Here is a 57671-nt window from a genome sequence, read left to right on the forward strand (position 1 = left end):
CCAATATCAAAACCGTTTTGCGCTAATAACAACGCACACGTTTTGCCAATTCCCGAATCTGATGCCGTTACAATTGCAACTTTGGTCATATTCCTCTCCGGATGAATCATACACAGCCTAAGTATAGGAACCCTGTCTGAATCATCCGGAAAAATCAGGAATGATAACCGCCGCCCAGCGCGCTGGTAAGCTGAATGGAAGCGTCCAGCCACTGGCCCTGCAACAACAAGCCGTTACACTGCTCGCGCAGTGCCGGGATTTTGGCCTCGCTCACGCGGGAACCCGCGATAACGCCGGCATTAAAGCGCGCTTGCGCCAGACCGACCACACGCTGCGCATCATGCTCAATCTGCTGCTGATGCTGATTTTTCTGCGCCAGCGTTTCCACCTGACTGGCGGTGCGCGCCACATCATTAACCGCATCTACCACCGCTTTGTTGTAGTTGGCGATAGAAAGGTTACTTTGCGCTTTGGCCATATCGAGGTTGGCATTCAGCCTGCCGCTGTCGAAAATCGGCAGCGTCAGCCCGCCGGTAATGCCATATTGCTGTGCGGAATGGCGGAACAGATCGCTCAGATGTAACGCATCCTGTTGTAAAAAAGCCATCAGATTGATATCGGGATAAAACGCTGCCTTCGCCGCGTTAATGCTGCTTAACGAGGATTCAATATACCAGTGCGCGGCCTGCAAATCCGCTCGACGCGCCAGCAGCGAATAGCCCAACTGCGACGGTAGCTGGCTTTCAACGGCGGGGAGACTCACCTGACGCAGTTTTAGGGCCGCCGATTGCGTATTGGTTAACGCGCTGAGCCGCGCCTCAATGACCTTCATTTTACCGTTGACGTCATTCAACTGCTGCTGGGTTTTACTGGCGTCGATATCGGTTTCAACCCCCTCGACGGAGGAGGTAATCCCGTGTTGATACAATTCCCGGTTTACCGCCACCACGTTTTGCTGCTCATGCTCGATTTGCGTCAGCACATTTTTCAACGCCGCCTGCGTTTGCCACTCCCAGTAGAGTCGCGCCACACCGCTTGCCAGCAGTTGCCGGGTCTGTTCCTGCTCCGCTTCGCGCGCTTTGACCGCCCCGATCCGCGCGGTAACTTCAGCGCGGTTTTTCCCCCATAAATCCAGATCCCAGCCCGCCGTCAGACCGAATGTGCCGTTGGTATACCACGGCCCGGTCGTTCCCGCGGCGGGATCGGTAATCGCGAATGGCCCCATCAGCCCTTCCGCGGACATTCGCTGGCGCTCAATGTCGGCAGAAAAGTCGAGCTGCGGACCGTCCTGCGCCTCAACCGCTTTCGCCTGCGCTTCCGCCAGTTGAATACGCTGTTCAGCCACCTGCATATCTGGCGAATGCTGTATGGCATTATCAATCAGCGCGTCAAGCTGCGCGTCGTGATACGCCTTCCACCACTGGCTATCCGGCCAACCGTTTTTCAACGCCGCCGGCAGGCTGGAATCAACATGAGAAGAGGGCGTCTGCTGGGTCAGCGACTGACGGGTATCATGCATGGGCGCGCAGCCCGCCAGCAAAATAAAAAGCGGCAAGCTCGCTGTCGCGGCAAGGAAAGGATTACGATTCATGGAGGTGTTCTGATAAAAAAAGGTACGCAGAGAGTACGTCTTACGGCGATCTATTTTTTAGTTACGCGTGGCAATACATCATCAGACAATAAAAGATATATTTCGAAATTTATATGATTAGCAAATAATTTCATCTGATACATTTTTTGATATGATATTTCAATGCAAAGTCCCACTAACCCGTTAATAAATGAACGATTTTACTGCAATACGCGCCAGCAGCCTTCATGAGTTAAACGTCGCCGCGCCCAACGAGGCAGCAGATGGCTTAATACTTTCCTATACTTTGTTTGTATTTACCAATAAAGGGACAAACAATGAAAATTCTTCTATGGGCAATCTTAATTATTTTTCTGATTGGGCTGTTGGTGGTAACGGGCGTATTTAAGATGATTTTCTGATGCCTGCGCCGGGGAGCGATAATGTCTGCCCGGCACACTTTCTGGACGCTGTAAAGATTAGATTTTAATAGCCTGAATCGCCCGCGCAATCTCGGACGAACGGTTTAACGCCCGAATCGACTGAAAGAGTTCCGTCGCCTCGATATATTCCTTACGTAGATATCCCAGCCACTGTTTAATACGCGCGACATGATACAGACCGGTATCGCCCTGCTTTTCCAGTCGGGTATATTTTTGTAATAACGCAACCACTTCCGGCCACGGCATACGCGGTTCGTTATACTTCACCACCCGGCTCAGGTTAGGAATATTTAACGCCCCGCGGCCAATCATCACCGCATCACAGCCGCTGGTCGCCATACATGCCTGCGCGCTCTGCCAGTCCCAAATTTCGCCATTAGCGATAACCGGAATAGTCAGACGCTGGCGTATTTCGCCGATCGCCTGCCAGTCGATATGCTCGGCGCGGTAGCCCTGCGCTTTGGTACGGCCATGCACCACCAGTTCACTGGCGCCGGCCTGCTGCACCGCATCGGCGATTTCAAATTTTCTATCGCCGCTATCCCAACCGAGGCGCACCTTTACCGTCACCGGCAGATGCGACGGCACCGCGGCCCGCATCGCTTTCGCGCCCTGATAGATGAGCTCGGGATCTTTGAGCAATGTCGCGCCGCCGCCGCTGCCGTTCACCACTTTTGACGGACAGCCGCAGTTCAGGTCCACGCCATACGATCCCAACGCCGCCGCCCGCGCGGCGTTTTCCGCCAGCCACTGCGGATGCTGGCCCAGAAGCTGAATACGCACCGGCGTGCCGGAGGGCGTGCGGCTGGCGTGAAGCAACTCCGGGCAGATGCGATGAAACACTTTTACCGGCAGAAGCTGATCCACCACGCGCACAAATTCGGTGATGCACAGATCGTAATCATTCACTTCGGTCAGCAGCTCGCGCACTAACGCGTCGAGCACGCCTTCCATCGGCGCCAGTAAAACCCGCATATCGGTATCCACAGCAAAAAAAGAGGCGCTATCATAACGCCTCTCTGCGATGAGCAAAACTTTTTGCCGGATGGCGGCGCAAACGCCACGCTACGTCACGTAAAAGTGCTCAGCGCGGCTCAAGACAGTTATCTTCTTTCCAGCCGTACAGCCATTCGATACCGCGATAAAACGCCTCCTGCGATTTCCCTTTCCACAACAGATTACGCACCTGACGCTGCACCCCGGCGGCGTGATAGAGACGCCCCATCTCTCGGGTAGACCAGACGATACGCGCCGTGCGGGGAATACGCACCGACTCATACAGCGCAAATGCCTGCTGCGCGTCGCCATCGCAGCGTTCCAGCGCTTTGCCCAGCGTGACGGCGTCTTCCAGCGCCATACAGGCGCCCTGGGCCATATATTGCGCCACCGGATGCGCGGCGTCGCCCACCAGGGTAATACGCTCGGTTCCCCATTTCGCGACCGGCTCACGATCGGCGGTCGACCAGCGGCGCCAGGAGGTCGGCTTATCCAGCATCTGACGCGGGCGGGGATGAATACCGGCAAAATAAGAGAGCACCTCTTCTTTACTGCCGTCTTTCACGCCCCACTCTTCTTGCTGGCGGCTGTGGAATGTCACCACCAGATTGTACTGTTGACCTCCGCGCAGCGGATAATGGACCAGGTGACAATGCGGGCCTGCCCACAGCACTGGCGCGTTAATACGTAAATCTTCCGGCATATCGTTGCAATCAATCACCGCCCGATAGACTACATGCCCCGTTACGCGCGGCGCGTCGCCGAGTAAACTTTGCCGCACTACCGATTTAACACCGTCGCAGCCCACGAGAATATCCGCCGTCCAGCTATTGCCCTGCTCATCAAACACCGTAACATCATCCGGCGTCTGGCGGATATCGACAATATGGGTCGAGGTACGATACTCCACACCAGGGTGCGTCAGCGCCGCTTCCCATACCGTTGCATGAATATCTACCCGGTGAATTACCGCATACGGCCCGCCAAAATGGTCGCGGAACGCCTGTCCGGTTTCAATGCGTACCACTTCTTCGGCATTCACGGCATCCATCATAGTAATGTGATCGGTAAACACCGCACGCTGGCGGGCAACATCGCCCACACCGAGACTATCCAGTGCCGAAAAAGCGTTCGGCCCAAGCTGAATACCCGCGCCAATCTCGCCAATTTCGTGCGCTTTTTCCAGCAGCATGACTTTTATTCCCTGGCGCGCCAGCGACAGCGCGGTCGCCGCGCCACCGATTCCGCCACCTACAATAATTGCGCTTGTCACGTTAGTCATGATCATTCTCCTTTTCAGGCCGGGATTTTATCTTGTTGATTTTCCGGTGCGGCGGCAATAAACGCCGGTAGCTGCACGCAGGCGTCATAAACGGCTTTGCAGCGCGAATAGCCTGACAAATCACAGCCCATCCTGAGCGCATTCGCCCACTGAGGAATCAGGCAGCAGTCCGCAAGACCTGGCGCGTCGCCCACGCAGAATGTTCCGGGCTGACTTTTACGCAATAGCTGCTCCACCGCGCTTAACCCTTGCTGTATCCAGTGGGCATACCAGCGTTTTTTCTGCTCTTCGCTAACCTTCAGCTCATCGGTCAGATAGCGCAACACGCGCAAGTTATTAATCGGATGAATATCGCAGGCGATGGTGTAGACAATTTCCAGCGCGTGGCTGCGCGCCGGATCGCTCGTCGGCAGCAGCGGCGTTTGCGGAAAATGTCGGTCCAGCCAGTCGACGATGGCCAGCGATTGCCCCAACGATTCGCCGTCATCAGTGACCAGCGTCGGCACCAGGCCTACCGGGTTCATCCGTCGGTAGGCCAGCGCATTCTGCTGACCGATACGAATATTGACGCCCACCGTCTGGTAATCGATCCCCTTTAACGCCAGCGCAATACGTACGCGATAAGACGCCGAACTATTAAAGAAACTGTACAGCTTCATCGTTCACCTCAGACAATTTTCACAGCAATGGGCGTCAGACCTTCCACGTTCCCGGTGATGACATCCCCTTTCACCACCGCGCCCACCCCCTCTGGCGTACCGGTGAAAATCAAATCGCCTGGCTGCAATTCAAAGAAGCCGGATAAATAGCTGATGGTTTCATTCACCGACCAAATCAGATGGCGAATATCGCTGCGCTGATGGTCCTCGCCGTTAACCTGTAGCCAAATAGGGGCATTATCCACATTATGCGTTTCAGCGGCTTTGTGTAATGGCGCAACAGGCGCGGAGAGATCGAACGCTTTACCAATTTCCCACGGGCGTCCCATCTGGCGCATTTCCATCTGACGATCGCGACGCGTCATATCCAGACCGGTGGCGTATCCCCAGACATATTCATGGGCTTTTTCCAGCGGAATATCACCCCCCTTTTTACCAATCGCCACCACCAGCTCAATTTCATAATGGTAGTTATCGGTCTGCGCCGGATACGGCAGTTCCAGGGTGTTTCCCGCCGCAACCGGGACGACAGCGTCCGCCGGTTTACAAAAGAAGAACGGCGGTTCGCGATCGGGATCAAAGCCCATTTCGCGGGCATGGGCGGCATAGTTGCGACCCACGCAGTAAACGCGACGTACCGGAAACTGCTCATCACTGCCCGCTACCAGTACAGTCACCGGTGCCTGCGGCTGGAATACATATTTGGTCATGTTCTCTCTCCCTAATTAATAACGTGCTTCACGGAACAGCCCCAGGGCTTCCTGAACCGGCTTGTCCGAAAAGCTGAATAACACCGTGTCTTCGCTGCTGCGAAACGACACCTCATGCCAGGTTGGCGCCACAAAAATGTCTTTTGCGGAAAAATGCAAGGTTTCGTTGCCGATAGTGACTTGCCCTGCCCCTTCAACGACGTGGTAGATAGTGCTGTCGGTGCTCCGCGCCACACGCGAGGCAAAGCCTTTTGGCAACAGTTGCAGGAACGCGCCCATCGACGGCATCGGATAACCGCCGGTAACGGGATTAACGTAACGTAGCTTGTAACCTTCCCACTCATCAGGATCGCCCATACGGATCAGATCGTGCAGCGCCTCGCGACTGCGGTCGTAGCGGTAGTTGAAAATCGGCGACGAGTTCCCGCGCTGGTGGCGCAGCGGCAGCATATTCGCCGCATAGCGCGGCAGATAATCGCCCTCTTTTCGCGTTACCGGCTGCTGATCTTCGGGATAGTCTTCCGCAAAACCACAGCCCAGGAGGTTGACTAACGGCAGATCCAGACCATCCAGCCATACCACCGGATCTGACCCCGGATTACCATGATCGTGCCAGCGCCACTGCGGCGTCAGGATAAAATCGCCGGTATGCATTGGCGTGCGCTCGCCGTCCACCGCGGTAAATGCGCCTTTACCTTCGACGATAAAACGCAGCGCCGACTGGTTATGGCGATGACTCGGCGCGACTTCGCCGGGCAGGATCAGCTGTAAACCAGCGTATAAGGTTGCCGTGATCGACGACTGCCCGCGCAATGCCGGATTTTCCAGCACCAGCACCCGGCGGATCGCCTCTTTCGCGCCAATGACATTACCGCTCTCCATCAGTAGCGGACGAATTTCCTGATAATTCCAGTAGGCCGGCGCGCAGTTGGCGTTTGGCGTCTGCGGCACCAGATGATGTAACGATTCCCACAGCGGCGTCAGATTCTGCCCGGAAATATGCTGGTAATACTGCTGGCGGCTATCTTTTACGTTCTGATTCATTTCAGACATGGAGATTCTCCTTATTCGTTTACGACGCTGGCACGCGGCAGGTCGTCAGATACAGAAATCGAAAGGCGGACAACCACCGTCAGCAGGGTAAGCATTACCGCGCTGATAGCCGCCGGAATAGCAATGACAAAAAACAACGTATCGAAAGAAAAATTGAGGGCCATCATCATGCCGCCGGAGAGCGAACCGACAATGGCCCCGCAGCGTCCAATCGCGTTCGACCAGCTCACGCCCGTCGCCCGACTTTGGGTGGGGTATAGCGTTGCCGTCAGAGCATTAAGCCCCACCTGGGAACCGCTAATACCGATGCCGGTACCAAAAATCGCCAGCGCCATTAGCCAAAGGCCGTTTTCGCTCAGACCTATCATGACAATACAGACCGCGCCCAGCGCATAGCTCACCGCCAGTACCCGGAACGGGTTAAGCCGGTCCATCAACACGCCGAGTAACAGCGCGCCAAGCGTGCCGCCAACCTGGAACGCGGCAGTCACCCACGACGCCTGTTGCAGATCAATACCGCGATGGTTAAGCAGCGTCGGCATCCAACTGGAAAGCAGATAGATAATGAGCAGGCTCATAAAGAACACCACCCATAACATCAGGGTAATGACAAGCTGCCGCCCGGCAAAAAGCTGGCGAATACTGCCTTTGGCGACGGCCGCTGTCTCATGCAGAAAGAATTGCGTATCGTGATAGCGCTCGCCGGTAATGGCGCTGACCGTCCGGGCGACGACCGCCTGCGGTAGTTGACGGCGTACCTGCCAGCGGGGAGATTCCGGCAGCGCGAACAGCAGGCTGAAAAACAGCATTAAAGGCAAGATGCCGCCTAACGCCAGAATTCCATGCCAGCCAATCAGCGGCACCAGTTGCGCGCTCACAATCCCGCCCATCGCCGACCCCAGCGTAAAACCGCAGAACATCAGCGTGACCAGCGCTCCGCGTCGGCGAGCGGGCAGGTATTCCGACGTCATGGTGATGGTGTTCGGCATCGCCCCGCCCAGTCCCAGACCGGTTAAGAAGCGCAACAGCACCAGGGTTTCTATATCCGGCGAGAAAGCGGAAAGCAGGCTCAATGCGCCGAATAGCGCCACGCAAAGCTCAATCACCCGTTTGCGGCCAAAGCGATCCGCCAGCGGCCCGCATAGCAGCGCGCCGGCCGTAAGCCCCAGTAGTCCTGCGCCAAACAGCGGCGCAAGTTCGCTGGCGCTTAACTGCCAGTGGGTACGAATATCCGGGGCGATGAAGCCAATCGCGGCGGTGTCGAAACCGTCGAGCATGACCACCAGAAAACAGCAGATGATAACGCGCCACTGCATTTTGCCGACGGGGGCGGCATCAATAAGGGCTTGTAGATCACGTCGTTGAGTCATAGTTAATGCCTCAGTGCAGGGAGGTAGATGTTGTTTTTATGTTTGCTATGTTACGAGTTTGTAGAGTGAGTGATAAAATGTACAATGGCTTTTCAGGCAGAGACATAACCTGGAGGTTATCGCGAATGGCGAACTGGGCGCAGAAATTGAAATTACATCACCTGCAAACGCTGGTTGCGCTGGGCGAACAGGGCAACCTGACGCATGTCGCCCGGATGATGAATATCTCCCAGCCAGCGCTATCCAAGTGGTTATCTCAACTCGAAGATGAGATAGGCATCACACTTTTTGAGCGCCACAGTAAAGGGATACGTCCCTCCGAAGGCGGTAAATTACTGCTCCAGCACGCCCAACGCCTAATTAACGATCTGGAGCGTTCACAGTATGAAATCGCCCGTTTCAAGCAGGGCGGCCTGGTTGGCAGTCTGAAGATCGGCTGTTCACCCGTAGCGACTGACTGCGTATCACAGGCGATTCTTAACCTGCTTAACGAGATGCCGACCCTGCATCTGAATATTGAAGAGAAAGTAATGACGCCGCTGCTGCACGATCTGCTTGTCGGCCAGGTGGATGTGGTGGTAGGCCGTGTAGGCGGACGCGCCCTGCAACTGCCGCTTAATTATCAGGTACTTTATACCGAGCCGGTCTGCTTTGTGGCGCGTCCGCACCATCCGCTGGTCGCGCGAGCACAGATCGCCTGGAGCGATCTGGCGCACTGGCGGTGGATAGTCTGGCCAACCGGCACCCCTATTCGCATCAGTATTGATAACGCCCTCGTCGATAACGGCGTAATGCTCCCGGAAAACACCATTGAATCGGCGTCAATGAACGTCAGCACCAATTTGCTGCAAAGCAGCGATATGATCTCTATTCTTTCTTTACGGCTGGCGCAACGCTATGCCAGCCAGGGGCAACTGGCGATTTTAAACTTGCCAAAAATTGAGCAAAAAGGCAGCGTAGGGATGTTCTGGCGTAAGAATGAGACGCCCTCTTTGGCCCTGAGTCGCTTTTTATATTTTTTAGCCCAGGTTTAACGCCGCCGACCAGGAGTATTGCCCAATGTTCCTGCTGTCTATACCCACTATGCTAAGAATTCATGATGTGATCGGTAGCACGTTTTAACGTTTAATTGTATGATGAATCTATCTCATCAAGGGCTTTAAACATGAGTAAGTCACTGAATATTATCTGGCAATATATACGCGCTTTTGTATTGATTTATGCCTGTCTGTACGCAGGCATTTTCCTTGCATCGCTGCTTCCTATCACTATTCCCGGCAGCATTATCGGGATGTTAATTCTGTTTGTTTTGCTGGCGCTGCAAATTCTGCCGGCAAAATGGGTTAACCCCGGCTGTTATGTGCTAATTCGTTATATGGCGCTGCTGTTTGTGCCGATTGGCGTCGGGGTCATGCAATATTTTGATTTACTGCGCGCGCAATTCGGCCCGGTGGTGGTCTCTTGCGCTATCAGTACGCTGGTCGTTTTTGTGGTCGTGAGCTGGAGTTCACACCTGATACACGGTGAACGTAAAGTGGTTGGGCAGAAAGGATCGAAAAAATGATGGCATATATCTGGTGGTCGTTACCGCTGACGCTGGCGGTATTTTTCGCCGCTCGCAGACTGGCGGCGCATTTTAAAATGCCGTTGCTGAACCCGTTGCTGGTGGCAATGGTAGTCATTATTCCTTTTCTGTTGCTGACCGGTATTCCCTACGATCACTACTTCAAAGGCAGCGAAGTACTTAACGATCTGCTGCAACCGGCGGTGGTAGCGCTGGCCTATCCCCTTTATGAACAGTTGCACCAGATTCGCGCGCGCTGGAAATCCATTATTAGTATCTGTTTTCTCGGTAGCATGGTAGCGATGATTACCGGGACATCCGTCGCGTTGCTGATGGGTGCAACGCCTGAAATCGCGGCATCGGTGCTACCTAAATCCGTTACTACACCTATCGCGATGGCGGTGGGTGGCAGCATCGGCGGCATCCCCGCGATCAGCGCGGTATGCGTGATTTTTGTCGGTATTCTGGGCGCGGTGTTTGGTCACACGCTGTTAAACGCGATGCACATCCGTACTAAAGCCGCGCGCGGGCTGGCGATGGGTACCGCCTCGCATGCGCTTGGTACCGCGCGCTGCGCCGAGCTGGATTACCAGGAAGGCGCGTTTAGCTCCCTGGCGCTGGTAATCTGCGGCATTATTACCTCGCTGGCAGCACCGTTTTTGTTTCCGCTCATTCTGGCGGTAATGCGCTAACGACGGGACAAAAGACTGGGTTAAAATTTGCGATGCGTCGCGCATTTTTCATTTAAGTTTCACAAGTTGCATAAGCAATGAGATTTAGATCACATATTCAGACATAACAGGCCCGTAAACTACGGTTCCATTACATTGTTATGAGGCAACGCCATGCATCCACGTTTTCAAACTGCTTTTGCCCAGCTTGCGGATAATTTGCAATCAGCGCTGGCCCCTATCCTGGCGGACCACCATTTTCCCGCCATGCTGACCGCAGAGCAGGTCTCGACGCTTAAAAATGCGACGGGGCTGGACGAAGACGCGCTGGCTTTCGCACTGTTACCTTTGGCGGCGGCCTGCGCCCGTACCGATTTGTCCCATTTTAACGTCGGCGCGATTGCGCGCGGCGTCAGCGGCAACTGGTATTTCGGCGCGAATATGGAGTTCCTGGGTGCCACCATGCAACAAACTGTGCATGCTGAACAAAGCGCGATTAGCCACGCCTGGCTACGCGGCGAAAAAGGGCTCGCCGCCGTCACCGTTAACTACACGCCTTGCGGCCACTGTCGCCAGTTTATGAACGAGCTAAACAGCGGTCTGGATCTGCGCATTCATCTGCCGGGCCGCGCGCCGCATACGCTACGCGATTATCTGCCTGACGCTTTCGGGCCAAAAGATCTGGAGATCAAAACGCTGCTGATGGACGAGCAGGATCATGGCTTTGCGTTAACGGGCGATACGCTAACGCAAGCGGCGATTACGGCAGCCAATAAGAGCCATATGCCTTATAGCCACTCACCGAGCGGCGTGGCGCTGGAATGTAAAGATGGCCGTATTTTCACCGGCAGCTATGCGGAAAACGCTGCCTTTAACCCTACGCTTCCCCCGCTGCAAGGCGCGCTAAACCTGCTGAGTCTCAATGGCTACGACTATGCAGATATTCAGCGTGCGATTCTGGCGGAAAAAGGCGACGCGGCATTAATTCAATGGGATGCCACCGCCGCAACGCTGAAAGCATTAGGTTGCCATAAAATTGACCGCGTGCTTCTCGGCTAAGTTAACGTGCCGGATAGCGGCGCGCTGGCGTCTTATCCGGCCTGACTCTTCCCTCCTCCTACCACCAGACCCAGGGAAAATCATGCTGAAAATCTCCGCAATCAGACGGCGGTTTCTTGCGCTACGTCTTCGGGTACAGTAGCCTGATTGCACTTTCATCCTGGTATCGAGTTTCCTGCATGTTAAAGCGCGTGTTTTACAGCCTGTTGGTCCTGGTAGGCTTGCTGCTGTTGACGGTGCTTGGCCTCGATCGGTGGATGAGCTGGAAAACAGCGCCCTATATCTACGACGAATTGCAGGATCTCCCCTACCGCCAGGTTGGCGTGGTGCTGGGGACGGCCAAATACTATCGTAAGGGTGTGATCAATCAGTACTATCGTTACCGTATTCAGGGCGCGTTAAACGCTTACAACAGCGGCAAAGTCAATTATCTGCTGCTCAGCGGCGACAACGCCCTGCAAAGCTACAACGAACCGATGACCATGCGTAAAGACCTTATCGCGGCGGGCGTCGATCCTGCGGACATCGTGCTTGATTACGCTGGCTTCCGTACGCTTGATTCCATTGTGCGTACCCGCAAGGTTTTTGATACTAACGACTTTATTATCATCACTCAGCGCTTCCACTGCGAACGTGCTTTGTTTATTGCGCTGCATATGGGCATTCAGGCGCAGTGTTACGCGGTACCTTCACCCAAAAATATGCTGACAGTACGCCTGCGCGAATTTGGCGCCCGCTTTAGTGCGCTGGCGGATCTCTATATTTTTAAACGCGAACCACGTTTTTTAGGCCCGCTGGTTCCTATCCCCACGCAGCATCAGGTGCCGGACGACGCCCAGGGGTATCCGGCAGTTACACCGGAACAATTGCTTGAACTGGAAAAGAAAAAAGGGAAATGATCATGGATGTACAGACGATATTTGTCGCATTAGCCTGTCTGCTACTCCCGCTTTTTTGCTTCCGTGAGGCCTAGAAAGGCTGGCGAACCGGCGCGGTAGATAAAATTGTCAAAAATACGCAAGAACCGGTTTATGTCTATCGCCATGCCGATCCCGTACAATATTGGTCTTATCTTTTTCTTTATACCGGATGCGGTTTTTTATTTACTGGAATGGTTATTTATCTTCTTTTTTATCGTTAAGTTATTTATTATACATTAGTATTGAGAATAGTTATTATTATGATATAAGGAACAAATGCTGTTTTGCATTCTGGTTTCATTTTTTTGTGAATTCTTTCACAGAATCCCCTTCTTTCAATGCTTAGGCTGGCGGTAGATTTTGGATCATAAAAACGCGTTATTTGCGTTTCGCCTTAATTTATTCAAGCATTAAGGAAGATTATATGCCGCAACAAAATTATCTGGATGAACTCACGCCTGGTTTTACGCCATTACTGGCAATAAAAGAGGCTTCACGTTGTTTATTATGTCACGACGCGCCCTGTAGTCAGGATTGCCCGGCGCAAACCGATCCGGGGAAATTTATTCGTTCTATTTACTTTCGCAATTTTAAAGGCGCAGCGGAAACTATCCGGGAAAATAACGCGCTTGGCGCCGTCTGTGCCAGAGTCTGTCCGACGGAAAAATTATGCCAGCGCGGATGTACGCGTTCCGGGATAGATAAACCTATTGATATTGCGCGCCTGCAACGTTTTATTACCGATTTTGAACAGCAGACCGCCATGCAGATTTATCAGCCCGGGAGTAAAACACGCGGAAAAGTCGCGATTATTGGCGCGGGTCCGGCAGGTTTGCAGGCGAGCGTGACGCTCACGCATTTAGGCTATGACGTCACCATTTACGAAAAACAGCCGCAGCCCGGCGGATGGCTGCGTCACGGCATCCCGGCATTTCGTCTGCCGCAAAGCGTTCTCGATCAGGAAATTGCCCGCATTGTAGAGATGGGCGTCAATATTAAGTGCAATTGTGACGTGGGCGGGTCGCTATCGCTTGCGCAACTCAAAGCCGAATATCGCGCCGTGCTGATGACCGTCGGGATGTCCTGCGGTTCTGATTTACCGTTATTTGAACAGGCCAGTCATGTAGAGATTGCCGTTGATTTTTTACAGCGCGCCCGTCAGGCCGACGGCAATATTAGCGTTCCGCGTAGCGCATTAATTATTGGCGGCGGCGACGTAGCGATGGATGTCGCCAGTACGTTAAAAATTCTCGGCTGTCCTTCCGTCACCTGCGTGGCGCGGGAAGCATTAGCCGAATTCCCCGCCAGCGAAAAAGAATTTACCAGCACGCAGGCATTAGGCGTATCGATTATTGATAGCTTTACGCCTGTCGCCGTCAGCGGAAATAAAGTGACCTTCCACCATGTACGCCATTCAGGAGAACTGACGCTGGAAGCGGAACGTATTATTCTGGCCGTGGGGCAGCACGCGCGACTGGATACCTTTGCGGAGATAAAAGCGCAGCATAATATTATCGACACTCACGATTATCAAACCGCCGACCCGGCGCTCTTTGCCGCTGGCGATATTATTAAGGGCGATAAGACCGTCGTTTATGCGGTAAAAACCGGAAAAGAAGCCGCTCAGGCTATTCATCATTATTTAGAGGAGGCCTGCTCATGTTAACAAAAGATTTGTCTGTTACCTTTTGCGGCGTTAAGTTTCCCAATCCGTTTTGTCTCTCTTCTTCTCCGGTAGGCAACTGTTATGAGATGTGCGCCAAAGCCTATGATACCGGCTGGGGCGGGATCGTTTTTAAAACCATTGGTTTTTTTATTGCTAACGAAGTCTCTCCACGTTTTGATCACCTGACCAAAGAAGATACCGGTTTTATTGGTTTCAAAAACATGGAACAAATCGCTGAGCATCCGCTGGAAGAGAATCTGGCCGCCATTCGACGGCTAAAACAGGATTACCCGGATAAGGTGCTGATTGCTTCCATCATGGGGGAAAATGAGCAGCAGTGGCAGGAACTGGCGCGTCTGGTTGAAGAAGCCGGCGCGGATATGATTGAGTGTAACTTCTCTTGTCCGCAGATGACCTCGCACGCCATGGGAAGCGATGTAGGACAAAGTCCCGAACTGGTTGAAAAATACTGCCGCGCCGTAAAACGCGGTTCATCTTTGCCAATGCTGGCGAAAATGACGCCGAATATTGGCGATATGTGCGAAGTCGCGCTGGCCGCCAAACGCGGCGGAGCCGACGGTATCGCCATCATCAACACCGTGAAATCCATTACTAACATTGACCTGAACCGCAAAATCGGGATGCCGGTGGTTAACGGTAAATCCAGCATCTCCGGTTATTCAGGGAAAGCGGTGAAACCCATTGCGCTGCGTTTTATCCAGCAGTTGCGGATGCACCCTGAACTGCGCGATTTCCCGATTAGCGGTATCGGCGGCATTGAGACCTGGGAGGACGCTGCCGAATTTCTGCTGCTGGGCGCGGCGACCCTACAGGTAACGACAGGCATTATGCAATACGGTTACCGCATTGTAGAAGATATGGCGAGCGGCCTCAGCCATTATCTGGCCGATCAGGGGTTTGCCTCATTACAGGAGATGATCGGGCTGGCGAATAGCAATATTATCCCGGCGGAAGACCTGGATCGCAGCTATATCGTCTATCCGCAGATTAATCAGGAGAAATGCGTCGGCTGCGGACGTTGCTATATCTCTTGCTATGACGGCGGTCATCAGGCGATGGAGTGGGATGAACACAGCCGCACGCCGCATTGTAATACGGAAAAATGCGTCGGTTGTCTGCTGTGCGGTCATGTCTGCCCGGTCGCCTGTATTGATTTAGGCGAGGTCAAATTTAAAAAAGGCGAAAAAGAACACGCGTTAACGCTGTAGCTCGCGGTATGAAGCCCGGCGCGCAGTCTCGCTGCGCCGGGTTATCTGATAAGCAAGGCAATACGTCTGGATAACTACTTCTTACGCGCGTATTTCAGCGAGTCCAGCGCCACGGCGAAAATGATAATGCCGCCTTTGATAATGTACTGCCAGTACGGGTTTACCCCGATATAGGTCAGGCCGTAGTTGATGACGGTAAAGATAATGACGCCGGTCACCACGCCGAAGACCGTACCCACTCCGCCGCTAAACGATACGCCCCCGACAACGCACGCGGCAATCGCATCCAGTTCATACATAAAGCCGAGGTTGTTGGTGGCAGAACCAATACGCCCTGCTTCCAGTAAGCCGCCGAAGGCATAAAACACGCCGGAGAGCGCATAAATCATCAGCAGGTTCAGCGCCACGTTTACTCCAGAAACTTTCGCCGCCTCCGGGTTGCCGCCAATAGCAAAAATGTTTTTACCAAAGCGGGTCTTATTCCACAGCACCCAGACAAACGCTACCGCAATCAGGGCGTAAAAGGTGATGTATGAGAGCCGGAAACTGCCCATCGCCACAAAGCCCTGCGCAAAGGTGGAAAAGCCGCTGTCAAAGCCGGAAATGGGCGAAGCGCCGACAAAGTCATAGTAAAGGGAGTTGATCCCATAAACGATAATCATCGTGCCAAGCGTGGTAATAAACGGCGTCACGTTCAGGTAAGCAATGATGATGCCGTTCACCAGGCCAATCACCGCGCCAATCGCGCAGACAATCAGGATGACCAGCGCAATCGGCATGGTCGCCATTTCCGGAAACACTTTATTGGCGTTTTCCATTGATTGCAGTAATGTTGCCGCCACGACCGCCGCCAGCCCTACCTGACGCCCCGCCGACAGGTCTGTCCCCTGGGTAACGATGAGTCCCGCCACGCCCAGCGCGATAATAATACGTACCGAAGATTGCGTCAGAATATTACTTAAATTCAGCAAACTTAAAAAAGTCGGGTCCTGGAAAATAATAATCGCCAGCAACACTAAAAGAACGACGTAAATTCCGCCCTCTTTCAGCCAGGTCAAAAAGCTTTTCTTGTTTAACGCACTCATAAGGAGCCCCTGATCTTAAAGGTGCAAAGAAGCAAGACGCAAAATTTCGTTTTGCGTTGTTGTTTTAGTATCGACAATGCCGGCAACGAGACCGTTACTCATCACCAGGATACGATCGGTAATCCCTAACAGCTCCGGCATTTCAGAAGAGATAATGATGATCCCCTTGCCTTTTTTCGCCAGTTCCGCAATAAGCTGATAAATTTCAAATTTTGCGCCGACATCAATGCCACGGGTCGGTTCGTCCAGCATTAATATTTCCGGCTGCGTTAATAGCCAACGACCAATGATCACCTTTTGCTGATTGCCGCCGGAAAGCGAACCAATTTGCGTGCGATGCCCCGGCGTTTTTACCCGCATGGAGTCAATGACCCATTGGGTGTCGCTTTTCATACGGGAATTATCCAGTAACCCCACTTTATTTTTATAATTACGGATATTCGAAATTAATGAGTTAAATCCGATATCCAGATAGGCGTAAATTCCGGTGGAACGACGCTCTTCCGTCACCAGCGCAAAACCGTGGTTAATCGCTTCGTTCGCAGTGTGATTATTAATTTTCTTGCCATGTAAAGTGATTGTCCCGGACGACTTCTCACGAATACCAAACAGCGTTTCGACGATATCGGTACGCTTTGCCCCAACCAGACCGGCAATGCCCAGAATTTCGCCCTTGTGCAAATCAAAGGAGACATCGCGAATGGAAGGCTGGCGCAGCGAGGTCAGGTGACGGACCTCCAGAATCACGTCGCCCGGCTTATTTTCTTTATCCGGAAAGCGCTGGTTCAGGGAACGCCCGACCATCATCGCAATGATCTTATCCATATCCAGCCCTTCCAGCGGCTGGGTGGCAATCCACTGACCGTCGCGCAAAATAGTAATTTCATCGCACAATTGAAAAATTTCTTCCATTTTATGCGAGATATAAACAATACCGCAGCCGCGTTCTTTCAGCTTGCGAATAATGGTGAACAGATGATTGACCTCTTTCTCAGTTAACGATGAGGTCGGTTCATCCATAATAACGATCTTAGCGTTATAGGAAAACGCCTTCGCAATTTCGATCATCTGCATTTGCGAAACGGATAACGTTCCCACGCGCGCGCGCGGGTCAATATCGATATCCAGCTCATCAAATATCGCTTTGGTATCCTGGTACATTTTATCCTGGTCGACAAACATACCTTTGGTAGGATAACGCCCCAGCCACATGTTATCCATGACCGAACGTTGTAATACCAGGTTTAACTCCTGGTGTACCATCGAAATCCCATTCTCCAGCGCTTCTTTCGCCGAATGGAAGTCCACTTCTTTTCCCTGAAATACAATGCTGCCGGAATCTTTTTGGTAAATACCGAAAAGACATTTTAATAATGTTGATTTACCTGCGCCGTTTTCGCCCATTAATGCATGAATAGAGTGCGGACGAACGTTTAAGTTGACATTATCAAGCGCTTTCACGCCGGGAAATGATTTGTTAATGCCACGCATTTCCAACAAATATTCACCCGACGGCGGAGAAATCGTGCTGCCCATAATGATACCCTGTCGGCCTTTTTAATTATGACTATCCGCGCCGGATGGCAAAAGAAATACTTTATCCGGTCTACGGCGCGTCACCCTTCCACAGTTTCAGGGCGCAACGAAATTGCGCCCACAGACGGGAAACTTATTTCTGGGTAAATTCGCTCAGATTGTCTTTGTCCACGCCAACATAAGGCACGCGCACAATTTTGTTCTCAATCTTCCAGTTGGTGCCGTCAGCCGCGCTCTTGCCTTCTGCGAGGTTTTTCGCCAGATCGAATGTCGCTTTCGCCTGATTGTTGGCGTCATTCAGTACCGTACCGGCCATCGCGCCCGATTTCACCAGCGCCAGAGCTTCCGGTAACGCATCGACGCCAAAGACCGGAATCGACGATTTATTATGCGCTTTCAGCGCCTCTACCGCGCCCATCGCCATCGCATCGTTATTAGCGATAACCACTTCAATCTTGTTAGCGTTCGGGCCAGACAGCCAGGCATCCATCTTATCTTTTGCCTGCGCGGTATCCCACATGGCGGTGTCTAACGCCAGTTGCTCGGTCTGAATACCTTTATCATTTAACTCTTTCACCACATACGTCGTACGGGCTTCCGCATCCGGATGCCCCGGCTCGCCTTTCAGCAGGACATACTGAATTTTACCGTCTTTATTCAGATCCCAACCCTGATTAGCCTGCCAGTGTTTGGCAATCAAGTCGCCCTGAATCACACCGGATTCTTTAGAGTCAGTCCCGACATAATACGCCTTGTCATAGCTGTCCAGCGCTTTGCGGGAAGGCTCTTTGTTAAAGAACACCACCGGCACATTTTGCCCGCGCGCTTTTTCAATCACCGTACCAGCGGCAGCCGGGTCTACCAGGTTAATCGCCAGCGCTTTAACCCCTTTCGCCAACAAAACGTCAATTTGATCATTCTGTTTGGACTGATCGTTTTGCGAGTCATTCATCAGTAACTGAACATCCGGCGCGGATTTGCCATCTTTTTCAATAGCCTTACGCACGACGGACATAAAGTTATCGTCATATTTATAAATCGTCACGCCAATACGAGTATCAGCCGCGTGCGCGTGCGCACCGAATAACAGACTTGCCATCACGGCAGAAAGGGTCAATACCTTCTTATTCATGGTAGCTCCGGTTTTATTATGTAGGGTATAGCGTAAAAAAATGCCCGGCTGCTCAGCATGTTAACGTCGTGTTACTGAACGCCGAAGCGTATTTATTCAACTCTTTATTTTGTGGCCGGTAGTCGCGGGATAGGGTGATAACGGTTTTTATAAGCGAAATACCCCTGCAAAACTGATTACCAACTGTTACATATCAGTTACAGTGCGACAAACGTTGTCATCATAGCTATCGCAATGTTAATAAACTGTGAATTTACTCACAGATTGAAAACGGTTACATGCGGTGCGTAATCAGTTAGTGATCAGCACCGCATTCTGTCGCAACGCCACCGAATGGCGCCGCACCAGCGTCGGCATGAAGCAATGCGTCGCCGTAATATCCAGCGTGCCTGCGGCGCCCTGTAACGCCAGTTCGGTCGCGATTTTCGCCATAGAAGCAATAGGATAGCGCACGGTAGTCAACTGAGGATCGGTATAACGAGCGATAGGGATATCATCGAAACCGATGATAGACAGATGCAAGGGAATGGCGATGCCATTATCTTTTAACGCCGTCAGCGCGCCCGCGGCCATGTTATCGTTATAAGCAAATACCGCCGTCAGTTGCAGATTGCGTCCCAACAACTCAACCATTGCCGACTCGCCGCCCTGCATATCCGGGGTGCCGATGCCAATCCAGCTCTCCGACGCAGAAATCCCCTGTTCTTGCAGCGCGTTTAACCACCCTTCTCTGCGCATCGCGTCATCTTCAATACGGTGGCTGGAGGCAAGGTAGCCGATGCGCTGATGTCCATTATTCAGCAACATGCGGGTCGCCATTCTGGCGCCGCTCACATTGTCAAGACAGACACAACGATGCGCATAACCCGGCACGATACGGTTAATCAGCACCATGCCGGGGATCTGATCCATAAAGTCGCCCAGCTCGCGATCGGTTAAGGCTTTTGAGTGAACAATCAATGCGTTACAACGCTGGCGGATCAAGACTTCAATAGCATGTCGCTCTTTTTCCGCCTCATGATAACTGTTGCCAATGAGAACATATTTCTGGTGCTGCTGCGCGACCAGATCCACGGCTTTCACCAGAGCGCCGAAAAAGGCATCGGAAACATCCATGACCACGACGCCGATGGTGTCGCTCACCTGCGTGGCCAGCGCTTGCGCATTCGCATTTGGCCGATATCCCAATAGCGTGACAGCCTGCATGACGGCGTCACGGGTGTCGGGACTGACCAACGCGCTGTTATTCAGTACGCGAGAAACGGTCGCTACAGACACGCCAGCCTGGCGCGCTACATCACGAATGGTGATCATATTCACTGCCCTGTTTGAGTTCAAAAATACTCACAAATGCCCCGTTAGCAGGCGGCTATTTTGTCAGCACCCTGCACAGGACTGCGTGAGAAACATCACAGGGATGGAAACGGTTACAACCATTTTGTTAATGAATGTGATCCAGATCGTTATCTGGATGATCCTGACGCGCGCAACGTGAGTTGGCGCCATAACCACTCGACCGGTCCCTGTCGCCAGAAACGTAGCCAGATGACGGAAAAGAGAAGGTTTATTGCCCATACCGGAACGACAAAGAACAAGAGTTCCAGCCGATTGAATTTCATAAATAAGCCAAACTGATAAAACAGCGTGGTACAGATGATCGTCTGCAGCAGATAATTGGTCAGCGCCATTCGCCCCACGCAGGCAATGGCAAGCGTCAGTCTGCATCGGCTAAGCTGCGGCCAGAAGCCAAACATCAGCGCGGCATAGCCCAGCGTTTGCAACGGCGCGCTCAGTTCGCGCGGCGCCTGCAATAAGAAGGCGCACCAGCGGTACGCCCAATCCAGCCGCCATTGTAAAATGACCGCAGGAAGGTTGATCATTAGCCCTAACGCCACCAGCAGCCCCCCGGTACGGCGATAGTGCCGCAGACTGTACTGACCTTTCAGCCAGCCGCTACGCATTAGCGCGGCGCCCAGCAGCATCATACCCGCCAGTTGCCAGCCATACTGCGCGCCGAGCGCCAGTAAATTATTCGACAACATCTCCGCCCGGTTGCTGATAGCCTCCATGCCGCCGTTCAGCTTCCAGTATTTTTCATACAATATTGCGGAAGCATCCGGCGTCCAGGCGCGACTGGTTTCGCTATTCGATACTACGCCCAGCAGCAGCAGCACGCCAATCCCGACCAGATAAAGGAGTACGCCGGTATTAAACAGGCTTTTTACCGAAGGCGCGTCACGTACCAGCCGCCAGCAGATTAACCCGACCAGACCGTAGGCCAGCAGAATATCGCCGTCCCAAAAGAATAACGCATGGATAAAACCTAACAGTACCAATAGCGTTAAGCGCGACTGAATCCACTGTGTACCACGCGGAAGCAGCATTTGTAACCCCGCGCCAAACAACAACGCGAATAGCGTAAGAAACTTAGCCTGCGCCACAATATCGAGAATCGCCCAGGACCAGGCGTCTTCGGCAATAATCGAGCCGTACCAGGCAGGGTTAAGATAAGCCGCCTTTGGCAATCCAAAGGCGCTGATGTTAAGAAGCAGGATACCGAGGATGGCGACGCCACGTACAAAATCCAGCGTGACATTACGCTCCATCGTCTCCGCCTTAATCAGTGATGATGGCGAACGGCGCGCAGGAACTCCTGGCGCGTATTCTGGCTGGACTTAAATAATCCGCCCAGCGAAGTCGTCGTTGTGGCGCTGGTTGCGTCACGAATACCGCGCGCTTTCACGCAGTAATGCACCGCATCAATCGATACCGCTACATTATTGGTGCCGAGCAAGGTTTGCAGCGCCGTCAGAATTTGCTGGGTTAAACGTTCCTGAACCTGCGGACGTTGGGCGAAGAATTGCACGATACGGTTAATTTTAGACAGGCCGATCACAGAATCTTTGGGGATATACGCGACGGTCGCTTTGCCGTCAATGGTTACAAAGTGATGTTCACAGGTGCTGGTCAGCGTGATATCGCGGACGGTGACCATTTCATCTACCTTCATTTTATTTTCAATGAGGGTAATTTTCGGGAAATTGGCATAGTCGAGACCGGCGAAAATCTCATCAACGTACATCTTAGCGATACGATGCGGCGTTTCCATCAGACTGTCATCGCTCAAATCGAGATTTAGCAACAGCATAATCTCAGTCATATGCCCTGCAATAAGGCTTTTTCGCGTTTCATTATCTAATTCATCCATAGGCGGGCGCAACGGCGTTTCCAGCCCCCGGGCAACTAGCGCTTCATGAACCAGGGCCGCTTCTTTACTGAGTGATGGCATTAATCGTGTTCTCCTGCAGGTGTGGCGCCTTTGCCCTGCGTGGGGCAAAGTTTGTCAATATTGTGACAACGTGATTATTGTGCGTGAGGTAGCGCACATAATCCAGTATTCACGCCCATAATTGTTGAAATTGTCGCTGCCTTTCATGACATCTTTTCCGGCGCGAGAATGATGGCAGGGCAAAGGGCATATTTGTTAACGCAACGTTATTTAAATGATGAAGCATGTTTATGTATTACGGAAGTGAAAGTTACTCACAACGCGGTGAATAATCTGTATTATGAAGAATCTGCATACCTTATCAGGTTCACTATAAAAGGAGCCCCGCATGGAAATGCTCGAAGAGCACCGATGTTTTGGCGGCTGGCAGCAGCGCTGGCGTCATCATGCCGCCACGCTAAACTGCGCCATGACATTCAGCATTTTTCTTCCGCCGACTCAGGATAATGAACCGCCTCCGGTGCTGTACTGGTTGTCCGGGTTAACCTGCAATGATGAGAATTTCGCCACCAAAGCAGGCGCGCAGCGTATCGCAGCAGAACTGGGCATCGTATTGGTGATGCCGGATACCAGTCCACGCGGCGAACAGATCGCCAACGATAGCGGATACGATTTAGGCCACGGCGCCGGGTTTTATCTCAATGCCACGCAGCCGCCCTGGGCCAGCCATTATCGCATGTATGATTACCTGCGCGATGAGCTTCCGGCGCTTATCCAGACCCAGTTTAACGTCAGCGACCGTTGCGCCATCAGCGGGCACTCGATGGGCGGTCATGGCGCGTTGATCATGGCGCTGAAAAATCCGGGCAAATACTCCAGCGTCTCTGCATTTGCGCCTATCGTCAACCCCAGCCGCGTGCCGTGGGGAATCAAAGCGTTTACCGCCTATCTCGGCGAAGATGAATCAGCCTGGATTCAGTGGGATAGCTGTGAATTAATGCTGACCAGCCAGCCGCAGGACGCCATTCCTGTGCTCATCGATCAGGGCGACAGCGATCAATTCCTTGCCGACCAGCTTCAGCCCGCCGTGCTGGCGGAAGCCGCGCGACAAACCGCCTGGCCGATGACGCTACGAATTCAGCCCGGCTACGATCATAGCTATTATTTTATTGCGTCCTTTATCGAAGACCATCTGCGCTTTCATGCCCGGTATTTGCGAGGCGAGCGTGAGGCGTCACCAACATAATGAATTTTCCAGCGCCGCGCTGTAATTCACCTCCTCCGACTGCGGCGCGGAAGATTTATTATTTAAATCCGCGGCCTGCTGGCGTACCTGAAGGCGGCCGCTGCCCTCTCCGCCTTCATAACTTTCGTGAAAATTACGCAGCTCGGATTCAAACAGCACCGCATCAAGATTATGCAACTTATCCAGAGCCCGCAGGAGAGAAATTAACGTATCAAGATTCAGCCCTCCCCCTTTCTCGATACGCTTGATGGTAGCGATGCCAACTTGCGCGCAATCGGCAAGCTGCTGCTGGGTCATCGAAAGAGACAGACGCGTCTCCTTTAAGCGGGCGCACAACGACAGGATAATCTCATCGTTATTCATCGTATTGTATTTCACTCTGTTACCCTCTCTTGCGCGGCTGAATTTTCCCCAGCGAACCATGATACGTTTCACGGTATTTAGCGCTCATGTCTTTACCGGTCTCGTACATCGCAGCAATGATCTCATCGAGCGAAATACAGGGTTCGCTTACGCGGCTCATCGCCATCGTCGCCGCGTTTATCGCTTTCACGGCAGAGATGGCATTTCTCTCTATGCAGGGAATTTGTACCTGCCCACCCAGCGGATCGCAGGTCAATCCCAGATGATGTTCCATGGCAATTTCAGCGGCACTCAGCGTTTGCTCCACGGATGCGCCCATCAGTTCAGCCAGGCCCGCCGCCGCCATTGAGCACGCCACGCCGATTTCCCCCTGACAGCCGACTTCAGATCCCAGAATAGAGGCGTTTTGTTTAAACAACATCGCGATAGCGGCGGCGGTCAGGAAAAAACGGGTCAGCGCACCGAGATCCAGCGGCGTGACAAATTTATCATACCAGCAGAGCGCCGCCGGAATGATGCCGCATGCGCCATTAGTTGGCGCGGTAACAATCTGTCCGCCGCTGGCATTTTCTTCGCTTACCGCAATCGCGAAGGCATTGACCCAGTTCAGAGCGGTTAAAAAATCACTGGCGGAACGGTTGGCCTGTAACGTTTTATGTAACGCGCAGGCGCGCCGCGGCACCTGATATGGGCCGGGTAACACCCCCTCAGTATGTAACCCGCGATAAACCGCCTGCTGCATCACGTCCCATATCTGCGCCAGATAATTTTGCAACGTCTGTGGCGAGTGGCGGCACAGCTCATTTTTCATCATCAGCGCCGCCACAGACAGGCCATTACGCCGACATAGCGCCAGCAACTGGGCGGCATGACTAAATTCAAAGGGCGACACTGTACGCAAAGGAAGCGATGGCGTCAGCGGCTCGCCATGTTTGCGAACCTGCCCGGCGCCTATCGAAAACCAGGTCTCTTCATACACCGTGAAATAATCATCCCTGGCGCGAAACGTCATAGCATAAGGATGCCCTGGGTGCGCCTGATGATTGGCGATAATCTTTACTTTTATCGTAGTTTCGCCCGCGTCGGAGAGCGGGAGTTCGATTTTATTTTCATTTTCCGCACGCTTAATCACCGACATATGCGAACGGAGATCGACATTCTCCGGCTGATAGCCCAACAGCCCAAGATAAAGGGCGGTATCCACATTGTGACACTTGCGGCTTAGCGATAAAGCGCCATACAGCTCGATTTCAATTTCCCGAATTAGCGGCAACGTCTCTTGTTCTCTGAGCAATGAAATAAAGAGCCAGGCGGCGCGCATCGGCCCTACGGTACGTGAGCTGGATGGACCTATTACTATTTTGAATATATCAAGGCAACTCTCCATCGTTATATCAATCCTTTCAGTCTCATTCGCGTTCAGTAATAAATACCATCCTCGCACAGTTGACATATCAAAAATGATACCTTTTGTGTCTGAAGTTTACCGGGTATCAAAAACAATGCTTTTTTAGCGTTTTCCTGGCAGTGATATCTGTGATAGCACAAGATTCCACGTCCAAAAAGAGTCATTATAATACCCGTAAATTAAGGGAGTTATCGTATGAGTGTTATTTATTTTATTACCACACAGGATATCGATACGTTTCAGAAAAAATTACAGGAAACGTTATTTAATGCCGTTACCATGCCGTTCCCACTATTATTTGATAAACGTTATGCCGCGCTTATCGATACCGACTATCTAAAATTCACGCTGCCAGCGGAATGTCTTACACCTGAATTTTATCGCTATTTACGCGAGCTCTCATTACAGTGGCAGTTTGATTTTTTTATTAAGCCGCAGCCACTGCCTGTTAACGGTATTATCGCGTTTGATATGGACTCCACGTTTATTGCGGAAGAAGGCGTGGATGAGATTGCCCGCGCGCTTGGCATATCGACGCAAATCGCCGCCATTACCCAACAGGCAATGGAGGGCAAACTTGATTTTAACGCCAGTTTTACCCGACGTATCGGAATGTTGAAAGGCACGCCGAAAGCGGTGCTGAACGCCGTATGCGATCGCATGACCCTTTCGCCAGGCCTGTTAACTATTCTGCCAGTCATCAAAGCCAAAGGATTTAAAACCGCGATTATCTCCGGCGGGCTGGATATTTTCACCCAGCGTCTAAAAACGCGATATCAACTGGATTATGCCTTTTCGAATACGGTTGAAATACGCGATAACGTTCTGACAGATAACATTACTTTACCGATTATGAACGCCGCAAACAAAAAAAAGACGCTGGCTGATCTGGCTGACCAGTTAAATATTGCCACGGAGAATATTGTTGCCTGTGGCGATGGTGCCAACGATCTGCCGATGTTACAGCATGCAGGCACCGGTATTGCCTGGAAAGCAAAACCGGTTGTACGGGAAAAAATCCATCATCAGATTAATCATCACGGTTTCGAATTGCTTCTTTTTTTTATTGAAGATGAATTATAACGCGACTCGCCTCGCCGGAAGGGAATTTTAAAATGAGTATAAAAACATGTATTTTCAGCCAGCCCGATAAGCCGATCGTAAAAGAGAAAAAAGAGATAGACCAGACCTATAAAAAATTTCGTCTTGAGATTATCGCCTCGGTCTTTATCTCTTATGCCGTCTTTTATCTCACCCGTAAAAACTTCTCCGCCGCAATGCCGGCCATGCTGACGGAAACATCGCTGACCGCAGAAGACTTCGCCATTATGTCTTCTATCTTCTACATTCTTTATGGCGCGATGAAGTTTGTCGGCGGGATGCTGGTCGATAAAATTAACCCGAAAGCCATGACCGGCCCGGTGCTGATTGGCGTGGGGATTGTGAATATTCTGTTCGGCTTTTCCGATAGCGTGGCGGCATTCTACGTGCTGTACAGTCTCAACGCGATATTACAGGGCACCAGCTTTCCGCCGATGGCGAAAATTATGGCCTCGTGGTTTTCGAAAAACGAACGGGGACGCTGGTGGGCTATCGTTGAAGCGGCGCACAATATCGGCGGCAGCCTCGCGCCGCTACTGACCAGTTTTGCTATCGCTTTTAGCGGTAGCTGGAAAATGGGGTTTTATGTTCCCGGCGCCATTTCGCTGCTGATGGGGATAGTGGCGCTATTTACTATTAAAGACCGTCCCGGTACGTTAGGTTTGCCCAACGTGGGGCAGTGGCGTAACGACACGACGGAACTGGCCCAGGTCAAGGCCAGCCCGGTCAACCTGAGCTTCTGGCAAATTTTTGTGAAATATATCCTGACCAATCCACTGGTATGGATCATTATTATCGGCGATATGTCGGTTTATATTGCGCGCACAATCCTTAACGACTGGCCGCAGATTTACTATTCGCAGGTTCACGGCTGGAGTCTGATAAAAGCGAACTCGATTATTTCCTGGTTTGAGGCGGGCGGACTGGCGGGCGGGTTGCTGGCAGGCTACTTGTCTGACTTTATGTTCAAAAGTAACCGCTGGATGACCGGATTAATCTTCGCGTTAGCGCTGTGCATATGCATCGTGCTGGTGCCGCTGGTTCAGGACACCTCTTACACCCTCACCGCGATTCTGTTCACCATCATGGGCTTCGCCTTATACGGACCGCATATGCTTTTTGCCGTCGGCTGTCTGGATGTGACCCATAAGGATGCGGCGGGATCGATTACCGGTTTTCGGGGATTGTTCAGCTATGTCGGCGCGGCAATGGCCGGTGTGCCAGTAATTATGGTGAAAAATAGCTGGGCGTGGTCGGGCGTTTATATTTATGCGTTGATCGCCATTCTGCTAACGACTCTGTCGCTGGCGCTACTCTCCAGGCTGCATCGTTTGTAACATTCTGGCGACAGCGGCAAAACGCGGCTGTCGCCAGTCTCTGTCAGAACCGGTAATCCACCGCCATAAAGTAACGACGTCCGTCTTCGGTATAACCGTAGTCGTCGCGTTTGAGATCTTTATCGCCCACGTTCAGAACGCCCGCACGCAGTTTAACGTTTTTCGTCGCCTGCCATGCCGCGCCGGTATCCCAGACCACATACCCGCCAGGCGTCTTCGCCGTTGCGCTGTCGGCCCGCTTACGCCCGGTATAATTCCCCGATACGTAGAACGACCAGTCTTCAAGCTGCGTCAGTTTCCAGTCCAGCGTACCGTTCGCGGTGTGGAACGGCAGATCGGAAAGCGGCTTGTTCCCGCCATTGCTAATGTCGCGTCCGTCGTTATAGGTGTAATTCAACGACAGTTTCCACGCCTCGTTAAACGGAACTTTCAGCTCGGTTTCCACGCCCTGAATACGCGCTTTATTCACGTTGTAATAACGGAAGACCGGAACGCGCTGTCCCCGACTGTTGGTTTCGAAACCGACAAAGTTGGAATAGCCGGGCGCGGCGTTAACATTAGGGGTACGGCTAATGCTGATGCGATCGTCCACATCGTTACGGAACGTAGTAATGCTCGCTTCTACGCCATCCAGTATGCCCTCTTCGCCACGGTAATAGAGGCCAAGCTCCCAGCTTTCACTGGTTTCAGGTTTCAGATCCGGGCTACCGACAATGCGACATCCGCCACGGCAGGAATTGGTTGCCCAGTCCGGGCTTAATTGCAATAGCGACGGCGCCTTAAAGGCCGTGGCCCATCCACCTTTCACCGTCAGGGTATCCGTTGCGTTATAGACCAGATAAGCACGTGGGCTCCAGTGATCGCCATAGGTTTCATGGTCATCCATACGGATGCCCGTGGTCAGCGCCAGCGGTTCGAAGATCCGCCACTCATCTTCAAGGAACAGAGCGTACTGGCTGGCGGAGGTTTTAGTACTGGAACCACCGGTCAGGTTCACCGCATCGCTCAGTTTATCGTGACGCCATTCGCCGCCGAAGGTGACGAACTGGTTGACAGGCGCTAACGGCAGAACGTATTTCCCGTCAATAGAATTGCTTTCTGACGTGATGGGGCTACTGTTACCGGGGTTTTTGTTCTCCACTTTTTCGCCGTAGAACTTGAGCTCGCTATTGCCGAGATCCCAACGTCCGTTATGGCTCAACGCGTAGTTTTGCCGCTCCAGACGGTTTTTATCCAGCGAGTCGGAGTCCCGGTCCTGGCGGTCAAAACCGTAGCCTGCGGTAACGTCATGATTTTCGTTCGGCGTCCAGGCAAACTCGACGTTTCCATCCCGGCTGGTAAATCCTTCAATGCGCGGCGTTTCACCCGTAGCGGTGGTGGCGGAACGCTGCTGCTCGTCTTTGCCGCGTTTCGCCAGGCTGCCATAGGCTTTCATCCCCAGCACGCCGTCGATCAGCGGGCCGCTGGTAAAGAACTGACCGTTATAAGTGTCGCCACGGTCGCGATGTTCCTGAAGAGTGGAATCAACCGTGACGCTGCCGTGCCATTTCTGACCAATTTTTTTGGTGATAATGTTGACCACGCCACCCAGCGCATCGGAGCCATACAGCGAGGACATGGGCCCACGCACCACCTCAATGCGTTCGATAGCGTCAACCGGTATCCAGTTCAGATCAAAATCATTATGGCGGAAGACCGCGTTACGGGAGTTGACGCGCTTACCGTCGATCAGGATCAGCGTATAGCTGCTATCCAGACCACGAATACTCACGCCTTTACGGTTATCCCCTTCGCTGGTGAGCTGCACGCCCGGTACCTCTTTCAGGACATCTTTCAGGTTTTGCACGGGCCTGCGCTGTAAATCTTGCTGGGTAATGACGCTGATACTTGCCGGTGCGTCTTTCAGATTTTGTTCGATGGCGGACGCGGTAACGACCATGGTTTCACCATCATCTGTTGCTGCGGCAACCGGCCAGGCCAACGTTACTGCGGACACACAAATCCCTACCCGAACGAAAGGGTTCAACCTAAACATTCCATTTCTCCATGAGATAAATACGACAAAAAAATCGGTTATCGCTCACAACGCATTACGTTTCGCCTGCGATAACGGTTATCACGGCGAACTCTTTTTATGCAGGCGAGTCGGGCTGATTAGCGATGGCCGCCCCCGAATCTCTATCCTTCTGATTTTGAGCGTAACGATAAAGCAAACGATAATAATTATCAATTTAATTGTTAATAATTATGTCGCCAGAAGCCAATTGTGGAGAAAAAAACAAAAAACCCTCTCGAATGAGAGGGTTAGAAGGGGCAGTTCAGGCGGTCAGTACCGGATGTCGGCATAAAACCTTATCCAGCCTACGGCGAGAATAGTGCGTTACTTTTTAACGCGTTCCGGGAAGTGCATTTCGCTATAGCGCACAAAATGCGTGCCTTTTATCAGCTTGTAGCCGAACCAGATAATCAGGAACAGAGGAATACCGATATAGGTCGCCGCGACGCCGCCCCAGTCGATGGTATCTTTCAGAAACGCTTCATAGTTCTGCCCTAACGTAATAATCAGGCACAGTACGAAGGCGAAGATCGGCCCCAGCGGGAAGAACCCGGAACGGTATGGCAAATCATTCACATCATACCCTTGCATCACGTAACCGCGACGGAAGCGATAATGGCTAATGGCGATCCCCAGCCAGGCGATGAAGCCCGTCATACCGGAGGTGTTCAACAGCCACAGATAGACCGTCTGGTTGCCGAACATTGAGGTCAAAAAGCAAAGACCGGCAATCACGGTGGTGGCATAAAGCGCATTGCGCGGTACGCCGCCGCGGGACAATTTAGCAAAAATACGCGGAGCCTTACCGTCACAGGCCAGGGTGTAGAGCATACGGGTAGAGGCATACATCCCGGAGTTGCCCGCAGACAGTACCGCCGTCAGGATAACCGCATTCATTATCGCCGCCGCAGACAACAAGCCCGCATGCTGGAACACTAAGGTAAACGGACTGACGCTAATGTCTTTGACGTCGTTCCGCAGCAGGTTCGGATCGGTATAAGGAATGATCAGGCTGATAATCAAAATCGCGAAGACATAAAACAGCAGGATACGCCAGAAGACCTGACGCACCGCGCGCGGAATATTCTTCTCCGGATTTTCGGATTCCCCGGCGGCAATACCAATAAGCTCGGTTCCCTGGAAAGAGAAGCCCACGATCATCGCAACGCCAATCATTGCCGCAAAACCGCCAGCGAAAGGCGCATCGCCCGTCGTCCAGTTGCTCCAGCCGACCGGCTCGACACCTTTAAAAATGCCGATAATCATCGCTACGCCAACGATGATGAAGATAATAACGGTCGCCACTTTAATTAACGAGAACCAGTACTCCGCCTCGCCAAAACCGCGCACGGAAATGTAGTTCAGCAAGAAAATGACGCAGAGGAATAGCGCGCTCCAGATCCAGCCCGGCGTATCAGGGAACCACCAGCCCATCACCAGCTGTGCGGCGACCAGATCAACAGCGATAGTCACTGCCCAGTTGTACCAGTAGTTCCAACCCAGCGCGAAACCAAAGCCTTCTTCCACATAGTTCTGACCATACGTCGCAAACGAGCCAGATACTGGCATATAGGCCGCCAGCTCACCAAGACTGGTCATCAGGAAATAGACCATCAAACCAATCAGAATATAAGAAAACAGCGCGCCGCCTGGCCCCGCCTGAGAAATTGTCGCACCAGATGCAACGAAAAGACCTGTCCCGATGGAGCCGCCAATGGCAATCATCGTCAGGTGACGCGCCTTTAATTCGCGACGTAGCGCGGGCGCTTCTGTGGTTTTAGTTTTGGAACCCATGTGAAAATGCTATCCATCCAAAAAATGAGGCGCGATTGTAACAGACGAAATGCTATCCTTCCGGCACAAATGCGCGGTTATAAGAGACCTTCATGACCGGCCACGGATTATAAGTAAAGCAGAGAATAACGTATACGTAAGCGGATACTAAAAATGGCGATGCCGCCCGGGTAGCCCTCCTCTTCACCCTTATTCACAGTAACTCAAAAAACGCTGCAACGCGTTAGAAAGATGTTTCTGCCGATGATGAACACGCCACAACGTGCGCACCAGGCGCGGTAACGGCACCGCGACTTCGCTCAGGGTTCCCGCCTGGAGTTGTTCAGCAATCACCCGGCGCGATAAACAGCTTATCCCCAGTCCATGACGCACCGCATGTTTGATCGCTTCTGAATTCCCCAACTCCATCGCCATATGAAAACGCGGCAAATGCGACAACAGCAAATAATCGACAATTTCCCGCGTACCGGAACCGCGCTCGCGTAAAATCCATGGGGATGCCGCAAGCTGTTCCAGCGTCACCGGCCCCTGCGTCAGCGGCGAGGACGGCGCGGCAAAGACCACCAGCTCATCTTCCAGCCATGGCTCAGAGATAATCTCTGTACTGTGACACGGTCCTTCAATCAGGCCGATATCGACCCGAAAATCCAGCACCGCGTTAATCACGTCCTGGCTGTTTCCCACGCTGAGTTCCAGCGGCAAGGCCGGATAATGCTGGCGATAGCGGGCAATCATGGCGGGTAAAATGTAATTGCCGATGGTGCTACTGGCATAAACCCGTATCGCGCCGTTATCTTCACGAAATAGCTGCTCAATTTCTACCGCTTGCTCCAGCAACGCCAGCGCGCGCGGATATAACAAGCGCCCATGTTCGTTGACCACCAGCCGTTTACCCACCCGGTCAAACAACTGTACGCCGAGCTGACCTTCCAGATCGGTGAGCGCGGCGCTAACGGCGGACTGCGATAATGACAGCATGACCGACGCCTGGGTTGTTGAACCGCTTTTCAGTACTTCAGCAAACACTTCAAGTTGTCGTAGCGTAATATGCATAGTCGTATCCCACCGATAGCGTTTCACTTACCACTTATAAAGATTAATTATAAATATATAATCAATTTTATTTTTAAACCAGATCACCGTAACCTTATTGTCCATATACAGGAGAAGGTTATGACAGAAATCACCTTGCAGAAGCATCGTCGTACAGTGTGGCATTTTATACCGGGGCTCGCTCTGAGCGCTGTCATTACAGGAGTCGCCCTGTGGGGCGGCGCTATCCCTGCCGTCGCAGGCGCCGGGTTCAGCGCCCTGACCCTGGCAATCCTGCTGGGTATGGTTATCGGGAATACCGTCTATCCACAAATATGGAAACAATGCGACGGCGGCGTGCTGTTTGCAAAACAACATTTGCTGCGTTTAGGAATTATCCTTTACGGTTTTCGACTTACCTTTTCACAAATCGCCGACGTGGGCATTAGCGGTATTGTGATTGACGTATTAACGCTTTCCAGCACGTTCATGCTGGCCTGCTTCTTAGGCCAAAAAGTCTTTGGTCTGGACAGGCACACCAGTTGGCTGATTGGCGCCGGTAGCAGTATCTGCGGCGCAGCGGCGGTACTGGCGACAGAGCCGGTGGTAAAAGCGGAAGCCAGTAAGGTTACTGTAGCCGTAGCGACTGTCGTTATCTTCGGCACAATCGCCATTTTCCTTTACCCGGCGATGTATCCGCTGCTGGCACACTGGTTCAGCCCGGAAACTTACGGCATCTATATCGGCTCAACCATGCATGAAGTCGCGCAAGTGGTCGCAGCGGGTCACGCTGTTAGCCCGGATGCGGAAAATGCGGCGGTTATCGCTAAGATGCTGCGTGTTATGATGCTGGCGCCGTTCCTGATCATTCTGGCGGCGCGCGTTAAACAGCTTTCACCGGCGGCCGGCGCGGAAAAAAGCAAAATTACTATTCCGTGGTTTGCTATTTTCTTCATCGTAGTGGCGATCTTCAACCCTTTCCACCTGCTGCCGAAAGCCGTGGTGGATATGCTGGTGACGCTGGACACGATACTGTTGGCGATGGCAATGGCGGCATTGGGTCTGACCACTCACGTTAGCGCCTTGAAAAAAGCAGGGGCGAAACCGCTGCTGATGGCGCTGGCATTATTCGCCTGGCTGATTATTGGCGGCGGAGCTATTAACGTCCTAATCCATAGCCTTATCGCATAAACTATTACGTTTCACGCCTGTTAACCCGTTATCATAGCGTTCGCAATGAACCGTATAGCGGGTTTAACAGGAGTCTTTTATGAAATACATCGGAGCGCACGTCAGCGCTGCTGGCGGTCTGGCTAACGCCCCTGCCCGCGCGGCTGAAATTGGCGCAACGGCCTTTGCGCTTTTCACGAAAAACCAGCGTCAGTGGCGTGCCGCCCCCCTTATTCCCCAAGTCATTGATGACTTTAAAATCGCCTGTGAAAAGTATCATTTCTCAGCGGCGCAAATTCTTCCCCACGATAGTTACCTGATTAATCTGGGCCATCCGGTCAGTGAAGCGCTGGAAAAATCGCGCGATGCTTTCCTCGATGAAATGCAGCGCTGTGAACAACTCGGCTTAACCCTGCTTAATTTTCATCCCGGTAGCCATCTGATGCAGATTGCACAGGAGGATTGCCTGGCGCGGATCGCTGAATCTATCAATATCGCCCTCGCGCAGACCGAGGGCGTCACGGCGGTCATCGAAAATACAGCCGGTCAGGGCAGTAATCTGGGATTTGAGTTTGAACAGATAGCCGCCATCATCGACGGCGTAGAAGATAAGTCGCGCGTCGGCGTCTGTATCGATACCTGTCATGCCTTTGCCGCCGGATACGATCTGCGTACGCCAGAGGCGTGCGAAAAAACGTTTGCCGAATTCGGGCAAATTGTCGGATTTCAGTATTTGCGCGGGATGCACCTTAACGACGCCAAAAGCGCCTTCGGTAGCCGCGTTGACCGCCATCACAGTCTGGGTGAAGGCAATATCGGCCACGATGCGTTTCGTTGGATTATGCAGGATGCACGTTTTGACGGTATTCCGCTGATACTGGAGACCATCAATCCTGATATCTGGGCGGAAGAGATTGCGTGGTTAAAAGCCCAGCAAATTGCCGAAGCGATGGTCTGACGCTCCATGTTCTTCAGGCAATAAAAAAGGCAGAGCGCGCTCTGCCTTTTTTAGCGTGTATCTCTTATGCCGCTTTTGCCGCGACTTCCGTCTCCGGACGTTTTATGACGGCATAAGCCAGCCCTGCCACCAGCGTACCGGCTACAATCGCCAGCAGGTATCCCAATACCGGCGTAATTGCGCCTGGGATAAGCAGAACAAACAGACCGCCATGCGGCGCCATCAATTTTGCGCCTACCGCCATAGAAATAGCCCCGGTCAACGCGCCGCCAACGATACAGCACGGTAGTACACGCATCGGATCGCGTGCGGCAAACGGAATAGCGCCTTCAGTGATAAAGCACAGCCCCAGTACCAACGCCGCTTTACCGCCCTCCTGCTGCGCTTTGTCGAACTTACGACGCGCCACCATCGTCGCCAGACCCAGCGCTAACGGCGGTACCATACCTGCGGCCATGATCGCCGCCATCGGCGCGTAAGTTTGCGTACTCAGCAGACCAACGCCAAACGCATACGCCGCTTTGTTCACCGGGCCGCCCATGTCGGTACACATCATCCCGCCGAGAATCGCGCCCAACAGCACCGCGTTTGCGGTCCCCATGGTTTGCAGCCAGTGGGTCAGCCCTTCCAGAATCCCGGCAACCGGTTTACCGATCAGGTAAATCATCGCCAGCCCCACCACCAGACTGGAAATTAACGGAATGATCAGGATCGGCTTCAGCGCTTCCATACTTTGCGGAAGTTTCAGTTTGGTACTGATAAGCTTCGCCATATACCCGGCAAGGAAGCCGGCAATGATCCCGCCGATAAAACCGGAACCGGTACTAACCGCCAGCATACCGCCAATCAGACCCGGCGTAAGGCCTGGACGATCCGCGATGGAGAAAGCGATATAACCCGCCAGTACCGGCACCATCAGCGCAAATGCCGAACCGCCGCCAATCTGCATCAGCGCCGCCGCCAGCGTGCCCGGCTCCTTAAAGGCTTCAATACCAAAGGCAAAGGAAAGCGCGATACACAGCCCCCCGGCAACCACCATAGGCAGCATGTAAGAAACGCCCGTCAACAGATGCCGATACGCGCCAGCGCTCTCTTTCTTCCCTTCGGTCGCCGCTTGCGATGCCTTACCCGCCGGTTGATACGGCGTCGCTTCCGCTACGGCTTTATCCAGCTCCTGCGCCGTCTTTTTCAGCGCCAGGCCGGTCGATGTGCGGTACATCGGGAGACCGGCAAACTTCGCCAGATCCACTTCGATATCCGCCGCCACAATCACTAAATCCGCTTCCGCCACCTCTTCCGGGGTGATGGCATTGCCGGCCCCCACGGAGCCGCGTGTCTCGACTTTTACCCACCAGCCGCGTTTTTTCGCTTCTGTTTCAATGGCTTCAGCCGCCATAAAAGTATGGGCGACGCCGGTCGGGCAGGCCGTTACCGCTACCACGCGTTTCGGACCGCCGCTCGCCGCAGGAGCAGCCGCAGCCGCAGCAGGGGCGTTGTAAGGGGTCGCATGGCTTTTGGCTTCACTCAGAAACAATTCCGGATGCGCGACGGCGCGACCAATATCCCCCAGCCAAACCTTTTTGCCGTTCAGAGCATTGTCGTTCGGCAGAGATTCGCCCAGCACGATCGCCAGCTCAGCATCATTCGGATTGTCGATAATTTCCAGATTTGCTTTATGCGCCGCCGCTCCAAGCAGGGTTTTCGCCATGTAAGCGCGAGCCTGGCCGAGATTAGCGTCAATTATCAGCAGCGTTTTCATTATGCCTCTCCTGCTGTCAGTTAAACGGTTGTAAGTCGACGCGCGCCATCATTGCGGCCAACTGAGGACGATCGGTAATACCTACATTGCTCTGGCTGACCGCCAGCGCGGCAACCGCCGTCGCCAGACGCAGCGTATGTTCGCTGGACTCGCGCATCAGCAGGCCGTAAATCAATCCGCCAACCATGGAATCGCCCGCGCCGACGGTACTTACCACGTCAACCGCCGGTGGTTTAGCGATCCATTCTCCCGAGGCGTTAACCCACAGCGCCCCTTCCGCTCCCAGCGAAATCACCACATGGGCGATCCCCTGTTCGCGTAACGCGTGCGCCGCATCAATCACATCTTTCATTTCCGGGAGCTTACGACCCGCCCAAATTTCCAGTTCGCGGCGATTCGGTTTCACCAGCCACGGCGCAGCTTTAAGACCAGCGACTAAGGCTTCACGGCTACTATCAAAGATAATGCATGGACACTGGCTGCGCAGACGCGTCATCCAGTCGGTGAACGCTTCCGGACTCACGCCAGCCGGTAAGCTACCGCTGACGCAGACCATATCGAACTGACCCAGCCAGCTCAGGGAGTCGTTAACAAAGCGTTCCCAGTCTGCAGGGGTCACGTCAAAGCCGGAAAAGTTGAAGTCGGTCACTTCGCCATCTTTTTCCGTCAGCTTCACGTTGATGCGGGTCCGTCCCTGAACCACCTGAAAGCGGTTAGCGATACCCAGTTCGCTGAACAATTGCTGAAAACCGTCCTGGTTATCTTTACCGAGGAAACCACCGACGGTGACGTCGATGCCTAAGTCTTTCAGCACCCTGGCAACGTTGATGCCTTTGCCCGCCGCGTGCAGGCCCGTGGTTTTCACCAGGTTCACTTCGCCGCGTTCAATTTCAGGACAAAACCCGACCAGATCATAAGCCGGATTAAGGGTGATGGTGGCGACACGTCTGCTCATTATGCACCCTCCCCGAGACCGGCGGCGATCGCATCGCCAATCGCTTTCAGCGCCTGTTCAGCATCTTCACCCTGCGCGGTAAAGCGCAGACGATGGCCTTTCTTCACGCCTAACGCCACCACTTTCATCAGACTACGTCCGTTTGCCGGCTTGCCGGTTCCATCAAGGTTTGTCACGGTAATTTCACTGTTAAATTGTTTAATCGTATTCACCAGCATGGTGCCCGGACGGGCATGGAGGCCATGCTCATTACGCACTACAAATTCCGCGCTCAGTACATCGTCAGTCAGCGCATCATCACTGGTCAGCAACGCCAGCAGCGTCGCGGCGTCCGCGTTCAGCAGACGATCGGCTTTATTGTCCAGCAACAGGTCGCCGAGGCGTTTTAACACGGCAATCGGCTGCTCGTCGTTCATCGCGACAGTGACTAATAAGGCCGCTTTTTCACCCTCTACGTCAAACGCCTGTGTCGCACGGCTTACTGCAACAGCGCTGCGCAAATTGCCTTCCGCGCTATCGTTCAGCCAGATGCCTTGTCCCAGATTCATCGGACTATCGTTAATCGTTTTTGCGACGAACGCGGCATCAACCGCTCCCGCCTCTTTCAAACGCGCCGCATTTAGCGCCTGCAATGTGACCAGCGAGCTGGCGATGACATCCAGCATCATCGTCTCGTTATCAAGTTTTAATTGTTCACTTTGCTTCTCGCCCATCAGCAATGCGCGCAGCTCTTCCGCCGTTGTCGCGGATTTCAACTGTTCAGCCACGGAGTCATCGCTCAACACATGCGTCAACTGACGCAGCAGGCCGAGGTGTTCGTCCGAACTGGCGGCAATACCAATCGCCACGTAGGCGACCTGACCTTCTCCCCAGGTAACGCCCTGCGGGAATTGAAAAACCTGCACGCCGGTTTTCAGCACCTGATCGCGCGTATCTGTTGTGCCATGGGGAATCGCAATACCATTGCCAAGAAAGGTCGAGGTTTGCTGTTCGCGCGCCAGCATACCGTCAACGTAGCCGCTCGCCACATTCCCCGCCTGCGCTAACGCGGCGGCGATTTGCCGAATAGCCTCTTCTTTATTTCCGGCCTGCTCGCCCGGATGAATGTCCTGAACCGATAACTGGAACATGTGTCTCCTCTCCTGCTGAATTGAAACGATTCAGCCAATATGAGAAAAAAGGCGCCAATCTGGCTTATCAAAAAAACAAGATAGCGCTGAAACGTTTCAATAAGTCTGGATCTTTCTGCTTCAGCACGCAAGAAAAGTTGCCGGGTTTATGGTGATTTTTTGAGGTATAGCACATTTTTTCCCCAATAAACGCTCAAGAGCTGACGCAAAAAAGGCTTCAGCTTTTTTCTTTCAGCTACCGTCAGCACGTACTGGTAACAAATTGAAATGCTATTTTGATTTTTCGTGTCGATTTTGATTCAGACACCTGTTTATTTTCTGACGGGCAGCGTAAACTCCGCCTCTCTTCACATCACTGATAAAGAAACATGCACAACAGTCCCGCCGCCGCTGCGCCTAAATCGTTCGACCTGACGTCTACCGCCTTTTTGATCGTGGCTTTTCTCACCGGTATTGCCGGTGCGTTACAGACGCCGACGCTCAGTATTTTTCTGACGGATGAGGTTCACGCCCGCCCCGGTATGGTGGGATTCTTTTTTACCGGCAGCGCGGTTATCGGCATTATCGTGAGCCAGTTTCTGGCGGGTCGCTCAGATAAAAAAGGCGATCGCAAAAAACTGATCGTTTTCTGTTGCGTGCTGGGCATGTTGGCCTGCGTGCTGTTTGCCTGGAACCGTAACTACTTTATTTTGCTGTTCATCGGGGTCTTTCTCAGTAGCTTCGGCTCTACCGCCAACCCGCAGATGTTTGCGCTGGCCCGTGAACATGCCGATCGTACCGGTCGTGAAGCGGTGATGTTCAGCTCAATCCTCCGCGCCCAGGTCTCATTGGCCTGGGTCATTGGGCCACCGCTGGCCTATGCGCTGGCGATGGGTTTTAGCTTTACGGTGATGTATTTGAGCGCGGCGGTAGCTTTTATCGTCTGCGGCGTCATGGTGTGGCTGTTTTTACCGTCAATGCGCAAAGATGCGCCGCTGGCAACCGACGTGCTGGAAGCGCCGCGTCGTAATCGCCGCGATACGCTGTTGCTGTTTGTCATCTGTACGCTAATGTGGGGGACTAACAGCCTGTATATCATTAATATGCCGCTGTTTATCATCAATGAGCTGCATCTTCCGGAAAAACTTGCAGGCGTGATGATGGGTACCGCAGCCGGGCTGGAGATTCCCACAATGCTGATTGCAGGTTACTTCGCCAAACGGTTGGGGAAACGCCTGTTAATGCGCATCGCTGTTGTCGCCGGATTGTGCTTTTATGCGGGTATGTTGCTGGCGCACGCGCCGGCGACGTTGCTCGGCTTGCAGTTGTTGAACGCGATTTACATTGGCATTCTCGGCGGAATTGGGATGCTCTATTTTCAGGATCTGATGCCGGGTCAGGCGGGTTCTGCTACCACTCTGTATACCAATACCATACGCGTCGGCTGGATCATTGCCGGTTCGCTGGCAGGAATAGCGGCAGAAATCTGGAATTACCATGCGGTCTTCTGGTTTGCGTTAGTGATGATTGTCGCCACAATGTTCTGCCTGGCGCGTATTAAAGATGTTTAACTCGCAAGCCTAATACTTTTGCTATTCGACGCATTTCAGCGCAGGGTTTATCTCTGCGCGATGTTCCCTACGCTGTCCTTCACTGTCTTTTTCTCAACACGATATTCTGTTAGCGCCCTTTTACATAAAAGAGTAGCTATTGAAAAAATGAAGCCCATCAGCCCGCAAAGGGCCAACACCAGGCGCATCTTATATTGTGGCGTAATAGCAACATCTATCACTTCAATGTTGGCATTATTTTTAACTGCCTCCGACAGCAATGATAGTTTTGCATATGTTTCCGTTTGTAACATATTTTTATGCAAACTATAGCGTTTAATATCACCATCATCGATATACCATGCCGCCATTTTATCAACGCTATTTCTCAGTGTGGAAATAATATTATTGATGCTTTCCTCTCTCCCCTGCGCCTTAAAAAGGATAAGTTGATTTTTCGCCTCGAAGCTTATTTTGTTTTTATACTCCGCAGGCAAAAAGCGGCTAAACCGATTAAGAATAACCGTTACTTTACATTGAATATCATTGATATAGCCGCATAACGCATAGGTAGCAGGCGTATCCAGATTGGGTTTAATTTTAATACTCACAACCCTGGTATCGTGTTGCAAGTTCACAAAAACATAACCAATGGCAACAAAAATAAGGGTAGTCATTACAATACTTAACCATTTTCTTATAAGAAAAAAAGAAACATCGACTAAATCAATTTCACTATTTTCACCCTGCATTTCACATCCCTTTTAAAACGCTAATTGTCAGCCAGGACACTAAAATAACAAAAAGCAACACCAGAGTAAAAATAAACGCCCTGGCTGCGAACGTATATTTCTTCATAAGATAAAACCTGTCCATAAGAATGTGAGTATTTTAAAAGAAAATAACAATACATTCACACTGGTTATATCGATCGGTGAAACCACCAATGATAGGTATAAACTATCGAATTTACAATATTGATCGTTGTGAATAATTAAAATCGATCGAAACCCCTTGCTTTAATAGCCAAAGGCTATCATATAAATAAAATTGATCGTTTTTGCTTTGTGTGGCAGCTTATTCAGTACACGTTCAGGCGCCGACGACCATGAGCGGCAGTATTTACCGCTTCAGAAGCCACGAAATAAGGGAAGCATGTATTACGCCATTTAACGGTAAAAGGAGGTAATTTGATGTTCAGCTTTTGCAGACTATTTCAGGATATAACGCAAACCCCTACGCGTTTACCAAAAGCGGTTTATCTCATGGTAAGGTTTGCTGTTCGAGTTCCAGCAAATAAATCATTGCCTCTTCCCGGGTCGTTAAACACATATCTCTTGCCGGTTGTAGGCCTGAACACACTTTTGGGCGTAAAGGTGAGCCAAAGATAAGGCACAAGTTATCTTCCGAAAGCTGCACGCATCGAGTATTCATCGGCTTGCCATTCGGCATTCCGGGTATCGGCGACGAAATTGAAGGCGCAATACAGCAAGCGCCACAACCGCTACGACAATCCATGCTCGATCCCTCTATTTATAACCAAATGAAAGATAACAGAATTTGCCCAAAGCAAAATCCAGACTTAAAATGTGGACGTCATCATGAGCAGGTCTGCTCTCAGACATTCCGGAAACAGAAGGGACAACACAGCGCATCCACCATCCGGGCGACATGCCATCGCGTATTCTCGTTGAACGCGGAGCTGAAGCGGGCGAACAGTATCACCTTTTTTGCCCCAGCAAAAGTGACAATTCCACTTGCCTGAACGGCCCGGCGCGAGTAGTTTGACGCGATATTTTAGATAATCTCTACAACAGGATCTCCTTGATGCCAAGAGCGAACGAAATCAAAAAGGGTATGGTACTGAACTACAACGGCAAGTTGCTGATTGTGAAAGATATCGATATTCAGTCGCCTACCGCCCGTGGCGCCGCCACACTGTATAAAATGCGTTTTTCCGATGTCCGCACCGGTCTGAAAGTGGAAGAACGTTTCAAAGGCGACGATATCGTTGATACCGTCACCCTGAGCCGTCGCGGCGTTGACTTTTCTTATGTCGATGGCAACGAATATGTGTTCATGGATAAAGAAGACTATACGCCGTATACCTTCACCAAAGATCAGATTGAAGAAGAGTTGCTGTTTATGCCTGAAGGCGGAATGCCGGATATGCAGGTTCTGACCTGGGACGGCCAACTGCTGGCGCTGGAGCTTCCGCAGACCGTGGATCTGGAAATCGTCGAAACCGCGCCGGGTATTAAAGGGGCGTCAGCCAGCGCACGTAACAAACCCGCTACCCTGAGCACCGGTCTGGTGATTCAGGTTCCCGAATACCTGAGCGCAGGTGAGAAAATCCGTATTCATATCGAAGAGCGCCGTTATATGGGACGCGCGGATTAAGTTTCGCGTTTTTCGGCTGCGCCCCAGGGCGCAGCCTGCCCCTTTTCTTTAGTGGTTTCGACAGTCAACGTCATCCATTAACAGTGATTGCAGATACTGCGCATCCTCGCGCATAAAATGCACCATCATCACTACGGCGAGAACATAAAATCCCCTGGCGTCCCGTTGCTGGCAGCTCGCCATAAAAAGCGGCGCCCAACACAGAATATGGTGTTGCAAAAAATAGTATTGCGTCGCCACTGGCGCTTCCCTGCTGACCTGTTCCGCCATTAACGCCAACTGAATCGCAATATGATCGGAGGCTTCATTTTCTCGTGGCGCCAGTTCTTGTTCCACCAGTAGCGCATTCATCTGCCGCCGCTCTTGCGCTGGCGTAGTATGAGGATAATGTCCGGCATACGGCGAGACGCCCACTGGCGGCGCCAACAAAAACAGCGAGGTGAAGTCTGCCGCCAGTTCTTGCGCCCGCGCTGCGCGCTGCAAAACGCGCGTCAGGCTACGTTCAAATCCTTTGATGTCGGAAGCCAGGCCAGGAATGGCGGAGAGCGAAGCAATCCAGACTCGGCTCTCCTGACTGCCAAGCGCGGCCAACTGCGCCTCACTCAGCTCCTGAAACAGCAGTTGCGAAAACCACTGATATATCGCCGCGCGCCGTGAGGTAAGAGGACTATGCCGCATTTTCGCCCTCCTCTTTTACCGTATCCGGACCGCCGAATCCCGTCACGTCAGGCGCCTGCGGCTGATAGCGTTCCACCTCCACCAAAACCGTGTGGGCAGATGGCCCCTGCGCCAGTTGCGACGTGGCGACGTCCGCGCTCAGAACATTGGGATCGCCGTAAGTACACAGCGTTCCCGCCTTGCCGCCTTTCTGCGGAGAATACCAGGCACCCTCGTGAATACGAATGACGCCGGGGACATAATCGGCGCTAATCACCACGCCCGCCAGCACCTGGCCGCGGTCATTAAAAACGCGCGCGATATCGCCGGCTTTCAGCCCGCGCGCCCGGGCATCCTGCTCACACATATAAAGCGGCTCCCGCCCTGCGACGGCGTACGTTTTGCGAAACGCGTCGCTGGAACAAAGTTGAGAATGAAGCCGTTTATCCGGATGGCAGGATTGCAGATGTAGCGGATATTTTGTTTTCGCTTTGCTGTGGCTGCGTTCGAACGGCTCCATCCAGACGGGATGCCCGGGACAATCCGCATAGCCAAATCCGGCTATCGTCTTACTGAAAATTTCGATTAATCCCGAAGGCGTTCCGAGCGGGTTCAGGTCAGGCTGCTCGCGAAACTCGCTATGGCGCACCCACGGCTGCCCCGCCGGATATTCAATGTAGCCTTCGCCCTGCCAGAAGCTGTCGAAATCCGGCAGAGTAACGCCCAGCGCCGCCCCGGTTTTCACCCCTTCATCATAAATAGCATTAATCCACTGCATTTCATCGCGATTTTCGCGGTACGCCGCCTCGCGATCGAAGCGTTTGCACAACCCGGCGAAAATATCAAAATCATGCCGCGCCTCGAATTGCGGTTTGACCACCTGATGCAACGCCATCAGACCTTTATTCGAATGCGTGCCGAACTGTTCAATATCATTACGTTCAAAGCGCGTAGTGACAGGCAATACGATGTCGGCGAAACGGCAGGAGGCGGTCCACTGATGGTCCAGCACCACCACCGTTTCCAGCTTCTCCCAGGCCTCAATCATACGGTTGCGATCCTGCTGCGCATGAAACGGATTCGCCGCGCTATAAATCGCCATTTTGATATCCGGGTAGGTTAATGTCTCTCCGTTAAAGGCGATTTTTTTACCCGGCGCCAGCAGACAATCGACAATTCGCGAAGTGGGAATATGTTCTGACGCGCCGCGAAAATCCGGCTTATATTTTGCCGCTGGCGGATTAGCAATACTGCCAAGCCCGGACAGCACCGGCCCCGCGGAAGTCACGGTCCCGCCGCCGTTATAGTGCCAGCCAAATCCAACGCCGCCGCCGGGCAGACCGATTTGTCCGACCATACTGGCAAGCACCACCAGCATCCACGGATACTGTTCGCCGTGATGCATCCGCTGTACGCACCAGCCGCCCATAAACTGCGTACGCCCACTGACCAATATGCGGGCGAAATCCCGGATGTTTTCCGCGCTCAGGCCGCAAATTTCCGCCGCCCACTGCGCATCTTTCGGTTGCTTATCCGTCGTTCCCAATAAATAAGGCAGGAACTGCTCAAAACCGACGGTGTAATCATTAATAAAATTCACATCGTAACGTTTCTCGACATACAGGGTGTGCGCTACCCCCAGCATCAGGGCGACATCCGTTTGCGGACGCAGCGGTAACTGTTCACAATTAAGATAGTTTTGCGTCTTGCTTCGCACCGGATCGACGCTAATCACGCGTATTTTTCCTTGCGCCACCGCCTCTTTTATCTGCGCCCAGTAGCCGAACGCATCGTGATCGGGCACCAGAAATTCGATCTGCAAATTTTTGATCGGATCACAGCCCCACAGCACAATAGTCTGGCTATGTTCAATCACCAGCGGCAGCGAGGTTTGTTGCTCATAAACTTCCAGTGAGCCAATGACATGCGGCAGAATCACCTGCGCTGCGGCCGCAGAATAGTCGCCAACAGTGGTCACATAGCTCCCATGTAGCCCCAGCCCTCTATCCATCGCTCCGCCAGCCTTATGATATTTCCCCACCATTTGCCAGTCGGCAAGGCCGGTAAACACGCCGGAAGATCCGTAGGTTTTTTGTACCCGCTCCAGCTCCTCATAAAAAAGATCTAACGCCCGATCCCAACTTACACGCACAAAACGATTATCGCCCCGCTGGCGACGATCGGATTTTTCACGCTGACGCAGCCAGTCAAGCCGGACCATCGGATAGCGAACGCGTGAAGGGTTATACACCACCTCGCGAACGGCGTTGAGCATATCGCAGGGATATTTATCCTGTTTGAATGGCCGGGTCGCAACCCACTCGCCATTCATCACTTTTGCTTCAAAAGCACCAAAATGCGAGCCGGACTGAATCCAGTGTTCAGGATTTTCACCGGCAGCCCACGCTTTTTTGATCAGCGGGGACGGCGCAAGCGCGCTGGCGGCGCCCACCGCCAGCATAGCGGTCAGAAAACGTCGACGCGACGCGTTAATCTCTTGGCTATCCATAACTTCTCCTCATTTTTTCTCGGATGTGGTCACATCGCTGGCATGGGTCTGGAGGTATTTCAGCAACGTGCGCTCTTCCACCGGGTTAAGCCGGTAATAGGTGGACATAGCTTTCAATCCGGCTATCCAGCCGTTGGCGGTATAACGGGTCGGCGGCGGCGTGCTATGGCAGGCGCTACAGGTGGATTGCAGCATTTGATCGGCATACTGCCAAAGCGGATCGACGTTATTGATAAATCCCGTTGCGGGACTCCAGGCGGTGACGCTCACCTGCTGCCACTGCTGATGAGATTCAGGATCGATCTGCGTTTGCAGCACTTTGACGTTGTCCATCAGCGTGGCATCCAGTACGGCGGAAAACACGCGCTTGCCCCTGAATTGGGTGATCACTCGCCCGCGGCCTTTACTTTCCCGCCAGCCGGTCACTTCCACCAGAAAGTCACCTTTCTCTCTTTTCAGTACTTTCACCGGCGTGGCCGGGAAAAGCAGAGCTTTCCCGACTGGCGCTCCGGGCGCGGCGGTAAGCGCGTTTTCACTTAGCGTGTACAGCGTGTCGGTATCCGCCTGGGCTTCACCCTGGCGTAGCAATTGTTGATAACGCTCGCGAAAACCGCTGCTCATATCCGGTTTGTGGTGCGCTATTCCTTTGTGACAATCGATACAATTGCTGTTTTTCGCCGCGGCAGCGGACATTTGCGCCGCGGCGTTAGCGGATTGCTTCGCGTGATCCATTGCCTCATAGCGATGACAGGATTTGCAGGTCGCCGAATTGTTGGCGCTCATCCGTTGCCATTCGCGCTGCGCCAGCTCCGCGCGTTTCCCGGCAAATTTTTCAGGCGTATCGATCGAAGGGGAGATAAAGGTGTGGTAAAGATCGTTTAACGCTTCGGTTTTACGCACCAGTGTCGGCACAATGCCGGGGGGAATATGGCAATCTTTGCACTCAGCACGCACGCCAGAGGCGTTACGAAAATGCGTACTGCTGCGATATTCCTCGCCGACGGTGCGCATTGCATGGCACGATAAACAAAACTCCGTCGTACTGGTGTAATGCACCCCCTGCCAGGTTCCCGCAATAACAAGCACCATCGCCGCCGCGCCGCCAAATCCCCACCATAGCGCGCTCTTTTTTATCCACGACATATCTGCCTCCATTATTTTAATACCGGCACGCTAAGCGATATTAAAAAACGAAAATAGAGACACCCGTGGTGAATGATAGGAACACGCTTCACACTATGAGGCGCATCAAAATAACCGGCTTGCGTAATTCGTAATATACCGTTAGCGCAATAATGAGGAATCTCTTATGCTGTCATTATCTCTGAACAGGGAAAGCACCACGCCGCTGCAATTACAAATATTTCAATATTATTTTCAGGCCATTCAGCACGGCGATTTACTTTGCGGCGATAAGCTTCCCTCCATTCGCGAACTGGCGCTGCGGTTAAATGTGGCGAAAATAACGGTGGTGATGGCTTATGAAAAATTAACGGCGGCAGGGTATATCAAAAGCCGACGAGGAATTGGCTATGAAGTTATCTTTACCGCCCCGTTACGCAGCATCCAGCCTGCTATGCTTTCTGTGACGGGCTCCCCTCCGCCTACCCCAGGGCCGCCAGGCGTAGCCAGCGACGTGTATAGCGAGCAAGGGCGGGAGATCTATTGCCGTATAGGCATTCCCGATCCTAACGCGTTTCCCTGGTCAAGCTGGCGCAAGTGGAATAATGTGCCGGCACTGCAAAAAGAACAATTAATGACCAGATATCATTCACCAAGTGGATTATTTTCACTCCGTGAACAAGTGGTTCGCTATCTTAATTTGTCCAGAGGTATTAATACCTCGCCGGACAATATCATTATTACCAATGGTATTCAGGAAGGACTCTCCCTTCTCAGCCAAATATTTATTCTACACCAGGCGCAGCAGCGGCAAGAAAAATGTCATATTGTGACGGAATCCCCTTGTTATTCCGGCGCCTGGCATCTTTTTAATTATTACGGCGCCGCCGTTACGCCTGTCGCAGTCGATCGACAAGGCATTTGTACCGATAAATTACCTGAATGTAACACCCAACTTTGTTACGTCACGCCAGCGCATCAGTATCCGCTGGGCTATACGCTTTCGTTGGCGCGGCGAGAGGCCTTGTTAAGCTGGGCGCTGCGCGTCGGCACTTATATTATTGAAGACGATTATGATGCGGTCTTCACATACAGCGATAATCCCTTGCCTGCGCTGAAAGCGATGGATTATCACGATCGGGTCATTTATACCGGCACCTTTTCTAAAACGCTGGGGCCAGGGGTGCGTCTTGGCTACCTCATCTGCCCGGACGCGCTGCTTCCCGCCCTGCAAAATATGAAAGCGCTGAGCAATAATGGCAGTCAGTGGCTGCTACAACAGTTTTTAGCGGAGCTGATGCAAAACCAGGTTTTTTATACTCACATCAGTAAACTGGCCTGCCAGTATGCCGCCCGCCAGGCGCTATTACGTACGGGCCTGACAACGCTTTTTAGCGAAGGGGAAATTGGCGGCGCATCCGCAGGGCTGCATCTGTCGTTGCGCATCCCGTGGCCCGCGGCGGTCGTCGCGCAGCTACGCCAGCGCTGTCTGCGCGCTGGTATTTGCTTCGATACGTTGATGGAGATAGAAAACGGCTCCGAAATCGCCTGGCGAAAAGAGAATCACGAAACAGTGATGCTTTTTGGCTTTGGCGGTCTGCCAATACAGCAAATCCGCAGGGTACTGGCTGTCCTGCAACAGGAAAGAGAAGCGTTAAAAAGTTAACATTTTCTGCTCTTAAGAGGGGAGAAGTACGACTTTGTCAACTCGCCTCTTCTCTTTTTCACATTTCTTCGCCAGGATTATTGAAAGTTGTTATGTTGTATCAATACTCTGGAGCTAACGTGACCAAAACCAATCTTATTACTGGATTTCTCGGTAGCGGAAAAACAACCTCTATCCTTCATTTATTAGCCCATAAAGATCCGGCTGAAAAGTGGGCCGTCCTGGTCAATGAATTTGGCGAAGTGGGTATTGACGGCGCGCTACTTGCCGACAGCGGCGCACTGCTAAAAGAGATCCCCGGCGGCTGCATGTGCTGCGTCAACGGGTTGCCTATGCAGGTGGGGCTCAACACGCTGCTGCGCCAGGGCAACCCTGACCGGTTGCTGATTGAACCGACCGGTCTGGGACACCCAAAACAGATTCTGGATTTATTGACTGCGCCGGTTTATGAGCCGTGGATTGATTTACGCGCCACGCTCTGCATCCTGGACCCTCGCCTGCTACTGGACCAACAGAGCGTCGCCAATGAAAATTTCCGCGATCAGCTCGCCTCAGCCGATATTATCATCGCCAATAAAACCGACCGAGCCACGGCGCAGAGCGATGCCGCCCTGCAACAGTGGTGGCAACAGTACGGCGGCGATCGTCAACTGATTCATGCCGAACATGGACAGATAGACGGTAAGCTTCTGGATTTACCGCGACAAAATCTGGCGAAACTGCCGGCCAGCGCCGCGCATTCTCACACTCATGCCAGTAAAAAAGGACTCGCCGCGCTAAATCTACCCGCACAGCAGCGCTGGCGACGCAGCCTCAATAGCGGACAGGGTCATCAGGCCTGCGGCTGGATTTTCGATGCCGATACCGTGTTTGACACCATTGGCCTACTCGAATGGGCGCGTCTGGCGCCGGTGGGCCGGGTGAAAGGCGTTATGCGCATACAAGAGGGGCTGGTACGCATCAATCGCCAGGGCGATGACCTGCACATCGAAACACAGAGCGTTGCGCCGCCGGACAGCCGGGTTGAACTTATCTCAAACACAGAAACCGACTGGAATACGTTACAGACGGCCTTGTTGAAGCTTCGTTTAGCGACGCACGCGTAAGGTTGCCACCGTTTAAAACTATGGCGAAATGACGATGAAAACCCGCTATCCCTTGATAATTCTACTTAATGTCGCCGGTCTGGCGCTGTTTTTGTCATGGTATCTTCCCGTCAATCACGGTTTCTGGTTCCCCATTGATTCTGGCATATTCCACTTCTTTAACCAGAAACTGGTGGAAAGCCACGCGTTCCTCTGGTGGGTCGCCATTACCAATAATCGAGCGTTTGACGGCTGTTCGCTGCTGGCGATGGGGGGGCTGATGCTCAGTTTCTGGCTGAAAGAAAGCGCGTCGGGTCGGCGGCGCATTGTGATAATCGGGTTGGTCATGCTGTTAACAGCGGTGCTGCTTAACCAGCTCGGTCAGGCGTTGATCCCCGTCAAGCGTGCCAGCCCAACGCTCTCTTTTGAGCATATTTATCGCGTCAGCGAGTTGCTGCACATCCCGACAAAAGACGCGTCAAAAGATAGTTTCCCGGGCGATCACGGTATGATGCTGCTGATATTTTCCGCCTTTATGCTGCGTTATTTCGGCAAAATAGCGGGGATTATCGCCCTTATTATATTTGTGGTTTTCGCGTTTCCGCGCGTTATGATTGGCGCTCACTGGTTCACCGATATTGCGGTCGGTTCGCTCACGGTTATTTTGATTGGCCTCCCCTGGTGGCTGATGACCCCGCTCAGCGACCGGGCGATAGCGCTTTTTGAGAACTATCTTCCGGGCGGAAATAAACAAATTTTAAACAAATAGCCCGTGTAATTAACATTACCTTCAGCGATACTTTTGCATCGTTGAAGGTAATTTATGATGATCCCTCCCGCCCATCATCTTTTGGTCATATTATTCCTCTGCAAAATGAACAGGCTGCCCACTTTTTAAACGATTTGCGCTTAATTTGACCAGTACTGATGGCTCACTTTTCGTATCATAAATTCTTATAAAAAATCACGCGAAATCGCTCGCAATGACAACAACGATCGGGTAATCTCAAATCCGTTTTGCCTCGCCAGATAATTATTCTCATTGCGAATAAATTTGTGCGTTCCGCCACAGATTTGTGCTCAAAGAATTGTCTCAAGCTGTGCAGGTAATTAGTCTCATCACGTTTGGCATTTTTATAACGATATTTATCGTTAAGGACTTCAAGGGAAAACAAACAACATGGTCAAATCTCAACCGATTTTGAGATATATCTTGCGCGGGATTCCCGCGATTGCAGTTGCGGTTCTGCTTTCTGCTTGTAGCACGACCACCAATACCGCAAAGAATATGCATTCTGAGACGCATGCTGTGGGCAATAGCGATAGCTCTTCACTGCAAGCCTCTCAGGATGAATTTGAAAGCATGGTGCGTAACCTCGACGTTAAGTCGCGGATTATGGATCAGTATGCTGACTGGAAAGGCGTGCGTTATCGCCTGGGCGGCAGCACTAAGAAAGGCGTCGACTGTTCCAGCTTTGTACAACGCACCTTCCGGGAACAGTTTGGTTTAGAGCTTCCGCGCTCAACCTATGAACAGCAGGAAATGGGCAAAGCAGTGTCACGCAACAACCTGCGTACGGGCGATCTGGTTCTGTTCCGCGCCGGCTCCACTGGTCGTCATGTCGGTATTTATATCGGCAATAACCAGTTTGTCCATGCGTCTACCAGTAGCGGCGTCATTATCTCCAGTATGAACGAACCGTACTGGAAAAAACGTTACAACGAAGCGCGTCGAGTTCTGAGCCGCAGTTAATCTTCGTCAGGCAGCACTTCCCTTGGCTTACCTGATGAGACGATATCAAAAGCACTGCTTCGGCAGTGCTTTTGTTTATTATCCCTTCTGAATCCGTTTTGCAGAATAGCGTATTCGGCCTGGCAGACTACACCGCCAGGCGACGATATACCGGATGGCGACGCGTGGCGTCTTATCCGGTCTACAACACACGAACATAGGCCTGATAAGCATAGCGCCATCAGGCATTCAGGTCGTATCACCCAGCTACTACTGTGGCAATACGCTTTCCTGCGCATCACAGAAAAGCATGACTATACGGGGTAATCCAGGCTATAGTCTTATAAATCAACCAGTTTAACCGGCATCCGCCCTTTCAGGTCACACCAGGAATTATGCTTACACGCGACTCCTCTTCCGGTCGGAAAATCCTGCTTACCTGTATCATTACGGGGATGGCGGCAGCATTACTTATTGGTAGCCTGCAATTTTTCCTGTCGTGGCATAAACGGGATGTTAAATACAATACGCTCCTTTCTGATGTACAACATTATCTTGTCAGCTATTTCGCCGACCTGAAAGCCACCACCGATATTCTTCAGCCGTTGACGATCAACACCTGTCAGCAGGTTGGCGCAGAACTCACCTCAAGAGCCGCTTTTAGCCTCAATGTGCGCGCCTTCTTATTGATTAAAGATAAAAAAGTCTTCTGTTCTTCCGCCACTGGCGTCATGAATATGCCGCTTCAGCAACTGGTACCGGAGATAGATATCCGTAAAAACGTTGATATGGCGATTCTGCCCGGCACGCCAATGATGCCCAACAAACCGGCAATGGTGATTTGGTATCGAAATCCATTATTAAATGACAGCGGCGTATTCACATCGCTGAATATTAACCTGACGCCCTACTTACTCTATACCACGCGCCAGGACGATTTTAACGGCATCGCTCTGATTGTCGGCAATACCGTGCTGTCGACCTTTTCTTCGCGTCTGCTGACCGTCGCGGAGCTGCCAGGCACGCCATCACGACAGGCAACCATCAGCGGCCTGCCGCTTAAAATACAGCTTTATGCCGATAGCTGGACCTACAATGATTTGTGGTATGCGTTGATGCTGGGCTGTATTAGCGGCATCGTGGCGGGGTTTATCTGTTACTTTATCTATGCCCTCCGGACGCGACCAGGCAAAGAGATTTTAACGGCAATCAAACACGAGCAGTTTTATGTGGTTTATCAGCCCGTCGTCGATACTCGTACGCTGAGCGTCACCGGGCTTGAAGTCTTACTACGCTGGCGTCACCCTACGGCAGGAGAGATTCCGCCGGATGCCTTTATCCACTATGCCGAAGCGCAGCAACTTATCGTACGGTTAACGCAGCATCTGTTCGAGCTGATCGCCCGCGACGCTCCCACGCTACAGAAGGTGATGCCCGTCGGCGCCAAATTTGGCATTAACATCGCGCCGGAACATCTGCACAGCGACAGTTTTAAAGAGGATATGCACCGGCTCAGGGACGCCCTGCCCGCGCGCCATTTTCATATTGTGCTGGAAATCACTGAACGCGATATGCTTCAGCAGCATGAAGCGGCCAAGCTGTTCGAATGGCTGCATTCCGCCGGGTTTGAAATCGCCGTGGATGATTTCGGTACAGGCCATAGCGCCCTGATCTATCTGGAGCGATTTACGTTAGATTATCTGAAAATTGATCGCGGCTTTATCCAGGCGATCGGCACGGAAACCGTCACGTCGCCGGTTCTGGATACCGTGCTGACGCTCTCCAGGCGCCTGAATATGCTGACGGTGGCCGAGGGCGTTGAAACGCCGGAGCAGGCCCGTTGGCTACGCGATCATGGTGTTAATTATTTGCAGGGGTACTGGATTAGCCGTCCTTTACCCCTTAAAGATTTCGTGCTGTGGATGTCGGCGCCTTCTGTGCCTGAATGGTAGTCCCCTTATGGTTTTAACGGATTCACATCAGACGCGACGTCACTTATTATTCAGCGAGACGCCTGTTGGCTTGCAACAGACGATACGATAAGGAAACCGCCTTCAGATGATTGCGCGCGTAATGCTTCTGCTTGTCGCCCTGGTTAGCGCTGGTGCCCAGGCCCAAGCCCAGGCGATCAAAGAAAGCTACGCTTTTGCCGTACTCGGCGAACCTAAGTATGCTTTTAACTTTGATCACTTTGATTATGTGAATCCTGCTGCGCCGAAAGGCGGTCAAATGACGCTTTCCGCTATTGGCACGTTCGATAATTTCAACCGCTACTCGCTGCGCGGCAATCCCGGCGTACGTACCGAAGCCCTTTACGATACGCTTTTTACCACCTCGGATGATGAACCCGGAAGCTATTATCCACTGATTGCCGACCATGCCCGCTATGCCGCCGACTATTCCTGGGTGGAAATTACGATTAATCCCCGCGCCCGTTTTCACGATGGTACGCCCATTACCGCCCGCGATGTGGCCTTTACTTTTCATAAGTTTATGACCGAAGGTGTACCGCAGTTTCGTCTGGTCTATAAAGGCACTACCGTGAAGGCGATTGCGCCTTTAACCGTGCGAATTGAGCTGGCGAAGCCTGGTAAAGAAGACATGCTTAGCCTGTTTTCATTACCGATCATGCCCGAAAAATTCTGGAAAAATCACAAACTCAGCGCTCCGCTTTCAACGCCTCCCTTAGCCAGCGGGCCATACCGGATTACTCAGTGGAAAATGGGCCAGTACATTGTCTATTCACGCGTCAAAAACTACTGGGCGGCTAATCTGCCGGTCAATCGTGGACGTTTTAACCTCGACACTATCCGCTACGATTACTACCTTGATGACAATGTCGCTTTCGAAGCGTTTAAAGCGGGCGCATTTGATCTACGGCTGGAAAACGATGCTAAAAACTGGGCGACGCGCTATATCGGTAAAAATTTCGATAATCATTACATCATTAAAGAAGAGCAGAAAAACGAGTCGGCGCAGGACACTCGCTGGCTGGCCTTTAACATTCAGCGCCCGGTATTTAAAGACCGACGGGTACGTGAAGCCGTCACCCTGGCCTTCGATTTTGAGTGGATGAATAAAGCGCTGTTCTATAATGCCTGGAGCCGAACCAACAGTTACTTCCAGAATACCGAATACGCCGCCAGAAATTACCCTGACGCCGACGAACTGGTATTACTCGCGCCGATGAAAAAAGATCTTCCTCCTGAAGTCTTCACTCAGATCTATCAGCCGCCGGTCTCTAACGGCGACGGCTACGATCGCGAAAATCTTCTTAAAGCTGACGCCTTGTTGACGCAGGCCGGATGGGTGATCAACGGACAGCAACGGGTCAATAGCGTCACCGGTAAGCCTCTGACGTTTGAACTTCTCCTTCCTGCCAGCAGTAATAGCCAGTGGGTTCTGCCCTTCCAGCATAATCTTCAGCGTCTGGGCATTACGATGACTATCCGTCAGGTTGATAATTCTCAACTCACCAATCGGATGCGTAGCCGCGACTATGACATGATGCCGAGGCTATGGCGGGCGATGCCCTGGCCCAGTTCCGATCTACAAATCTCATGGGCGTCGGAATACATTAACTCCAGTTATAACGCTCCCGGCGTACAAAGCCCGGTGGTTGATAAACTGATCGCGCAAATTATCGCAGCGCAGGGTGATAAAGCGAAACTGGTGCCGCTGGGACGGGCGCTGGATCGCGTGCTGACCTGGAACTATTACATGCTGCCGATGTGGTATATGGCGCAAGACAGGCTCGCCTGGTGGGATAAATTCTCCCATCCGGCGATTCGCCCGGTATATACCATCGGGTTAGATACCTGGTGGTATGATGTCAACAAAGCCGCCAAACTACCGGCAGCCAGGAGGTAGTAAGAATCAATGGGCGCCTATCTTATCCGCCGTCTGTTACTGGTGATCCCCACGCTATGGGCCATTATTACCATTAACTTTTTTATCGTGCAGATCGCTCCCGGCGGCCCTGTCGATCAGGCAATTGCCGCGATTGAGTTTGGTCAGGGCGGCGCGTTGCCCGGCGCCAGCGGCGAAGGCGTTCGCGCCAGTCATGCGCAAACCGGCGTCGGCAATATCAGCGACAGCCATTACCGCGGTGGCCGGGGGCTCGATCCGGAGGTGATCGCGGAGATCACCCATCGCTACGGCTTCGACAAACCGCTGCATGAGCGTTATTTCAAGATGCTACGGGACTATCTCTCTTTTGACTTCGGCGACAGTCTGTTTCGCAGCGCATCCGTACTAACGCTGATCAAAGATAGTCTTCCCGTCTCCATTACCCTGGGATTATGGAGCACGCTGATTATTTATCTGGTGTCTATCCCGCTGGGGATTCGCAAAGCCGTCCATAACGGCAGCCGCTTTGATGTGTGGAGCAGCGCGTTTATCATTATCGGTTATGCGATCCCTGCCTTTCTGTTCGCTATTTTATTAATCGTCTTTTTTGCCGGCGGCAGCTACTACGATATCTTTCCGCTGCGTGGCCTGGTCTCCGCCAACTTTGACACGTTACCGTGGTACCAGAAAATCACCGATTATTTGTGGCATATTACGCTACCGGTGTTGGCGACCGTCATTGGCGGTTTTGCCGCCCTGACGATGCTGACGAAAAATTCGTTTCTCGACGAGGTACGTAAACAGTATGTCGTTACCGCTCGTGCTAAAGGCGTTAGTGAAAAAAACATTCTCTGGAAACACGTATTTCGTAACGCCATGCTGTTGGTCATCGCCGGTTTTCCCGCCACCTTTATCAGTATGTTTTTTACCGGATCGCTGCTGATTGAAGTCATGTTCTCGCTCAACGGCCTGGGACTGCTGGGTTACGAAGCCACCGTTTCGCGCGACTATCCGGTGATGTTCGGTACGCTTTATATCTTTACCCTGATTGGCTTATTACTGAATATCCTGAGCGATATCAGCTATACGCTGGTCGATCCACGCATTGATTTTGAGGGACGATAATGCCGCGATTAAGCCCGGTCAATCAGGCGCGCTGGGCGCGTTTCCGCCATAATCGCCGGGGCTACTGGTCGCTATGGATTTTTTTGGTCGTATTCAGCCTGAGCTTATGCGCGGAACTGATTGCTAACGATAAACCATTGCTGGTGCGCTATGAAGGCCAGTGGTATTTTCCGCTGGTGAAAAATTACAGCGAGCGCGATTTCGGCGGCCCGCTGGCGACAACAGCGGATTATCAAGACCCCTGGCTACAACGGCAGCTTGAGAATAGGGGCTGGGTGTTGTGGGCGCCCGTACGTTTTGGCGCCAATACCATTAACTTTGCCACTACACAACCTTTCCCCTCCCCGCCTTCGGCGAAAAACTGGCTGGGCACCGATGCGAATGGCGGCGACGTTTTCGCCCGCATCCTGTACGGCACCCGCATTTCTATTTTATTCGGCCTGATGTTAACGATTTGCTCCAGCGTCATGGGCGTACTGGCGGGCGCGTTACAGGGCTATTATGGCGGCAAAGTCGATTTATGGGGACAACGTCTCATTGAAGTCTGGTCGGGGATGCCGACCCTGTTTCTGATCATTTTACTTTCCAGCGTGGTGCAGCCTAACTTCTGGTGGCTGCTGGCTATAACCGTGCTGTTTGGCTGGATGAGTCTGGTGGGCGTCGTGCGCGCCGAGTTTTTACGGACCCGCAATTTTGACTATATCCGCGCCGCGCAGGCGCTTGGCGTCAGCGATCGTGACATTATCCTGCGTCATATGTTGCCTAATGCGATGGTCGCTACCCTGACATTTTTACCGTTCATTTTATGTAGTTCCATCACTACGCTGACGTCGCTGGATTTTCTGGGATTCGGTCTGCCGCTTGGCTCTCCTTCTCTCGGCGAACTTCTCTTACAGGGGAAAAACAACTTACAGGCACCCTGGCTGGGGATCGCCGCCTTTCTGTCTGTCGCCATTCTGTTATCGCTGCTGATTTTTATTGGCGAAGCGGTACGCGACGCCTTTGATCCTGCCAGGGCGGTATAAGATGACATCTCCATTGCTTGCAATTGAAAATTTATCGGTAGGTTTCCGTCAGCAACAGAACGTGCGTCCTGTCGTTAACGCCATCTCGTTACAGGTGAACGCCGGGGAAACGCTAGCGCTGGTCGGCGAGTCCGGGTCAGGAAAAAGCGTGACGGCGCTTTCCATTCTGCGTCTTTTGCCTACCCCTCCCGTCGTCTACCTCTCCGGCGATATTCGTTTTCACGGCGAATCATTGCTTCATGCCAGCGAGCAGACGCTACGCGGCGTGCGCGGCAATAGAATCGCCATGATTTTTCAGGAACCGATGGTTTCACTTAACCCGCTGCATACGCTGGAAAAACAGCTCTATGAAGTACTGTCGCTCCATCGGGGAATGCGTCGGGAGGCGGCAAGGGCTGAGATTATCAATTGTCTCGATCGGGTCGGCATCCGCCAGGCGACTCAGCGTCTGCGCGATTATCCTCATCAGCTTTCCGGCGGCGAGCGCCA

At 52.5% G+C, this 57671-nt stretch carries 52 protein-coding genes and 1 pseudogene (2 of these 53 running past the window's edge); 25 read left to right on the plus strand and 28 right to left on the minus strand.

Annotated features, from left to right (window positions below; genetic code table 11):
* Together F4V72_RS19150 and mdtQ are read right to left on the minus strand one after the other, a co-directional pair.
* Positions 1-89, minus strand: partial view of an SDR family oxidoreductase gene (locus F4V72_RS19150; RefSeq protein ID WP_023248307.1) — the 5' end (the start) only. Its footprint begins 673 nt before the window's first position; only the first 89 of its 762 coding nucleotides appear in the window; the start codon lies at positions 87-89; its stop codon lies off the left edge, out of view.
* A 65-nt stretch (positions 90-154) separates the two neighbouring features.
* Positions 155-1591, minus strand: a complete 1437-nt coding sequence (mdtQ, locus tag F4V72_RS19155) for a multidrug resistance outer membrane protein MdtQ (RefSeq protein WP_114048941.1) — start codon at positions 1589-1591, stop codon at positions 155-157.
* Between the two features lie 317 nt (positions 1592-1908).
* Here mdtQ and yohP point away from each other — a divergent pair, with 317 nt between their 5' ends.
* Positions 1909-1992 (plus strand): small membrane protein YohP, encoded by an 84-nt coding sequence (gene yohP / locus F4V72_RS19160; protein WP_000698460.1) that lies wholly within the window; start codon positions 1909-1911, stop codon positions 1990-1992.
* 57 nt (positions 1993-2049) lie between these two features.
* On the opposite strand, the gene dusC is transcribed toward yohP, so the two are convergent.
* The 6 genes from dusC to mhbT all read right to left on the minus strand — a co-directional run bounded on the left by dusC (position 2050) and on the right by mhbT (position 8083).
* Positions 2050-2988, minus strand: a complete 939-nt coding sequence (dusC, locus tag F4V72_RS19165; RefSeq protein ID WP_114048942.1) for a tRNA dihydrouridine(16) synthase DusC — start codon at positions 2986-2988, stop codon at positions 2050-2052.
* Between the two features lie 109 nt (positions 2989-3097).
* The gene (locus tag F4V72_RS19170; RefSeq protein ID WP_023248310.1) at positions 3098-4291 is read right to left on the minus strand and encodes a 3-hydroxybenzoate 6-monooxygenase; all 1194 of its coding nucleotides are present in this window, start codon (positions 4289-4291) and stop codon (positions 3098-3100) included.
* A gap of 14 nt (positions 4292-4305) precedes the next feature.
* Positions 4306-4950: a maleylacetoacetate isomerase gene (gene maiA, locus F4V72_RS19175; RefSeq protein WP_023248311.1), complete on the minus strand. Its 645-nt coding sequence runs from the start codon at positions 4948-4950 to the stop codon at positions 4306-4308.
* 8 nt (positions 4951-4958) lie between these two features.
* Positions 4959-5660: a fumarylacetoacetate hydrolase family protein gene (locus F4V72_RS19180; RefSeq protein ID WP_136058190.1), complete on the minus strand. Its 702-nt coding sequence runs from the start codon at positions 5658-5660 to the stop codon at positions 4959-4961.
* Between the two features lie 15 nt (positions 5661-5675).
* Positions 5676-6713, minus strand: coding sequence for a gentisate 1,2-dioxygenase (gene gtdA, locus F4V72_RS19185; protein ID WP_023248313.1), 1038 nt, complete (start codon positions 6711-6713; stop codon positions 5676-5678).
* 11 nt (positions 6714-6724) lie between these two features.
* Positions 6725-8083 carry a 3-hydroxybenzoate transporter MhbT gene (gene mhbT / locus F4V72_RS19190; protein WP_088759770.1) on the minus strand — a complete coding sequence of 453 codons (1359 nt, stop codon included), beginning with the start codon at positions 8081-8083 and terminating at the stop codon, positions 6725-6727.
* Positions 8084-8208: 125 nt separating this feature from the next.
* Here mhbT and F4V72_RS19195 point away from each other — a divergent pair, with 125 nt between their 5' ends.
* From F4V72_RS19195 to preA, 8 genes and pseudogenes are all read left to right on the plus strand, one after another.
* On the plus strand, positions 8209-9117 hold the full coding sequence (locus tag F4V72_RS19195; protein WP_023248315.1) for a LysR substrate-binding domain-containing protein: 909 nt from the start codon (positions 8209-8211) through the stop codon (positions 9115-9117).
* A gap of 131 nt (positions 9118-9248) precedes the next feature.
* Positions 9249-9647, plus strand: coding sequence for a CidA/LrgA family protein (locus F4V72_RS19200; RefSeq protein WP_023248316.1), 399 nt, complete (start codon positions 9249-9251; stop codon positions 9645-9647).
* Positions 9644-10339 (plus strand): CidB/LrgB family autolysis modulator, encoded by a 696-nt coding sequence (locus F4V72_RS19205; protein WP_023248317.1) that lies wholly within the window; start codon positions 9644-9646, stop codon positions 10337-10339. The genes F4V72_RS19200 and F4V72_RS19205 overlap by 4 nt, the downstream gene beginning before the upstream one ends.
* Before the next feature lie 153 nt (positions 10340-10492).
* The gene (gene cdd / locus F4V72_RS19210) at positions 10493-11377 is read left to right on the plus strand and encodes a cytidine deaminase (RefSeq protein WP_023248318.1); all 885 of its coding nucleotides are present in this window, start codon (positions 10493-10495) and stop codon (positions 11375-11377) included.
* A gap of 179 nt (positions 11378-11556) precedes the next feature.
* Positions 11557-12276 carry an outer membrane permeability protein SanA gene (gene sanA / locus F4V72_RS19215; protein WP_023248319.1) on the plus strand — a complete coding sequence of 240 codons (720 nt, stop codon included), beginning with the start codon at positions 11557-11559 and terminating at the stop codon, positions 12274-12276.
* Positions 12273-12518 (plus strand): annotated as a pseudogene (locus F4V72_RS19220) (DUF2542 family protein). Before sanA ends, F4V72_RS19220 begins: the two are co-directional and overlap by 4 nt.
* 203 nt (positions 12519-12721) lie before the next feature.
* Positions 12722-13963: an NAD(P)-dependent oxidoreductase gene (locus F4V72_RS19225; protein WP_136058189.1), complete on the plus strand. Its 1242-nt coding sequence runs from the start codon at positions 12722-12724 to the stop codon at positions 13961-13963.
* Positions 13957-15192 carry an NAD-dependent dihydropyrimidine dehydrogenase subunit PreA gene (preA, locus tag F4V72_RS19230; protein ID WP_136058188.1) on the plus strand — a complete coding sequence of 412 codons (1236 nt, stop codon included), beginning with the start codon at positions 13957-13959 and terminating at the stop codon, positions 15190-15192. Before F4V72_RS19225 ends, preA begins: the two co-directional genes overlap by 7 nt.
* 74 nt (positions 15193-15266) lie before the next feature.
* Here preA and mglC read toward each other — a convergent pair whose 3' ends face one another.
* The 6 genes from mglC to folE form a co-directional block, all read right to left on the minus strand.
* Positions 15267-16277: a galactose/methyl galactoside ABC transporter permease MglC gene (gene mglC, locus F4V72_RS19235; RefSeq protein WP_001275101.1), complete on the minus strand. Its 1011-nt coding sequence runs from the start codon at positions 16275-16277 to the stop codon at positions 15267-15269.
* A 15-nt stretch (positions 16278-16292) separates the two neighbouring features.
* The gene (mglA, locus tag F4V72_RS19240) at positions 16293-17813 is read right to left on the minus strand and encodes a galactose/methyl galactoside ABC transporter ATP-binding protein MglA (protein WP_136058187.1); all 1521 of its coding nucleotides are present in this window, start codon (positions 17811-17813) and stop codon (positions 16293-16295) included.
* A 133-nt stretch (positions 17814-17946) separates the two neighbouring features.
* Positions 17947-18945, minus strand: coding sequence for a galactose/glucose ABC transporter substrate-binding protein MglB (gene mglB / locus F4V72_RS19245; protein WP_023248325.1), 999 nt, complete (start codon positions 18943-18945; stop codon positions 17947-17949).
* Between the two features lie 291 nt (positions 18946-19236).
* Positions 19237-20259, minus strand: coding sequence for an HTH-type transcriptional regulator GalS (gene galS / locus F4V72_RS19250; protein ID WP_023248326.1), 1023 nt, complete (start codon positions 20257-20259; stop codon positions 19237-19239).
* Between the two features lie 149 nt (positions 20260-20408).
* Positions 20409-21551, minus strand: coding sequence for a DUF418 domain-containing protein YeiB (gene yeiB / locus F4V72_RS19255; RefSeq protein WP_088733842.1), 1143 nt, complete (start codon positions 21549-21551; stop codon positions 20409-20411).
* Positions 21552-21565: 14 nt separating this feature from the next.
* On the minus strand, positions 21566-22234 hold the full coding sequence (gene folE, locus F4V72_RS19260) for a GTP cyclohydrolase I FolE (RefSeq protein ID WP_023248328.1): 669 nt from the start codon (positions 22232-22234) through the stop codon (positions 21566-21568).
* 328 nt (positions 22235-22562) lie between these two features.
* On the opposite strand from folE, the gene fghA reads away from it, so the two are divergent.
* Positions 22563-23420 (plus strand): S-formylglutathione hydrolase, encoded by an 858-nt coding sequence (gene fghA, locus F4V72_RS19265; RefSeq protein ID WP_053510447.1) that lies wholly within the window; start codon positions 22563-22565, stop codon positions 23418-23420.
* On the opposite strand, the gene F4V72_RS19270 is transcribed toward fghA, so the two are convergent.
* The gene (locus F4V72_RS19270) at positions 23409-23798 is read right to left on the minus strand and encodes a helix-turn-helix transcriptional regulator (RefSeq protein ID WP_023248330.1); all 390 of its coding nucleotides are present in this window, start codon (positions 23796-23798) and stop codon (positions 23409-23411) included. The genes fghA and F4V72_RS19270 overlap by 12 nt on opposite strands.
* 4 nt (positions 23799-23802) lie before the next feature.
* A complete protein-coding gene (locus F4V72_RS19275) occupies positions 23803-25170 on the minus strand; it encodes an L-serine ammonia-lyase (RefSeq protein ID WP_053510460.1) in 1368 nt (455 codons plus the stop codon).
* Between the two features lie 216 nt (positions 25171-25386).
* Here F4V72_RS19275 and serB point away from each other — a divergent pair, with 216 nt between their 5' ends.
* Positions 25387-26274 (plus strand): phosphoserine phosphatase SerB, encoded by an 888-nt coding sequence (gene serB / locus F4V72_RS19280; protein WP_070801842.1) that lies wholly within the window; start codon positions 25387-25389, stop codon positions 26272-26274.
* Between the two features lie 32 nt (positions 26275-26306).
* Positions 26307-27629 (plus strand): MFS transporter, encoded by a 1323-nt coding sequence (locus tag F4V72_RS19285; protein ID WP_053510464.1) that lies wholly within the window; start codon positions 26307-26309, stop codon positions 27627-27629.
* 43 nt (positions 27630-27672) lie between these two features.
* Here F4V72_RS19285 and cirA read toward each other — a convergent pair whose 3' ends face one another.
* The 3 genes from cirA to yieE form a co-directional block, all read right to left on the minus strand.
* Complete coding sequence (cirA, locus tag F4V72_RS19290; RefSeq protein ID WP_136058186.1) at positions 27673-29664, minus strand: catecholate siderophore receptor CirA; 1992 nt, start codon at positions 29662-29664, stop codon at positions 27673-27675.
* Between the two features lie 345 nt (positions 29665-30009).
* The gene (lysP, locus tag F4V72_RS19295; protein ID WP_000535001.1) at positions 30010-31479 is read right to left on the minus strand and encodes a lysine-specific permease; all 1470 of its coding nucleotides are present in this window, start codon (positions 31477-31479) and stop codon (positions 30010-30012) included.
* Positions 31480-31668: 189 nt separating this feature from the next.
* Positions 31669-32532: a DNA-binding transcriptional regulator YeiE gene (gene yieE / locus F4V72_RS19300; RefSeq protein WP_000548317.1), complete on the minus strand. Its 864-nt coding sequence runs from the start codon at positions 32530-32532 to the stop codon at positions 31669-31671.
* 120 nt (positions 32533-32652) lie between these two features.
* Here yieE and F4V72_RS19305 point away from each other — a divergent pair, with 120 nt between their 5' ends.
* Positions 32653-33702: a YeiH family protein gene (locus F4V72_RS19305; protein ID WP_136058185.1), complete on the plus strand. Its 1050-nt coding sequence runs from the start codon at positions 32653-32655 to the stop codon at positions 33700-33702.
* A gap of 79 nt (positions 33703-33781) precedes the next feature.
* A complete protein-coding gene (gene nfo, locus F4V72_RS19310) occupies positions 33782-34639 on the plus strand; it encodes a deoxyribonuclease IV (RefSeq protein WP_136058184.1) in 858 nt (285 codons plus the stop codon).
* A gap of 64 nt (positions 34640-34703) precedes the next feature.
* On the opposite strand, the gene fruA is transcribed toward nfo, so the two are convergent.
* The 3 genes from fruA to fruB are packed head-to-tail and all read right to left on the minus strand — an operon-like array spanning position 34704 to position 38483.
* Complete coding sequence (gene fruA / locus F4V72_RS19315; RefSeq protein WP_136058183.1) at positions 34704-36398, minus strand: PTS fructose transporter subunit IIBC; 1695 nt, start codon at positions 36396-36398, stop codon at positions 34704-34706.
* 16 nt (positions 36399-36414) lie between these two features.
* Positions 36415-37353 carry a 1-phosphofructokinase gene (gene fruK / locus F4V72_RS19320; protein ID WP_023248338.1) on the minus strand — a complete coding sequence of 313 codons (939 nt, stop codon included), beginning with the start codon at positions 37351-37353 and terminating at the stop codon, positions 36415-36417.
* A complete protein-coding gene (gene fruB, locus F4V72_RS19325) occupies positions 37353-38483 on the minus strand; it encodes a fused PTS fructose transporter subunit IIA/HPr protein (RefSeq protein ID WP_023248339.1) in 1131 nt (376 codons plus the stop codon). Before fruB ends, fruK begins: the two co-directional genes overlap by 1 nt.
* 368 nt (positions 38484-38851) lie before the next feature.
* Here fruB and setB point away from each other — a divergent pair, with 368 nt between their 5' ends.
* Positions 38852-40033: a sugar efflux transporter SetB gene (setB, locus tag F4V72_RS19330; protein WP_000551941.1), complete on the plus strand. Its 1182-nt coding sequence runs from the start codon at positions 38852-38854 to the stop codon at positions 40031-40033.
* A gap of 47 nt (positions 40034-40080) precedes the next feature.
* On the opposite strand, the gene F4V72_RS19335 is transcribed toward setB, so the two are convergent.
* The 3 genes from F4V72_RS19335 to F4V72_RS19345 all read right to left on the minus strand — a co-directional run bounded on the left by F4V72_RS19335 (position 40081) and on the right by F4V72_RS19345 (position 41530).
* Positions 40081-40764 (minus strand): GNVR domain-containing protein, encoded by a 684-nt coding sequence (locus F4V72_RS19335; protein WP_023248341.1) that lies wholly within the window; start codon positions 40762-40764, stop codon positions 40081-40083.
* 1 nt (position 40765) lies between these two features.
* Entirely contained in the window at positions 40766-40888 is a 123-nt protein-coding gene (locus F4V72_RS19340) for a hypothetical protein (RefSeq protein WP_023248342.1), read from the minus strand.
* 387 nt (positions 40889-41275) lie between these two features.
* Positions 41276-41530: a YkgJ family cysteine cluster protein gene (locus F4V72_RS19345; protein ID WP_023248343.1), complete on the minus strand. Its 255-nt coding sequence runs from the start codon at positions 41528-41530 to the stop codon at positions 41276-41278.
* 309 nt (positions 41531-41839) lie between these two features.
* Between F4V72_RS19345 and yeiP the strand changes: the two genes are divergently transcribed.
* Positions 41840-42412 carry an elongation factor P-like protein YeiP gene (yeiP, locus tag F4V72_RS19350; RefSeq protein WP_001136822.1) on the plus strand — a complete coding sequence of 191 codons (573 nt, stop codon included), beginning with the start codon at positions 41840-41842 and terminating at the stop codon, positions 42410-42412.
* A 48-nt stretch (positions 42413-42460) separates the two neighbouring features.
* Here the strand turns inward: yeiP and torD are convergent, their stop codons facing one another.
* From torD to torC, 3 genes are read right to left on the minus strand one after another with little or no spacing between them, the layout of a single operon-like run.
* Positions 42461-43090, minus strand: coding sequence for a molecular chaperone TorD (gene torD / locus F4V72_RS19355; RefSeq protein ID WP_136058182.1), 630 nt, complete (start codon positions 43088-43090; stop codon positions 42461-42463).
* A complete protein-coding gene (gene torA, locus F4V72_RS19360) occupies positions 43080-45578 on the minus strand; it encodes a trimethylamine-N-oxide reductase TorA (protein ID WP_063390626.1) in 2499 nt (832 codons plus the stop codon). The genes torD and torA overlap by 11 nt, the downstream gene beginning before the upstream one ends.
* A gap of 9 nt (positions 45579-45587) precedes the next feature.
* Positions 45588-46721 (minus strand): pentaheme c-type cytochrome TorC, encoded by a 1134-nt coding sequence (gene torC / locus F4V72_RS19365; protein ID WP_023248346.1) that lies wholly within the window; start codon positions 46719-46721, stop codon positions 45588-45590.
* Positions 46722-46887: 166 nt separating this feature from the next.
* Between torC and F4V72_RS19370 the strand changes: the two genes are divergently transcribed.
* The 9 genes from F4V72_RS19370 to yejF form a co-directional block, all read left to right on the plus strand.
* A complete protein-coding gene (locus F4V72_RS19370; protein ID WP_053510483.1) occupies positions 46888-48366 on the plus strand; it encodes a PLP-dependent aminotransferase family protein in 1479 nt (492 codons plus the stop codon).
* Between the two features lie 119 nt (positions 48367-48485).
* Positions 48486-49472, plus strand: a complete 987-nt coding sequence (locus F4V72_RS19375; RefSeq protein WP_023248348.1) for a CobW family GTP-binding protein — start codon at positions 48486-48488, stop codon at positions 49470-49472.
* Between the two features lie 28 nt (positions 49473-49500).
* Positions 49501-50220, plus strand: coding sequence for a phosphatase PAP2 family protein (locus F4V72_RS19380; protein ID WP_136058181.1), 720 nt, complete (start codon positions 49501-49503; stop codon positions 50218-50220).
* A 411-nt stretch (positions 50221-50631) separates the two neighbouring features.
* Positions 50632-51204: a bifunctional murein DD-endopeptidase/murein LD-carboxypeptidase gene (gene mepS, locus F4V72_RS19385; protein ID WP_053510488.1), complete on the plus strand. Its 573-nt coding sequence runs from the start codon at positions 50632-50634 to the stop codon at positions 51202-51204.
* Positions 51205-51578: 374 nt separating this feature from the next.
* On the plus strand, positions 51579-53135 hold the full coding sequence (locus tag F4V72_RS19390) for a cyclic di-GMP phosphodiesterase (protein WP_053510490.1): 1557 nt from the start codon (positions 51579-51581) through the stop codon (positions 53133-53135).
* Between the two features lie 106 nt (positions 53136-53241).
* Positions 53242-55053: an extracellular solute-binding protein gene (locus F4V72_RS19395; RefSeq protein ID WP_136058180.1), complete on the plus strand. Its 1812-nt coding sequence runs from the start codon at positions 53242-53244 to the stop codon at positions 55051-55053.
* Positions 55054-55062: 9 nt separating this feature from the next.
* On the plus strand, positions 55063-56157 hold the full coding sequence (locus tag F4V72_RS19400; RefSeq protein WP_000501623.1) for a microcin C ABC transporter permease YejB: 1095 nt from the start codon (positions 55063-55065) through the stop codon (positions 56155-56157).
* Entirely contained in the window at positions 56157-57182 is a 1026-nt protein-coding gene (locus tag F4V72_RS19405) for an ABC transporter permease (RefSeq protein WP_001137762.1), read from the plus strand. The genes F4V72_RS19400 and F4V72_RS19405 overlap by 1 nt, the downstream gene beginning before the upstream one ends.
* A gap of 1 nt (position 57183) precedes the next feature.
* On the plus strand, positions 57184-57671 hold the beginning of the coding sequence (gene yejF, locus F4V72_RS19410) for a microcin C ABC transporter ATP-binding protein YejF (protein ID WP_053510507.1). 1102 nt of this gene lie beyond the right edge of the window; 488 of the gene's 1590 nt are visible here — the first part of the coding sequence; it begins with the start codon at positions 57184-57186; its stop codon lies beyond the right edge, outside the window.

This window comes from Salmonella enterica subsp. diarizonae, from assembly GCF_008692785.1.
GTDB lineage: Bacteria > Pseudomonadota > Gammaproteobacteria > Enterobacterales > Enterobacteriaceae > Salmonella > Salmonella diarizonae.

Coding starts and splice junctions, on each gene's coding strand:
- nfo (WP_136058184.1), top strand. CDS start 33,782: ATGAAATACATCGGAGCGCACGTCAGCGCTGCTGGCGGTCTGGCTAAC.
- galS (WP_023248326.1), bottom strand. CDS start 20,259: ATGATCACCATTCGTGATGTAGCGCGCCAGGCTGGCGTGTCTGTAGCG.
- F4V72_RS19200 (WP_023248316.1), top strand. CDS start 9,249: ATGAGTAAGTCACTGAATATTATCTGGCAATATATACGCGCTTTTGTA.
- F4V72_RS19335 (WP_023248341.1), bottom strand. CDS start 40,764: ATGCAGGGTGAAAATAGTGAAATTGATTTAGTCGATGTTTCTTTTTTT.
- F4V72_RS19170 (WP_023248310.1), bottom strand. CDS start 4,291: ATGACTAACGTGACAAGCGCAATTATTGTAGGTGGCGGAATCGGTGGC.
- F4V72_RS19405 (WP_001137762.1), top strand. CDS start 56,157: ATGCCGCGATTAAGCCCGGTCAATCAGGCGCGCTGGGCGCGTTTCCGC.
- torA (WP_063390626.1), bottom strand. CDS start 45,578: ATGGATAGCCAAGAGATTAACGCGTCGCGTCGACGTTTTCTGACCGCT.
- F4V72_RS19370 (WP_053510483.1), top strand. CDS start 46,888: ATGCTGTCATTATCTCTGAACAGGGAAAGCACCACGCCGCTGCAATTA.
- F4V72_RS19275 (WP_053510460.1), bottom strand. CDS start 25,170: ATGGAGAGTTGCCTTGATATATTCAAAATAGTAATAGGTCCATCCAGC.
- mhbT (WP_088759770.1), bottom strand. CDS start 8,083: ATGACTCAACGACGTGATCTACAAGCCCTTATTGATGCCGCCCCCGTC.
- serB (WP_070801842.1), top strand. CDS start 25,387: ATGAGTGTTATTTATTTTATTACCACACAGGATATCGATACGTTTCAG.
- mglC (WP_001275101.1), bottom strand. CDS start 16,277: ATGAGTGCGTTAAACAAGAAAAGCTTTTTGACCTGGCTGAAAGAGGGC.
- sanA (WP_023248319.1), top strand. CDS start 11,557: ATGTTAAAGCGCGTGTTTTACAGCCTGTTGGTCCTGGTAGGCTTGCTG.
- mepS (WP_053510488.1), top strand. CDS start 50,632: ATGGTCAAATCTCAACCGATTTTGAGATATATCTTGCGCGGGATTCCC.
- fghA (WP_053510447.1), top strand. CDS start 22,563: ATGGAAATGCTCGAAGAGCACCGATGTTTTGGCGGCTGGCAGCAGCGC.
- F4V72_RS19180 (WP_136058190.1), bottom strand. CDS start 5,660: ATGACCAAATATGTATTCCAGCCGCAGGCACCGGTGACTGTACTGGTA.
- cirA (WP_136058186.1), bottom strand. CDS start 29,664: ATGTTTAGGTTGAACCCTTTCGTTCGGGTAGGGATTTGTGTGTCCGCA.
- fruK (WP_023248338.1), bottom strand. CDS start 37,353: ATGAGCAGACGTGTCGCCACCATCACCCTTAATCCGGCTTATGATCTG.
- torD (WP_136058182.1), bottom strand. CDS start 43,090: ATGCGGCATAGTCCTCTTACCTCACGGCGCGCGGCGATATATCAGTGG.
- F4V72_RS19305 (WP_136058185.1), top strand. CDS start 32,653: ATGACAGAAATCACCTTGCAGAAGCATCGTCGTACAGTGTGGCATTTT.
- F4V72_RS19400 (WP_000501623.1), top strand. CDS start 55,063: ATGGGCGCCTATCTTATCCGCCGTCTGTTACTGGTGATCCCCACGCTA.
- F4V72_RS19285 (WP_053510464.1), top strand. CDS start 26,307: ATGAGTATAAAAACATGTATTTTCAGCCAGCCCGATAAGCCGATCGTA.
- yeiB (WP_088733842.1), bottom strand. CDS start 21,551: ATGGAGCGTAATGTCACGCTGGATTTTGTACGTGGCGTCGCCATCCTC.
- fruA (WP_136058183.1), bottom strand. CDS start 36,398: ATGAAAACGCTGCTGATAATTGACGCTAATCTCGGCCAGGCTCGCGCT.
- mglA (WP_136058187.1), bottom strand. CDS start 17,813: ATGGGCAGCACGATTTCTCCGCCGTCGGGTGAATATTTGTTGGAAATG.
- preA (WP_136058188.1), top strand. CDS start 13,957: ATGTTAACAAAAGATTTGTCTGTTACCTTTTGCGGCGTTAAGTTTCCC.
- F4V72_RS19205 (WP_023248317.1), top strand. CDS start 9,644: ATGATGGCATATATCTGGTGGTCGTTACCGCTGACGCTGGCGGTATTT.
- dusC (WP_114048942.1), bottom strand. CDS start 2,988: ATGCGGGTTTTACTGGCGCCGATGGAAGGCGTGCTCGACGCGTTAGTG.
- mdtQ (WP_114048941.1), bottom strand. CDS start 1,591: ATGAATCGTAATCCTTTCCTTGCCGCGACAGCGAGCTTGCCGCTTTTT.
- gtdA (WP_023248313.1), bottom strand. CDS start 6,713: ATGTCTGAAATGAATCAGAACGTAAAAGATAGCCGCCAGCAGTATTAC.
- F4V72_RS19195 (WP_023248315.1), top strand. CDS start 8,209: ATGGCGAACTGGGCGCAGAAATTGAAATTACATCACCTGCAAACGCTG.
- yieE (WP_000548317.1), bottom strand. CDS start 32,532: ATGCATATTACGCTACGACAACTTGAAGTGTTTGCTGAAGTACTGAAA.
- yeiP (WP_001136822.1), top strand. CDS start 41,840: ATGCCAAGAGCGAACGAAATCAAAAAGGGTATGGTACTGAACTACAAC.
- yohP (WP_000698460.1), top strand. CDS start 1,909: ATGAAAATTCTTCTATGGGCAATCTTAATTATTTTTCTGATTGGGCTG.
- F4V72_RS19225 (WP_136058189.1), top strand. CDS start 12,722: ATGCCGCAACAAAATTATCTGGATGAACTCACGCCTGGTTTTACGCCA.
- mglB (WP_023248325.1), bottom strand. CDS start 18,945: ATGAATAAGAAGGTATTGACCCTTTCTGCCGTGATGGCAAGTCTGTTA.
- folE (WP_023248328.1), bottom strand. CDS start 22,234: ATGCCATCACTCAGTAAAGAAGCGGCCCTGGTTCATGAAGCGCTAGTT.
- fruB (WP_023248339.1), bottom strand. CDS start 38,483: ATGTTCCAGTTATCGGTTCAGGACATTCATCCGGGCGAGCAGGCCGGA.
- maiA (WP_023248311.1), bottom strand. CDS start 4,950: ATGAAGCTGTACAGTTTCTTTAATAGTTCGGCGTCTTATCGCGTACGT.
- F4V72_RS19395 (WP_136058180.1), top strand. CDS start 53,242: ATGATTGCGCGCGTAATGCTTCTGCTTGTCGCCCTGGTTAGCGCTGGT.
- torC (WP_023248346.1), bottom strand. CDS start 46,721: ATGTCGTGGATAAAAAAGAGCGCGCTATGGTGGGGATTTGGCGGCGCG.
- F4V72_RS19380 (WP_136058181.1), top strand. CDS start 49,501: ATGACGATGAAAACCCGCTATCCCTTGATAATTCTACTTAATGTCGCC.
- setB (WP_000551941.1), top strand. CDS start 38,852: ATGCACAACAGTCCCGCCGCCGCTGCGCCTAAATCGTTCGACCTGACG.
- F4V72_RS19390 (WP_053510490.1), top strand. CDS start 51,579: ATGCTTACACGCGACTCCTCTTCCGGTCGGAAAATCCTGCTTACCTGT.
- F4V72_RS19340 (WP_023248342.1), bottom strand. CDS start 40,888: ATGGACAGGTTTTATCTTATGAAGAAATATACGTTCGCAGCCAGGGCG.
- lysP (WP_000535001.1), bottom strand. CDS start 31,479: ATGGGTTCCAAAACTAAAACCACAGAAGCGCCCGCGCTACGTCGCGAA.
- F4V72_RS19345 (WP_023248343.1), bottom strand. CDS start 41,530: ATGGATTGTCGTAGCGGTTGTGGCGCTTGCTGTATTGCGCCTTCAATT.
- cdd (WP_023248318.1), top strand. CDS start 10,493: ATGCATCCACGTTTTCAAACTGCTTTTGCCCAGCTTGCGGATAATTTG.